Genomic DNA, 57,545 nt, shown 5'->3' on the forward strand with positions numbered 1-57,545 from the left:
GCGGCGAGCGCATCGATGTCGCGCTGCGCGTCCTTGCGGACGTCGCCCAGCTGCACGTTCTGCTTGGACACCTGCTGATGGAGCTGGCTGATCTCGGCCAGCGCGCGGTCGCGCGGACTGGCTACCGCAAGGGCCACGGTGGCGCCGAGCGCCGCACAGGCCAGCACCGCCGCGACTGCCGTTGCGATCAGCCGATAGCGCAGGCGCCGGTCGGCCAGATCGAGGGTTTTCGGCACCCGCTTGGTGCGTGACACTAGTATGATTTGCATGTTTTTCCACGTCGAAGATGTCGGCACCCATGCAGCGCGACGTTCCCTACGCTCCCCGCCGCACCGGCTCAGGACTGAAATCCCTTACCGAATGTGGCCCCTTCGCCAAACTGGCCCGCAAGGCCAGTGAGCTGGAGGCGTTGGATCGTGCACTGCGCCAGACGCTGCCGTCACCGCTCCGCGAGCAGGTGAGATTCGCCAACCTGCGCGACGGCCGTCTTGTGTTCCTGGCTCCTACGCCGGCGCTGGCTTCGAGGCTTCGTCTTATGCAGACGCAAATCCTCGCTGCCGCGCATGCCATCGGCGTGCGCGCCGGATACCTCACCGTGAAAGTGGCCCCCCTACCACCGGCTGAAACCTTGCCGGATCGGTCAAAACCGCTTTCGCCTGCTGCCGCAGACCACTTGAGGGCCGCGGCGATCTCTCAGACAGACAGCGAATTGCAGCGTCTGTTCCTCGAGCTGGCGTCCATCGCCGAAACTGCTGATTCCCGGAAACCGAAGGGCTGAGTTCGACTCGCCGCCCGGTTCAGACAAGACATCCTGCGATCGCCAGCGGCCGGTTCGCCCGCATTGCCCGATCGGCAGTGGCGGGTTTATAGCATGGCTCCACGGTCACGTAAGACGTTGACATCCCGAATACGTGAGTCGTGCCAGGACGAAGGGGCGAGGTATATCACAAAACAAACGGCCGCGTCCCGGAGGACGCGGCCGTTCAGTTTGTTCAGCTTCGCCCGGAGGCGAATGCTTCAGATCGCCTGGGCGGGATGCGCGTAGGAGATCGGAGCCGTGGCGGGATCGTCCTGGTAGACGACCTCTTCCCACGCGGTGGCGTCGGCCATCAGCGTGCGCAGCAGCTTGTTGTTGAGCTCATGGCCGGACTTGTGCGCGTAGTAGGCGCCGATCAGGCTGTGGCCCAGCAGATACAGGTCGCCGATGGCGTCCAGGATCTTGTGCTTGACGAATTCGTCCTCGTAGCGGAGGCCGTCTTCGTTGAGCACGCGGTAGTCGTCCAGCACCACGGCGTTGTCCATCGAACCGCCGAGCGCCAGGTTGTGTTCGCGCAGCATCTCGATGTCGCGCATGAAGCCGAAGGTGCGCGCGCGGCTCACTTCCTTCACGAACGAGGTGGTGGAGAAATCGATCTCCGCCTTGGAAGTGCGCTTGCTGATGATCGGGTGGTTGAACTCGATCGAGAAGCCGACCTTGAAGCCTTCGAACGGCTCGAAGCTGGCCCACTTGTCGCCGTCCTGCACCTTGATCGGCTTCTTGATGCGGATGAAGCGCTTGGCGACGTTCTGCTCTTCGATGCCCGCCGACTGCAGCAGGAACACGAAGGGACCGGCGCTGCCGTCCATGATCGGCACTTCCGGCGCCGACAGATCGACGTAAGCGTTGTCGATACCGAGGCCGGCCATCGCCGAGAGCAGATGCTCCACGGTGGAGACGCGCACGTCGCCGTTGACCAGGGTGGTCGACAGGCGGGTGTCGCCGACGTTGTCGGGACGGGCGGGAATTTCCACCGGCGGATTGAGATCCGTGCGGCGGAAAACGATGCCGGTGTTCGGCGCGGCGGGGCGGAGCGTCATGTAGACCTTGTCGCCGGTATGCAGACCGACACCGGTGGCCCGGATGATGTTCTTGAGCGTACGCTGCTTGATCATTTTTTTGGTACCTGCAAGGGGCAGCAGCCAACAGGAGACGGATGCTAACACAGTCTTAACCACTGAAAATAGCAAACCGGCCCGTACAGTCTGTTCACGCTTTCATGCCATTTTCATCCTTGTGAAAAGCAGAAGGCGGTCCAGGCGGCGAAATACCTCAATTCCGTCAGCTAGTTAGGGTCGACACGACGCCCGCACCGGGACGGGAAATCCGGTGGCGGGCGTCGGACCGGCCGGGGCGGAAATACCCCGGTCAAGTCGTGCGTCATCCCGGACGCACAGTCTTGTCATGTTCCTCCAGGAGCACGCAGACCGGCGTCAGCACACTCCCCCGCCCCTGGGCGGGAGAACGCACAAGCGGCCAACTTTGCAGCAGCCGCCAGGCACGTAATGTGACTGACAAGTCAATCTGACGTTTGTTCACTCCTTTTTGAACATTTTTTTTCTATTGACCGAACTCAATCCGCCTGGCGGCGCAGGAAGGCCGGGATGTCCAGGTAGTCGAAGCTCGGGTCGGCGCCCTTGGCCGGGGCAGCGTCGCTGCGGCTGGCCACGACGTCGGGCTGGGCGTAGTCCACCACTTCGTTGCCGGTGCCGGTGCGCAGCACCACCGGGCGCGGACGCTGGCGCATCTCCACCTGCTGGGTCACCTGCGGACGCTGCGGCTGGCGCACGGCCGCGGCGCGGTTCAGGCCCGTGGCCACCACGGTGACACGGACGTCGTCCTGCATTTCCGGGTCGAGCGAGGTGCCGATCACCACGGTGGCGTCTTCGCTGGCGAAGTCGTGGATCACGCGGCCGATCTCGTCGAACTCCCGCATGGTCAGGTTCGGACCGGCGGTGACGTTGACCAGGATGCCGCAGGCGCCGTTGAGGTTGACGTCTTCCAGCAGCGGGTTGTTGATGGCGGCCTCGGCGGCGGCCTGCGCGCGGTCGTCGCCGCGGGCGGTGCCCGAGCCCATCATCGCCATGCCCATTTCGGACATCACGGTGCGCACGTCGGCAAAGTCGACGTTGATCAGGCCCGGGGCCGTGATCAGGTCGGCGATGCCCTGCACCGCGCCCAGCAGCACGTCATTGGCGGCCTTGAAGGCGTTCAGCAGGGTGACTTCGCGGCCGAGCACCGACAGCAGCTTCTCGTTCGGCACGGTGATCAGCGAGTCGACGTGCTGCGACAGGTCCTCGATGCCCTTCATCGCCACCTGCATGCGGCGGCGGCCTTCGAAGGGAAACGGCTTGGTGACCACGGCCACGGTCAGGATGCCCTTTTCCTTGGCCAGCTGGGCAACGACCGGCGCCGCGCCGGTGCCGGTGCCGCCGCCCATGCCGGCGGTGATGAAGACCATGTCCGCGCCTTCGAGCATTTCCTCGATGCGCTCGCGGTCTTCCAGGGCGGCCTGGCGGCCCACTTCGGGATTGGCGCCCGCGCCCAGGCCCTTGGTGACGTTGGCGCCGAGCTGCAGGTGGGTACGCGAACCGCAAGTCTTCATCGCCTGCGAATCGGTGTTCGCCACGACGAATTCGACGCCCTCGATGTTGGCGCCCAGCATGTGGGCCACGGCGTTGCCGCCGCCACCGCCCACGCCGATGACCTTGATGACTGCGTTCGGTGCGAGTTTTTCGACCAGTTCAAACATTTCCCGTCCTCCGTAGAGCTTTCGTTGTCGTTGTAACCCGCGGGTTCCGCTCCTTGCGGTCTCGCGAGTGGTGGGCGACTTCCCGTCGCCCGCGGCTGCGCGTCCTGCGCCGCCGATATCGCTTCGAGCTGCCGGGCCTTGCGGCCCGCCGGCTCAGAAATTCTTCGCCAGCCAGCCGCGCAGGCGATCGACCAGCCCGCCCACGCTGCCGCCGGAGGAACCGCCCGCGCGCATGCCGCCGGCGCGCGCGCCGTGCAGCAGCAGGCCCACGCCGGTGGAATGCAGCGGGTTGGTGACCACTTCGCCCAGGCCGCTGACGTGCTGCGGCACGCCGATGCGCACCATCTTGTGGAAGATCTCCTCGGCCAGCTCCAGCGCGCCTTCCATGCGCGAGGCGCCGCCGGTCAGCACCACGCCGGCCGCCACCAGGCTTTCGTAGCCGGAGCGGCGCAGCTCGTCCTGCACCATCTCGAAGATTTCCTCGTAGCGCGCCTGCACGCTCTGCGCGAGCGACTGGCGGGCCAGGCGGCGCGGCGGGCGGTCGCCCACGCTGGGCACCTGGATGGTTTCCTCGGCGTGCGCCAGCTGGGCCAGCGCGCAGGCGTACTTGATCTTGATCTCCTCGGCATGCGCGGTCGGCGTGTGCACGCCGTAGGCGATGTCGTTGGTGACCTGGTCGCCGCCCACCGGCAGCGACTTGGTGTAGCGGATCGAGCCCTGCGTATAGATGGCGATGTCGGTGGTGCCCGCGCCGATGTCGACCAGGCACACGCCCAGCTCGCGCTCGTCGTCGGTCAGCACCGACTTGGCGCTGGCCACCGAGGAAGGCACCAGCTCGTCCACGCTCAGGCCGCAGCGCTGGATGCACTTGCTGATGTTCTGCACCGCCGCGGCCGCGCCGGTCACCAGGTGCACGCTCGCCTCCAGGCGCACGCCGCTCATGCCCACCGGCGAGCGGATGCCGTCCTGGCCGTCGATGCGGTACTCCTGCGACTCCTTGTAGAGAACCTTGCGGTCGGCCGGGATCGCCACCGCGCTGGCGGCTTCCAGCACCTGTTCCAGATCGCCGGGGGTCACTTCGCGGTCGCGAATGGCGGCGGTGCCGTGCGAGTTCTTGGTTTCCAGGTGGCTGCCGGAGATCGAGGCGTAGACCGAGCGGATATCGCAGCCGGCCATCAGCTCGGCCTCTTCCACCGCGCGCTGGATCGAATGCACGGTCGATTCGATGTCCACCACCGAGCCGCGCTTGAGCCCGCGCGACACATGCGTGCCGATGCCGATCACTTCGATCGGCTCGCCCGGCTCGTACTCGCCCACGATCGCCACCACTTTCGAGGTGCCGATGTCGAGGCCGACGACCAGTTGCTTGTCGTTGCGGGTTTTCATGTGCTGGGCGTGCCTTTGGTGGTGACGGCGGCCGGTACTTGCGTCTGCGGCCAGCGCACGGCGAATCCGTTGGTATAGCGAAGGTCTGCGTAGGCAAAACCGTCGGGACGGTTCGCCATCAATTGGGGGTAGACGTCGAGGAAGCGGCGCAGCCGGCGGCCGGCCTGGTCGCGGTCGCCCAGCACGATCTGCGCGCCGCTGGAGGTGCCGAGGCTCCAGCTGCCGCGCTCGGTCAGCGACACGCCGGTGATCTTCAGATGCGTGCTGCCGAACGCCTTCTGCGTCTCGGCATAGAAGCTCACCACCTCGGCCAGGCGCGCATCGGGGCCGCGCAGCTGCGGCAGGCTGTCGAAGCCGTCGGCGCCGGGCGCGTCGAACACCAGGCCCTGGCGGCTGATCAGCTGCTTGTCGTTCCAGCGCGCGAACGGCTGGCGCTCGTAGATGCGCAGGATCAGGGTGTCCGGCCAGCGCTTGCGCGCCTCCACCGATTCCACCCACGGCAGCGCGGCCACGGCCTTCTGCACCGCGTCGAGGTCCAGCGCGAAGAAGCCCTTGCCCAGGCGCGGCAGCACGGTGGCGCGGATGGCGTCCGCGCTCACGTGCTTGAACTCGGCCTGCACCGTCAGCTGGGTCACCGGCCAGCGATTGGCCGCGAACCATCCGCGCAGCACGCCGACGATCGGCAGCGCCACGAGCGCGATGGCCAGACACCAGGCAACGAGGCGAATCGCTCCCCTCACACGCCCTCCCGGAAGCTCGTTTCCAGCACGCGCCAGCACAGCGTCTCGTAGTCGATGCCGACTACCTTGGCCGCCTTGGGCACCAGCGAATGCGAAGTCATGCCGGGGGCGGTATTCACCTCCAGCAGCCAGTTGCGGCCGTCGCGGTCGCGCATCACGTCGACGCGGCCCCAGCCGCCGCAGGCCAGCGCGTCGAACGCGCGCAGCGCCAGCGCCTGCATCTCGCGCTCGGCCTCGCCCTCAAGGCCGGGGCAGATGTACTGCGTGTCCTCGGCGATGTACTTGGCGTTGTAGTCGTAGTACTCCCCCTTGGGCACGATCTGGATGGTGGGCAGCACGTCGCGGCCGAGAATGCCGACGGTGAACTCGCCGCCCTCGATCAGCGTTTCCATCAGCATGTCGCCGGGATAGCGCTGCGCCAGCTCCACCGCGGCGTCCAGGTCTTTCTCCTCGAACACGCGGGTGACGCCCACACTGGAGCCTTCCCAGGCCGGCTTCACGATCAGCGGGAAGCCGATCTCGCGCGCCGCGGCATGCACGTCGGCGCCGCGCGGCAGCGCCTTGAAGCGCGGCGTCGGCAGGCCCAGCGCCTGCCACACCAGCTTGGCGCGGATCTTGTCCAGCGACAGCGCAGAACCGAGCACGCCGGAACCGGTGAACGGAATGCGCAGCGACTGCAGCGCGCCCTGCAGCTCGCCGTTCTCGCCGCCGCCGCCGTGCAGGATGTTGAACACGCGCGCGAAGTGGCCGGCGCGCGCCGCATCGAGCAGCGCGGGGATGCCGTCGATCGCCTCGGCGTCGACGCCGCGCGCGCGCAGCGCCTTCAGCACGCCGTCGCCGGAGTTGAGCGAGACCTCGCGCTCGGCCGAGCTGCCGCCCATCACCACGGCGACGCGGCCGAACTGCGCGGGGTCCCTGACCGTCTTCGACTCGTCCTTCTTCTGCGCCGTCACTTCTTGCTCCTCAGGTTGCCGGCCGCAGCCAGCTCCACCGCCGCCGCGCCGATATCGCCGGCGCCGAGCAGCAGCAACAGGTCGCCGTCGCGCAGCAGCGCCGGCAGGGTCTCTTTCAGTTCGCGCGGATGCTCGACCAGCACCGGATCGACCTTGCCGCGCGCGCGCACCGCGCGCGCCAGGGCGCGGCCGTCGGCGCCGGCGATCGGTGCTTCGCCGGCCGGGTAGACGTCGGTCAGCACCAGCACGTCGACGTCGCTCAGCACATTGGCGAAGTCGTCCAGCAGGTCGCGCGTGCGGCTGTAGCGGTGCGGCTGGAAGGCCGCCACCAGGCGGCGTTCCGGCCAGCCGCCGCGTACGGCGGAGAACACCGCGGCCAGCTCGCGCGGATGGTGGCCGTAATCGTCGACCAGCAGCGCCGTGCCCTTGTCCAGCGCGATCTCGCCGCGGCGGTGGAAACGGCGGCCCACGCCTTCGAACTGCTCCAGCGCGCGCGCGATCGAGCCGGCTTCCACACCAAGCTGCCAGCCGATGGTGGCGGCGGCCAGCGCGTTGAGCACGTTGTGGCGGCCCGGCAGGTTGAGCTTCACGTGCAGCGCTTCGTTGCGGCCGGGCAGCCACAGGTCGAAGTGCATCTCGAAACCGTGCTGGGTGAGATTGCTGGCGCGCACGTCGGCGTCGGGCGAGTCGATGCCGTAGGTCATCACGCGGCGCGTGGTGCGCCTGGCCAGCGCGGCCACTTCCGGATCGTCCACGCACAGTACGGCCAGGCCGTAGAACGGCAGGCGGTGCAGGAAATCGTCGAAGGCCTTCTTCACCAGCGCGAAGTCGCCCTGGTAGTTCTCCAGGTGATCGGCGTCGATATTGGTGATCGCCGCCACCACCGGCGACAGCATCAGGAAGGAGCCGTCCGATTCGTCGGCTTCCGCCACGATGTACTGGCCGGTGCCCAGGCGCGCATTCGCGCCGGCCGCGTTGAGCTGGCCGCCGATCACGAAGGTCGGGTCGTAGTTGGCTTCGGCCAGCACGCTGGCGGTGAGGCTGGTGGTGGTGGTCTTGCCGTGCGTGCCGGCGATCGCCACGCCGCGGCGGAAGCGCATCAGCTCGCCCAGCATCTCCGCGCGCGGCACCAGCGGAATGCGCGCCGCGCGAGCGGCGACCAGCTCGGGGTTGTCCTGGCGGATCGCGCTGGAGGTGACCACCACGTCGGCATCGCCGATGTGCTCGGCGGCGTGGCCGACGTGCACCACGATGCCCAGCGCGGCCAGGCGCTGCGCGGTCGGCGAGTTCGACTTGTCGGAACCGGACACCTGGTAGCCGAGGTTGTGCAGCACTTCGGCGATGCCGCTCATGCCCACGCCGCCGATGCCGATGAAATGCACGCGGCGGAAGGTGGTCATCAGGTCTTCGTGGGCCAGCAGGCGGCGGGGCGTCATGCGCGCACCTCCAGGCAGGCGCGCGCGATCGCCGCGGCGGCATCGGGCTTGGCCAGGGCGCGCGCGGCGGCGGCCATGGCCACGGTGCGCGCGCGATCGTTCAACAGCGCATCCAGGCGCTGGGCAAACTGCTGTACGTCCAAATCTCGTTCCTGTACGACTTCGGCGGCGCCGGCGGCCACCAAGGCCTCGGCGTTGCGGGTCTGGTGGTCGTCCACCGCATGAGGGAAAGGCACCAGCACGGCGCCGAGGCCGGCGGCGGTGAGCTCGGCCACGGTCAGCGCGCCCGCGCGGCACACGGCCAGGTCGGCCCAGGCGTAGGCGCCGGCCATGTCTTCGATGAACGGCACGATCTGCGCGTCGACGCCGGCCTTGGCATAGGCCTCGCGCGCTTCGTCGATGCCGCGGTTGCCGCACTGGTGCAGCACCTCGGGGCGGGCCGCCAGCGGCAGTTGCGCCAGCGCCTGCGGCAGCGCCAGGTTCAGGGCGCGCGCACCGAGGCTGCCGCCGAGCACCAGCAGGCGCGGCCTGCCGTCGCGGCCGGCCATGCGCGCCTCCGGGGCCTGCAGCGCCGCGATGGTGGCGCGCACCGGATTGCCCACCCACTCCGCGCCCGGCAGCGTGCCGCTGAAACCCACCAGCACGCGCGCCGCGTGCGCGGCCAGCTTGCGGTTGGTGAAGCCGGCCACGCCGTTCTGTTCGTGCACCAGCAGCGGCTTGCGCAGCAGCCACGCGGCGATGCCGCCGGGGCCGGCCACATAGCCGCCCATCGACAGCACGCTGCGCGGCTTCACCGCGCCGACCACGCGCAGCGAGGCGAGCAGCGCGCGCGCCAGCATCAACGGCGCCAGCACGCGGGTCTTCAGGCCCTTGCCGCGCAGGCCGCCCACCGGCACGGTGCGCAGCGGCACGCCGTGCGCCGGCACCACCTTGGTTTCCATGCCGCCGTCCGCGCCCAGCCACACCACCGGCACGCCCTGCGCGCGCAGCGTCTCGGCCACGGCCAGGCCGGGGAAGATATGGCCGCCGGTGCCGCCGGCCATGATCAGCACGGGTGCGTTGCCCGCGCTCATGCGGTCACCGCCTCGCGCGCCGTGGCCGCGCTGGCGTCGGCCACCGCCAGCGCCGGCACGCGCGTAGCCATCTGGCGCGCGTCGATCGCGCGGTTGATCTCGTAGGTGGCGCGCAGCAGCACGCCGGCCATGGCGCAGGTCAGCACCATCGACGAGCCGCCGTAGCTGATCAGCGGCAGGGTCAGGCCCTTGGTCGGCAGCGCGCCGAGGTTCACGCCGATCGACACCATGGTCTGCAGGCCGATCATCAGCGAGATGCCGAAGGCCACGTAGCCGGCGAAGCGCTGGCCCAGCTCCACGCCCTTCAGGCCCAGGTACAGGCCGCGGCCGACGGCCAGCGCGAACAGGCTCATCACGCCGAGGATGCCGGCCAGGCCCAGCTCCTCCGAGATCACCGCGAAGATGAAGTCGGTATGCGCTTCCGGCAGGTAGGAGAGTTTCAGCACGCTCGAACCCAGGCCCACCCCGGTCCATTCGCCGCGGCCGATCGCCATCAGCGACTGGGTCAGCTGGAAACCGTCGTTGAACGGGTCCTTCCACGGATCCATGAACGAGGTGAGGCGCTTCATGCGATAGCTTTCGCTGGTCGCCGCGATCGCCAGCAGCGGCATCAGCGGCAGGCCCATGCCGAACAGGAAGATCGGCCGCGCGCCACCCAGCCACACCATGGCGATGGTCACCGAGATCACCAGCATGGCCGAGCCGAAGTCCGGCTGCAGCAGCAGCAGCACGACCATCAGGCCGGCCACCATGATGGGCTTGAGCAGGCCGAGGAAGCGCGTTTCCACGCTTTCGCGGTGGCGCACCAGGTAGCTGGCGATATAGACCACCAGGATCAGCTTCACCGCTTCCACCGGCTGGAAGCTGGTGACGATCAGATTGAGCCAGCGCCGCGCGCCGTTCAGGCGCATGCCCAGGAACGGCAGGAATACCGCCAGCAGCAGGATGAAAGCCAGCAGCAGCAGCAGGAAGCTGTGCTTCTCCAGCACCTTCAGCTCGGTGCGCATGGCCGCGCCGGCCAGCACCATGCCCAGCCCCAGGAACATCAGGTGCTTCTTGAGGAAATAGAACGCGCCCAGGTGCTGGCTGTCCGCCACCGCGATCGAGCTGGAGGTGATCATCACCAGCCCGACGCAGGCCAGGCCGACGAGCGCGACCAGCAGCGGCAGATCGAAGCTGCCCTGCGGACCTTGCCGGCGTTTGGCCTGGGTGGCGTCGAATAGCATCAGCGCACCTTCAACGTGGCGAGGCCGATCAGCACCAGCACGACGCTGATGATCCAGAAGCGCACGATCACCCGCGGCTCGGGCCAGCCCTTCAATTCGAAATGGTGATGGATCGGCGCCATGCGGAAGATGCGCTTGCCGGTGAGCTTGAAGCTCGCCACCTGCAGCATCACCGACACGGTCTCCATCACGAACACACCGCCCATGATCAGCAGCACGATCTCCTGGCGCACGATCACCGCGATCGCGGCCAGCGCCGCGCCGATGGCCAGCGCGCCGACGTCGCCCATGAAGACTTGGGCGGGATAGGTGTTGAACCAGAGGAAGCCCAGGCCCGCGCCGGACAGCGCGCCGCAGATGATGGCCAGCTCGCCGGCGCCGGGAATCGAGGGAATGCCCAGGTATTCGGAGAACACGCGGTTGCCCGCAAGGTAAGCGAACACGCCGAGCGCACCCGACACCAGCACGGTGGGCATGATCGCCAGGCCGTCCAGGCCGTCGGTGAGGTTCACCGCGTTGGAGAAGCCCACGATCATGAAATAGGTCAGCACCACGAAGAACAGGCCCAGCGGCACCGCCACCTGCTTGAACAGCGGCACGAACAGCGCGGTCTCGGCCACTTCCTTGATGCACACCGGCGCGGCATTGGCCGGCGGCTCGAGGGTGAGGCGGCTGTCCAGCGCGGTGGCGGTGGTCTCCACGTGCTGCACCACCGCCGGCACGGCCGGGCGCGCGCAGGGCGGCGGCGTGGTCGGCGCGGTGAAGTACAGGAACAGCGCGGCGATCAGGCCGAATACCGATTGCCAGAAATACTTCCAGCGCGAGGCCAGGCCGCGGCTGTCCTTCAGCACCAGCTTCTTGTAGTCGTCATAGAAGCCGATCACGCCGAAGCTGAGCAGCACGGCCAGCACCACCCAGACGTAGCGGTTGTGCAGATCCGCCCACAGCAAGGTGGCGATGGCCACCGCCAGCAGGATCATCACGCCGCCCATGGTCGGCGTGCCGGCCTTGGACAGATGCGTCTGCGGGCCGTCCTTGCGCACCACCTGCCCCGCTTTCAGCGCGGCCAGCTTGCGGATCAGCGCGGGGCCGAACAGCAGCGACATGGCCAGGGCGGTGAGCGCGGCCATGATGGTGCGGAAGGTGATGTACTGGAACAGATGCAGCGCCGTGAAGTGGCGGGCCATCCAGTCTGCGAGTTCAAGCAGCATCGGATGCGCCCTCCTTCGGTTGTGCGTTGCGAAGCGCGGCCACCACCTGTTCCATGCCCGCCGAACGCGAGCCCTTGACCAGGCAGGTCACGCCGCCGTGTAGGTGTTGCTGCAGCGAAGCCACCAGCGCGGCCTTGTCCGCGTGGTGTTCGCCGTGGGCGCCGAACGCGGCCACGGTGGCGGCGCCGAGCGGGCCGACCGCGAACAGCCGCTGGATGCCGCGCTCGCGGGCGCGCGTGCCGATGCCGGCGTGCAGCGCCTTCGCGTCCGGCCCCAGTTCCGCCATGTCGCCGAGCACCAGCCAGCGCTCGCCGTCGGCCAGCGCCAGCGTGTCGATGGCCGCGCCGACCGAACCGGGGTTGGCGTTGTAGCTGTCGTCGATCAGGGTCCAGCCGCCCGGCATGCGCTCCAGCTTCAGGCGGCCGGCGACGCCGGGCACCTGCTCCAGGCCATCGACGATCGTGGCCAGCGGCACGTCCAGCGCCAGCGCCAGCGAAGCCGCCGCCAGCGCATTGGCGATGTTGTGGCGGCCGGCCAGCGGCAGGTTCACTTCGGCGTCGCCGGCCGGCGTGGCCAGCACGAAGCGCGAGCCGTCCACGCGCTGCTCCAGGATCTCGGCCACCACCTCGGCCGGATGATCCAGCCCGAAGCGCAGCTGGCGGCGGCCGGTGGCCAGGCCTTCGAAGAACTTGGCGAAGGCGTCGTCGGCATTGATCACCGCCACGCCGTCGGCCGGCAGCGCCTGGTACAGCGCGCCCTTGGTCTCGGCCACGCCTTCCACGCTGCCCATGCGCTCCAGGTGCGCCGGCGCCACCGTGTTGACGATGCCGATATCCGGCCGCGCGATGGCGGCGAGATAGGCGATGTCGCCCGGCTTGCCCGCGCCCATTTCCAGCACGGCGTATTCGGTGTCCTGCGGCATCGCCAGCAAGGTCAGCGGCAGGCCCAGCTCGTTGTTGTAGTTGCCGGCGTTGACGTGGGTGCGGCCGTGGCGCGACAGGATGGATGCCGTCAGCGTCTTCACCGTGGTCTTGCCGTTGGAGCCGGTGATGCCCACCACGCGCACATTGCTCTGCGCGCGCACCGCGCTGGCCAGGTCGCCCAGCGCCAGCTCCGTGTTGTTCACCACTACCTGGGCGATCGGCGCATCGACGCGGCGCTCCACCAGCGCGGCGACCGCGCCGGCGGCAGCGGCCTGCGCCAGGAAATCGTGGCCGTCCACGCGCTCGCCCTTGATCGCGACGAACAGGTCACCCGCGCGCAGCTTGCGGGTATCGATGCCCACGCCCAGGACTTCCACGTCGGCACCGTGCAGGTGCCCGCGGGTCCACAGGGCGATGGCGGACAAACGCATCATGCGTGCAGCTCCAATGCAGCACGGGCGACTGCAAGATCGTCGAACGGGCGCTTGCCGTGCGCGCCCTCCTGATAGGTTTCGTGGCCCTTGCCGGCGATCAGCACCACGTCGCCGGACCGGGCCAGCTGCAGCGCTTCGGTAATGGCCAGCGCGCGGTTGCGCTGCACGCGCGCGGCGTCCGGATGCGCCAGCCCCGCCACGATCTGCGCCACGATGGCGTCGCCGTCTTCGCCGCGCGGGTTGTCGTCGGTGATGATCGCCACGTCGGCCAGCCGCTCGGCGATCGCCCCCATCAGCGGACGCTTGCCGGCGTCGCGCTCGCCGCCGCAGCCGAACACGCAGATCAGCCGGCCCTCGCAATGCGCGCGCACGGCGTGCAGCGATTGCTCCAGGGCGTCCGGCGTGTGCGCGTAGTCCACCACCACCAGCGGCAGGCCATGCTGGCCGCCGAGGCGGCTCATGCGGCCGTTGACCGGATGCAGCGCCGACACCGCCTCGACGATGCGCTCGAACGATTCGCCCAGCGCACCCAGCACCGCCACCACGGCGAGCAGGTTGTCGACGTTGAAGCGGCCGATCAGGTGCGTCTGCAGCGCACGCGAGCCCCACGGCGTGTGCAGGTCGAAACGCAGGCCTTCGGCCGAGGTCAGGATGTTGCTTGCGCGGATATCCGAAGCCAGGTCGCCGGCCGCGCTGATGCGCAGCTTGCGCACGTGCTCCGGCGTGCGGCCCAGCAGTTCGCGGCCGAAGGCGTCGTCCACGTTGATCGCCGCGTGGGTCAGCGTGGGCCAGGCGAACAGCTTGGCCTTGGCGTCGCCATAGGCCTGCATGCTGCCGTGGTAGTCCAGATGGTCGCGGGTGAGATTGGTGAACACCGCGGTGCCGAATTTCACCGCGCCGACGCGGCCCTGCTCCAGCGCATGCGAGGACACTTCCATCGCCACGTGCGTGGCGCCCTGCTCGCGGAACGAAGCCAGCAGCTCCTGCACGTGGATGGCGTCCGGCGTGGTGCGCTCGCCCTCCTCGACCTGGCCGTGCAGGCCGGCGCCGAGCGTGCCGATGGTGGCCGCGCTGTGGCCCAGGTGGTGCAGCGCCTGCGCGATCAGCTGCACGGTGGAAGTCTTGCCATTGGTGCCGGTGACGCCCACCACCTGCAGCGCTTCGGACGGACGGCCGTAGAAGCGCGCGGCGATCTCGCCCACCTGCGCGTGCAGGCGCTCGATCCAGAGCACCGGCACGCCGAGCGCGGGCGCCGCCGTGGCCGGCGCTTCGGCCAGTACCACGCGCGCGCCTTGCGCCACCGCGCCGGCGGCGAATTCGATGCCGTGGCCGCGCGTGCCGCGCAGCGCGAAGAAGGCCTCGCCCGCGCGCACGCGGCGCGAATCCAGCGCCAGGCCCGAAACGACGATATCGCCGGCACTTTGCGTGTCGGCGATACCGTGCAGCAACTGATCGAGGCGCTGGCTCATGGGGTCGCTCCCTCGACCGGCGCGTCCTCGACCAGCGGCGCGTCCGGCGGCTTGCTGCCGACCAGTCCGTTATTGCCCTGCACCGGACCGCCCACGTACCAGCGGCCGATATTGTCGGGCGGCACGTCGAGCAGGCGCAGCGCGCCGTCCATCACCTTGGCGAATACCGGCGCCGAGACCAGGCCGCCGTAGTAGCTGCCCTTCTTCGGATCGTCGATCACCACCACCGCGGCCATGCGCGGATTGCTGGCCGGCACGATGCCGGCGAAGGCGGCGCTGTAGTTGTTCTTGGCGTAGCCGCCGGCTTGCGCCTTGTGCGCCGTGCCGGTCTTGCCGGCTACCGCGTAGTTGGCGATCCACGCATACGGCGCGGCGGTGCCGCCCGGCTGGGTGGTGGATTCCAGCATGGTGACCAGCTTGCGCGCGATTTCCGGCGCGATGATCTGCCGGCTCTCGCCGGCGGCGCCCTTCACGAAGGAAGGCTCGTGCATCAGGCCGCCGTCGCCGATGGTGGCGTAGACGTTGGCCAGCTGCAGCGCGGTGACGTTGAGGCCGTAGCCGTAGGCCATGATGGCCTTTTCCAGCGGACGCCAGTCGCGGCCCACCTTGAGGTAGCCGGAAGCCTCGCCGGGAAAGCCGCTGTTGGTGCTGCTGCCGAGGCCGAAGGCGCGGTAGGTGTCGTAGAGCAGGCCGGTGTCCAGCGTCATCGCGATCTTGGCGGCGCCGATGTTGCTGGATTTCTGGATCACGCCGGTGGGCGACAACATGCCGTAGGCATGCGTGTCGCGGATGTCATGGGTCATGTAATAGAAATGACCGTTGCCGGTGTCCACCAGCGGGCCGTTCGGCGTGTATTTGCCGCTGGACAGGGCCGCGGCCATGACCACCGGCTTGATGGTGGAACCGGGTTCCACCACGTCGGTCATCGAGCGGTTGCGCCGCTGCGAGGCCGTGCTGCTGCGCAAGGCGTTGGGGTTGTAGGTGGGCAGGTTGACCATCGCCAGCACTTCGCCGGTGGTGATGTCGAGGATCACCATCGAGCCGGAATCGGCCTGCGACTGCTCCAGCGTGTTCTTCAGCTCGTTGTAGGCGAGGAACTGGATGCGGCGGTCGATGCTCAGCGTGAGGTTGCGGCCGGGCTGCGGCGCGCGCACCTGCTCCACGTCTTCCACGATGTGGCCCATGCGGTCGCGGATCACGCGCTTGGCGCCGGGCTTGCCGGCCAGCCAGTCGTCGAAGGCCAGCTCCAGGCCTTCCTGGCCGTGGTCGTCGATATTGGTGAAGCCCAGGATGTGCGAGGTCACTTCGCCCGACGGGTAGTAGCGGCGGTATTCGCGCTGGCCGTTGACGCCGGGGATGCCCAGGTCCAGCACGGCCTGCGCCGCGTCCGGGCGCATCTGGCGGCGCAGGTAGACGAACTCGCGCTCGGAGCGCTGCATCAGGTATTGCTTGAGCTCACCCGCATCCATGCCGATGGCCTTGGCCAGCTGCGGCAGGCGGTCCTCGCTTTCCAGCACTTCGGACGGGTTGGCCCAGATCGACATCACCGGCGTCGACACCGCCAGCGGCTCGCCGTTGCGGTCGAAGATGGTGCCGCGCGAAACCGCGATCGGCACTTCGCGCAGGAAGCGCGCGTCGCCCTGGCTCTGGTAGAACTCCTTGCGCACCACCTGCAGGTCGAACGCGCGCGCGACCAGGCCCAGCGAGGCCAGCGACAGGATCGCCACCACCGCGATCATGCGGCGGCGGGGACTGGGGCCATGCTGGCGGCGGCGGGCGGTGGGCTGGGTCGGGAAGCGGGGGCGCATGTTCATCGGCGCACCAGCTGGATGTCTTGCGGCTTGGGATTGACCATGCCCAGCTTCTGGCGCGCCTCGCTGTCCACGCGGCGCGGCTCGGCCCAGGTGGCCTGCTCCAGCTCCAGCTTGCCGTATTCGATATTGAGTTCGTCGCGCTGGTTCTGCAGGCGGCTGAGCTCGACGAACAAGGTGCGGCTCTCGTGGCGCGTCCACACCACGCCCACCGCGCTGGCCAGCGTGGCGCCGAGCAGGAGCAGCAGGAAGAGAGTGCCGATCACTTTCATGAGAGCTTCTCCGCCACGCGCAGCACCGCCGAGCGGGAGCGCGGATTGGCGGCCTGCTCGGCCTCGGACGGGAACTGCGCCTTGCCCACCGCGGCCAGGCGCGCGGGCGCGGCGGCGACGGGCGGGCCGCGGCGGCTGCCCTGCACGCGGCCGGAATGGTCGCGGATGAAGAGCTTGACCGCGCGGTCTTCCAGCGAGTGGAAGCTGATGATCGACAGGCGGCCGCCGACGTTCAGGCGCTCCAGCGCCGAGGCCAGCCCCTGCCTGAGCGAGTCCAGCTCGCCGTTCACCTGGATGCGCAGCGCCTGGAAGCTGCGCGTGGCCGGATGCTTGCCGGGCTCGCGGCGGCCGATCACGCGCTCGATCAGCCCGGCCAGTTCGCCGGTGCGCGTCAGCGGATGCCCGGCGCGGTCTTCGACGATGGCGCGGGCGATCTTGCGGCTGAAGCGCTCCTCGCCGTAGACCCACAGCACGTCGGCGATCTCGCGCTCGTCGGCGCGGGCAAGGAAGTCGGCGGCGCTTTCGCCCTGGGTCGGGTCCATGCGCATGTCGAGCGGCGCGTCAGCCATGAAGCTGAAGCCGCGCGCGGCTTCGTCCAGCTGCGGCGAGGAGACGCCCAGATCCAGCAGCACGCCGTCGAGGCCGGCGGCGGTTTCGTCCCACTCGGCCAGGCTGGAGAAATTGGCATGGCGGATCGACACGCGCGCATCGGCGGCAAATTCGGCCTGGGCGGTGGCGATGGCGGCGGGGTCGCGGTCCATCAGCAGCAGGCGGCCGTCGGGGCCCAGGCGCGACAGCACGGCGCGGGCGTGACCGCCGCGTCCGAAGGTGCCATCCAGATAACGCCCGCCAGCCCGCACGGCGAGACCCTCCACTGCTTCACCCAGCATCACCGGGATGTGCCGCAACACTTGCTCGGCCATGCCGCACTCCCGCTCCCGTCCCATGTACTGCTGCGCTGCGCCGCCACCGTGTCCGGTTACAGGCGCAGGTCCGCCATTTCGTCAGTGATGTCGTCTTCGCCCAGGGTCTGGCGGATCTTGGCCAGGTGGGCCTGTTCGCTCCACAGCTCGAACTTGTTGCCCATGCCCAGCAGGACCGCTTTCTTCTCGATGCCCGCCGCCGCCCGCTGGCTCGCCGGCAGCAGGACGCGCGCGGCGGAATCCGGTTCGACGATGGCCGCGGCGCCCACCAGCTTCATCTGCATGTCGCGATGGGCCGCCTTGACCTTGGGCAGGGCGTTGACCTGGTCGCGCACCTGCTCCCACTCCGCATACGGGAAGACCCACAGGCAGCCCGCGTCGAAGGGGTTGTAGGTGATCACCAGGCGATTCGCGCACGCGTCCGCCACCTGATCCCGATACGCGGTCGGGATGGCCAGGCGGCCCTTGTCGTCGACGGTGATGGCGGTTTCGCCCTGGAACACGGCCCGATAACTCCCACGAATTCCCACGATTTCACACGGGAACCCACGATAGTCTCGCCCCCTGAGACTGTCAAGGGAATTTTGCTTGTGAATCAATGAGAAAGGCGGAGGTGTGGCAGTAATTCCAGCCTTTTCTTAGGAAATACCCCGAGGTATTTGAATGGCTAGGAAATTTTGGAAAACTTGCGAACCATTTCGCAGTCCTGGAGGCGGGCGCGCGAGCCTGCCGCATGAACCCGCGTTCATGCGGCCTGCCACTCCAGGAAATCCCACGCGAGATCCTTCCAGGCCACCGCCTAGAGGCCTGCGCGCGGGAGAAAAAAGAGGCGGAGTCGGCCTGTAAGCCGGGTTCTGTACGCCTTGCGGCGCGACAGTCATTCCTCTCGGCCTGGCGTCGCCGCCAGGCTCCAGCAACCTACCCGGGAACAACGCGGGCCGCGTTATCGTTCCCCTATTTGGTCTTGCTCCGAGTGGGGTTTGCCGTGCCACGCGGCGTTGGCCCCGCGCGCGGTGCGCTCTTACCGCACCGTTTCACCCTTACCACGCGCATCGAAGATGCCGTTCGGCGGTTTGCTCTCTGTTGCACTTTCCGTCGGCTCGCGCCGCCCAGGCGTTACCTGGCACTCTGCCCTGTGGAGCCCGGACTTTCCTCGATGCGCTTGCGCGTATCGCGACTGCCCGGCCGACTCCGCCAGCCATTGTAACCGCAGCGGCATCTCCGCGCTTCAGTCGCCGCCTTCATATAAAGCGCGGCGCGAGGCGCCGGTGATCGATGCGGCAAGCTTGGCGGCCCGCGTCGGTGGCATTTCCTCGCGCAGGATGGCGAAGACGCGGCGGCCTTCGGCCACGCGCGCATCGGCATCGTCGCCGCGGCCATGCACCAGCAGCACGCATTCGCCGCGCTGCTGGTCCGGATCGGCCGCCACGCGCGCGGCCAGCGCAGCGAGCGGCTCGCCCAGCACGGTTTCGAACAGCTTGGTCAGTTCGCGCGCCAGCACTGCCTCGCGCGCTTCGCCGAACACGTCGCGCATGTCGGCCAGGCTTTCGGCGACGCGGTGCGAGGACTCATAGAAGATAAGCGTGCGCCCTTCCCCTTCCAGCTCCTGCAGGCGCGCGCGGCGCGCGGCGGACTTCGGCGGCAGGAAGCCCTCGAACACGAAGCGGTCGCTGGGCAGCCCCGCCACCGACAAGGCGGCGATCGCGGCACAGGCGCCCGGCACCGGCGCGCAGCGGATGCCGGCGGCACGCGCGGCACGCACCAGGCGGAAGCCCGGATCGCTGACCAGCGGCGTGCCCGCATCGGAAATCAGCGCCACCGATTCGCCGCCCTGCAGCCTGCGCACCAGCGCATCCACCGCCTCGCGCTCGTTGTGCTCGTGCAGGGCCGTGAGCGGCGTGCCGATGTTGTGATGCATGAGCAGCGGCCGGCTGTGCCGGGTGTCTTCGCAAGCAATCACGGCGACGGAGCGCAGGGTCTCGATGGCGCGCGCGGAGATGTCGTCGCGATGACCGATCGGCGTGGCCACCACCCACAGACAACCGGGCTTAAGCTGAGACATGGGCGGCAGTTCCTCTGACATAAGCGGTCGGCACGATCGGCTATGATCGCCCAATTGTTCTTCGTGTCGACAGATCCAAGGACGTTTGCATGCGCCTGATTCGCGCCACAGGCCTCGGCCTGATGATCTCGCTGGCGCTCGCCGGCTGCGTGCCGCCGAGCGCGACGCGCACTCCCGCCGAAGTCTCCGCCGAGGAGAGCGCCGCCGCGATGGCGCGCGATGGCCGCTTCGACCAGGCCGCGCAGGCTTATCTCGCCCTGGCCGGCACCTCGTCCGGCGCCGCCGACCACTACCGCCTGCTGGCCGGCGAGGCCTACCGCCAGGAAGGCCGCCTGGAACAGGCCGCCGCCTTCCTGCCCACCATCAAGCGCGCGCGCCTGAGCGGCGACGAGCCGGTGCGGCTGGATCTGCTGCAGGCCGAGCTCGCGCTGAAGCAGAACAACCCGCAGCGCGCGCTGCAGCTCACCACCCAGCCCGGCGTCGCCGTGCCGGCCAACCTGCAGCTGCGCCAGCTGGAGCTGCGCGCCAAGGCGATGGACGCCACCGGCGATGCCTGGGGCGCCGCGCGCAGCCGCGTGGAGATGGACGAGCGCCTGAGCGGCCTCGATCAGACGCAGAACCGCAAGCAGATCCTGGCCCAGCTGGCCAAGCTGGGCGTCGACCCGCTCAAGCAGCGCGCCGCCGCCATGCAGCAGGGCGACCGCATGCTGCCGTGGATCAACGAGGCGCTGAGCCAGCTCGGCGTGGCCGTGGCGCGCCCGCAGCCGACGCTGGAGCAGCAGGTCGGCACCATGATCCCCGGGCAGGACGCCAACGTGCGCGAGGGCTACAAGATGCCCGAGCGCGTGGCCCTGCTGCTGCCGGCCAGCGGCAGCTTCGCCGCGGCCGGCGCCACCATCCGCGAAGGCTTCTTCGCCGCTTATGCCGATGCCGCGCGCAACCGGGCGCCGCGTCCGCCGGTGAAGGTCTACGACAGCGGCGGCACGCCGGCCGGCGCGGTCAAGGCCTATCAGCAGGCGGTGGCCGACGGCGCCAAGCTGGTGGTGGGCCCGCTCACCCGCGGCGAGGTGTCGGCGCTGTTCGGCCAGGCCGAGCTGCCGGTGCAGCTGCTGGCGCTGAACCATCCCGACGACAAGAGCCTGCCGGCCGGCGGCGTCGCCGAATTCGGCCTGCTGCCGGAAACCGAGGGCGCGCAGGCGGCGGACCACATGGTCGAGCGCGGCCTGCTCACCGCCTATGTGGTGGTGACCGGCGAGGACTACGGCCAGCGCGCCGCCAATGCCTTCAAGGCGGAGCTCGAAGCGCGCGGCGGCAAGGTGGCGCGCATGGCCACGCTCAACGGCAACGGGGTCAATTACGCCTCGCTGATCGCCGGGCTCAACGCGGCCGATGCGGGTTCCGATGCCGGCGTCTTCATCAGCATGCGTCCGCAACAGGCGCGCCTGCTGCTGCCCCAGCTGCGCCTGGCCCGCGTGAACCTGCCGGTGTTCGCCACCTCGCACGTGTATGCGGGCGTGGACGACGCGGGCGCCAACCACGACCTGGAAGGCGTCGAGTTCTGCGACGCGCCCTGGCTGTTCGACGCCCAGCCCGGCCTGCCCGACCACGCCGAGATCGCCGCGCAGCTGCCCAGCGCGCGCGGCCCCGCGGCGCGGCTGTTCGCCTTCGGCATGGATGCGTGGAACCTCATTCCTTATGTCGACTGGCTGCGCGAGCACGCCGGCAGCTACCTGCCCGGCGCCAGCGGCCAGCTGACCGCGGACCAGTTCGGGCGCGTGCGCCGCGTGCTGGTGTGGGCGAAGTTCCAGGACGGCCTGGCGCATCCGCTCAGCGGCAGCCTGCAGATGGACAGCGCGCCCGCCCAGCCGCCCGCCCCTGCCGGCAGCACGGCGCCGCCGCCCGGCCAGGGCTGATCCGGCACCGATGCGCGCCGCCGGCGCGCTGTTCGAGCAACGCGCCTGCGCGGCCCTGCAAGGGGCCGGGCTGGCGCTGCTGGCGCGCAACTTCACCACGCGCCACGGCGAGCTCGATCTGGTGATGCGCCAGGGCGACACCGTGGTCTTCGTCGAAGTGCGCCACCGCGTGCGGGCCACGCATGGCGATGCGGCCAGCTCCATCACTGCCGCAAAACAGGCCAGGCTGATCAGCGCCGCCCGGCTATGGCTGGCGGCGCACCCGAAGCACGCACAGAGCCCCTGCCGCTTCGACGTGGTCTGCTACGACGGGCCGGCCGAAGCGGCGCGGATGTCGTGGTGGCGCGATGCCTTTCAGGTCAGTTGACCAGCCTTCAGGAATGGCCTGAAAAGCGCGCCGCAACAAGGCAGTTGTTAAGGCTGGACGTTTAGACGTCCAAATGCCCAAGCCACTGTTTTATGGCCGATTTACGACAATGTTTCAAACGCTAAGCAAAAGCTGTACCTACACACCGCGTTGCCAAATTTAGGCGCACTGCGTCACAATCCGCCCCTCGGGGTCTGGCCCCCGGAGATTAATGTGCGGTTTACTTGTAATAAGTGTGCTGGCCGCACATCCAACCGCCCGCATGCAAGGTTTAAGGACGGTCGCAAGAAGCCAGACTAGACAGGGAGTCTGAATGGAATCGATGCACATCACTTCGCGGGCGCTTGCGTCGCCCGCCATCGCCGTAGCGCGACAGGGGAAAACAACCGGCGGCTCGACCGCCTGCCTCCGCACCGGACCTTCGGGGACTCCGGCGCGTTCTCGCGCACCGACGCTTCTTCGCTTGCTCTGAATCTGACGCCGCCGGCCTGCGCCGGTGTCATCGGCATGCCCTGGTTTCAGGGTATTGCGGACCCTGCGGCGAACGATTCACGGCTCGATATCGGCTTTCCTTACAACTTGTGGGTACGACGTGAAAAAGGATTTCTTCAAACCGGCCCTGCTGGGCGCCTCGTTGCTCGCCACCCTGGCACTTTCCGGCTGCGGCACTACGCCGGCCAAGGACTTCGGCGGCTCCTGGAAACAGGTCAACCGCTTCCAGGACGCGCCCACCGAGATTCCGCTTGCCAAGAACTACACGTTCTACGCCTCGCCGATGGACGAGACGCTCAAGAACATGCTGACGCGCTGGTCGCGCGACACCGGCATGCAGTTGTCCTACCAGCTGCCCTCCGACTACACGCTCTACAAGCGCGTGAGCGACCTGCACACCACCGATATCCAGTCCGCCACGGCCGAGCTGTCGTCGATCTACGCCAGCCAGGGCGTGTCGGTGAGCGCGGACGAGCGCCAGATCCTGGTGCAGGCGGCGGGCGGTTCCGTCGGCGCGCCGGCGGATGCACCGAACAGCCCGGCGCCCAGCGCGCCGAGCGCGAAGTAATCACAGGGGATTAGTCGTGAATTCCGTTATGGGTTTCCGCCGATGCTGAAGCGCACATCGAGCAAGAAGATCGACGAGGCCGTCGCCAAGTCGGTCAATTTCGAGGTGACCGTCGCCGACCTCGCCAAGCGCAGCGAACGCCGCGCGTGGTGGGTGGCCGGTTCCTCCGTGGTGATGTCCCTGATCCTTGCCGGCGGCTATTTCTACATGCTGCCGCTGAAGGAAAAGATCCCCTACATGGTGATGGCCGACGCCTACACCGGCACCGCCACCGTGGCGCGCCTGACGGAGGACTTCACCAACCGCCAGATCAGCACCAGCGAAGCGATCAACCGCAGCAACGTGGCGCACTTCGTGCTGGCGCGCGAGTCCTTCGACGTCGCCACCATGACGCTGCGCGACTGGGGCACCGTGCTGGTGATGTCGGCGCCGGACGTGGCCGACGCCTTCCGCGTGCTGCATGCGGCCAATAACCCGACCAGCCCGTACAAGCTGTACGGCCGCGAGCGGGCGATCCGCGTGAAGATCCTCAGCATCGTGCTGATCGGCGGCGGCCAGGGCCAGACGCCCAAGGGCGCCACCGTGCGCTTCCAGCGCAGCATCTACAACAAGCAGTCCGGCACGCTGCAGCCGCTGGACAGCAAGATCGCCACCATCGAATTCGCCTACAAGGCGAACCTGAAGATGGACGACCAGTACCGCATCGAGAACCCGCTCGGCTTCCAGGTCACCAGCTACCGCGTCGACAACGACTACGCCACGGCTCCGCCGGAGGAAGTCCCGGTGCCGGCGGCCGCGCCCGACCCGAATGCCGACCAGGCCGCCGCCGCGCCGGCAGGCGCCGCGCCGGCCGAAGGCACCATGACCGTGCAGCCGGGCGCCGCGCCCGACGACGGACTGCGCACCGCTCCCGTTCCGCAATCCCCGATTCCGGAACGCGAAGCCCCCAGGACCACGGCACCGGCGCCCGCCGCGCCGGCGCCCCGTAACACCGCGAATGGAGTCGGCCGTCGATGAACCGAACGAGGAAACTAGCCCTGGCTGGCGCCATCTGCATGGCCGCCATGGGCCTTGCGCCCCACTACGCTCACGCGCAGGTGGTGCAGCAGTACGAGTACCAGCCCGACCGCATCTACCAGGTGCGCACCGCGCTGGGCATCACCACGCAGATCGAGCTCAGCCCGAACGAGAAGATCCTGGACTACAGCACCGGCTTCGCCAACGGCTGGGAGCTGTCGCGCCGCGACAACGTGTTCTACCTGAAGCCCAAGAACGTCGACGTCGACACCAACCTGATGATCCGCACGGAGACGCATTCGTACATCTTCGAGCTGAAAGTCGTCGCCACCGACTGGAAGGCGCTGGACCAGGCCAAGCGCGCCGGCGTGCAGTACCGCATCAGCTTCACCTATCCGGGCGACACCGCGTTCGCGGACGAGGCGGTGAAGACCGCCGCCGTGCCGGAGCAGAGCACCGAACTGCACAAGGACCGTGTCTACAACTTCGACTACGACTACGCCACCCGCGGCGGCAAGAAGTCGCCCTGGCTGATTCCGGTGAACGTCTACGACGACGCGCACTTCACCTACATCAAGCTGCCGGACCTGGCGAAGTTCCCCACGGGCGACTTCCCGGTGGTGTACATGCGCGAACGTGAGCATGGCGAAGACTCGCTGGTGAACACCACCGTCGAGGGCAACACCATCATCGTGCACGGCACCTATCCCTACCTGGTCATCCGTCACGGCGACAACGTCGTAGGCCTGCGAAGGAACACCAAAAAGTGAGCTCGAACAATCCATACGAGGGCGGCCAGGGCGCGCCGCAGGACAATCCGCAAGGCAGCGGCGAGCCGTTGTCGAGCAATCCTTATCACACCAATTACCAGCAGCAGCAGTCCGTCCCCGACCTGGACGCCAACGCGCCGCAGCTGCGCTCCAACGACCTGAAGCGCATGAACCGCCGCGCACTCGGCTTCATGGGCGGCATCCTGGCGCTGCTGGTAGTGCTCGCGTTCTGGCTGGTCAACGGCGCCACCTCGCGCCATGAGCAGCCGAAGAAGGCGAAGGAAGAAACCGTCACGGTGCCGGACGCGCCCAGGCCGATCCCGCTGCCGCCCCCGCCGCCGCCGCGCCAGGCAGAGCCGATCCAGGTCGCGCAGACGCCGCCGCTGCCGCTGAACCCCACGCCGCAGCCCAAGCGCGAGGAAGGCCCGCGCGGCCCCAGCCTGGTCGAGCGCCGCATGATGACCGGCAACTCCGCCGCGCAGGCGGCCGATGCGCAGGGCAATCCGGTGCCGGCCGGCAATCCCTATCTGCAGGGCCTGCCGGGCATGGGCAATCCGAACCAGCCGGCGCAGCAGCAGGGCGACCCGAACCGTCCGGACTTCGGCTTCAACTCGCTGGACAAGAACGCCAGCGCGCAGACGGTGCACAACCCCGACACGCTGATGCAGCGCGGCACGTACATCCGCTGCGTGCTCGAAACCCGCATCATCAGCGACTTCCCGGGCTTCACCACCTGCATCGTCACCGAGCCGGTGTACTCCTTCAACGGCCACAAGCTGCTGCTGCCGAAGGGTTCGAAGGTGCTGGGCAAGTACCAGTCGGTGCCGAAGGGTCCGCGCATCGCCGTGATCTGGGACCGCATCATCACGCCCAACGGCGTGGACGTGAACATGTCCAGCCCCGGCATCGACAACCTCGGCAGCTCCGGCCACCCCGGCCAGTACGACGCGCATTGGCCCAGCCGCATCGGCGCGGCCCTGCTGATCAGCCTGCTCAGCGACGCGTTCAAGTACGAGGCGGCCGAGCACGGCCCGCGCCAGACCACGGTCAGCAATGGCGTGGTGACGCAGTCGCCGTTCGAGAGCAACACCGCGGCCACCATCCAGAGCCTGGCCAACCAGGCCGTACGCGAAGCGGCCAACCGGCTGCCGACGGTGACCGTCAACCAGGGTACGGTGCTGTATGTCTACGTCGCCAAGGACGTGGATTTCAGCGGCGTGGTCTCCCGGCTTTGAGGAACGAGACGAACCGGTATGGATGACGGCGCAGTCGCACAGGTTTCCAACGAATTCCTCGATTACCAGTACGAGGTACTGGGCATCAAGGAGTTCATGGCCTCGCCCGAGGTCACGGAAATCTGCATCAACAGGCCGGGCGAGCTGTACCTGGAAAGCCGGGGCGGATGGCAGAAGATGGAAGTCCCGTCGCTGACCTTCGACCGCGCGCGCCAGTTCTGCACCGCCGTCGTCAACGAGAGCAACACGGGGCAGCGCATCACCGACGCCGACCCCGTGGTGTCGCTCACCTTCCCTACCGGGCAGCGCGCGCAGTTCGTGATCCCGCCGGCCGTCGAGGCCGGCAAGGTCTCGATCACCATCCGCCTGCCGTCCAAGCAGACCAAGACGCTGGCGCAGTACCACGACGACGGCTTCTTCAGCGAGATCATCGAGGACGCGCACGGCATCAGCAGCCTGGACCAGGAACTGCTCGACCTGCGCGCGCAGCGCCGCTACGCGGATTTCTTCCGCCAGGCGGTGCTGTACAAGAAGAACATCGTGGTCTCCGGCGCCACCGGCAGCGGCAAGACCACCTTCATGAAGTCGCTGGTGCACCACATCCCGCACCACGAGCGGCTGGTGAGCATCGAGGATGCGCGCGAGCTGTTCCTGGACCAGCCCAACGTGGTGCACCTGCTCTATTCCAAGGGCGGCCAGAGCACCAGCAACGTCACCGCGAAGAGCTGCATGGAAGCGTGCCTGCGCATGAAGCCGGACCGCATCATCCTGGCCGAGCTGCGCGGCGACGAATCGTTCTACTTCATCCGCAATTGCGCGTCGGGCCATCCGGGTTCGATCACCAGCTGCCACGCCGGCAGCCCGGAACAGACCTGGGACCAGCTCGCCCTGATGGTGAAGGCCTCGGCCGAAGGCTCGGGCCTGGAGTTCGCCACCATCAAGCGCCTGCTGCAGATGACCATCGACATCGTGGTGCACATCAAGGCGCACGCGGGCCGGCGCTACATCACCGGCATCGACTTCAACCCCGCCCGCCAGTTCGCCGGCGGCTGACGGCACAGGAGCGCAGGGACCGACCATGCTGACCGGACTGGAAATGATGGCCTGCCAGAACCTCGCCGTACCGGCGGAGGTGATGCAGCACGTCGTCAATGTCGAGTCGAGCTCCAACCCCTTCGCCATCGGCGTGGTGGGCGGTCAGCTGGTGCGCCAGCCGCAGAACCTGGACGAGGCGATCGCCACCGTCCAGATGCTGGAGAACAAGGGCTACAACTTCTCGGTCGGCCTGGCCCAGGTCAACCGCAGCAATTTCGGCAAGTACGGCCTGGACACCTACGAGAAAGCGTTCTCGATGTGCGGCAACCTGATCGCCGGCTCGCGCATCCTGGCGCAGTGCTATGCCAGCGCGGGCGGCGACTGGGGCAAGGCCTTCAGCTGCTACTACTCCGGCAACTTCACCACCGGCTACCGCGACGGCTACGTCCAGAAGATCTACGACTCGATGGGCCGCGGCATGCGCCTGGCCAGCAACACCCAGGTGGCCCAGGCCATTCCGCTGCAGAGCCAGGGCCAGAGCCAGGCCATGCCGCAGAACGCCAACCGCCGGGTGGTGCCGCCGGTGGTCAATACGCAGATCGACGACGCTTCGTACCGCGTGGCGCTGCGCAGCGTGGCGATCGACACCGCCGCCACCGCGGCGGTGAACGCGGTGGCCGCGCGCCTGGGCATGCAGCCGGCGCAGCAGCAGGTCAACGCGCTGCCGCAGCAGGCCATGCCGCAGGGCGTGCCCAATCCGAATTTCGCGCAGACCATGCAGCAGGCCATGGCGCCCAACGGCCAGGCCAACGCACAGGTGGCACCGCAGGCCATGCCGGGCAACTTCCAGGGCCAGGCCAACGACAACCAGCCGATCATGGCCGGCGTCGTCGGCGCCGCTCCCGCCGGCAATCCGGTCGCCGGCCCCGCCGGGCAGGGCGACGAGGTGTTCACGCCGCAGGTGCGCGGCCCCAACGACCGCGCACCGCAGCAGCAACAGCAGCAGCCGCGCCAAGCCAACGCCAACGTGGCGCCGGGCACCGACCGCGCCGACATGCGCCAGGGAGGCAGCGATGCCGCCTTCGTTTTCTGACCTCTTCCGGCTGCCGCCCGCGGGGCGCGGCCACCACGATTCGCGCGCGGGTACGCCTGGCCTGCCGCGAAGGCCCTCGGGCCGCCAGCAAGCTCCGGCCCAGGCCGGGCCGTCCGTCGTATCACCAAAGCCCGCGGGCTGACGCCCGTCACCGAACCGCCCAGAAGGAACCGTCCAATGGCAAACAAGCTCAACATCCCGACCAACATGAACACCAAGAACATGCTCGCCATGATGATCGTGGGCCTGGTCCTTGTCGCTACCATCGCCATGCCCGACCTGGCGTTCGCGCAGGACTTCGCCGGCACCGACACCAAGGTCTGCGGCTTCTTCAAGAACATCAACGGCCTGCTCAACATGGCGTCGATCGCCGTGGTGACCATCGCGGTGATCTTCTCCGGCTACCAGATCGCCTTCGCGCACAAGCGCATCGGCGACGTGGCTCCGATCCTGATCGGCGGCGTGCTGATCGGCGCGGCGGCCCAGATCGCCAAGATGCTGATCGGCGACACCGGCAACACCTGCTCGGCCGCCGTGATCCACATCCTGCAGCACTATGCATAAGAACGCGCTCTTCCGGGGCTGCACGCGCCCGCCCATGTTCATGGGCGTGCCGTACATACCCTTCTTCATCGGAGCGGGAAGCGGACTGCTGTTGGCCATGTACTCCGGCAACATGCTGCTGCTGGCGATCATCCCGCCGATCGTCATGGTGATGCGCCAGATGGCGCGCCGCGATGAGCTGATCTTCCGCCTGCTGGGGCTGCGGCTGCAGTTCCGGACCCGGGTGCGCAACCTGCAGCAGAACGAAGGCATGTGGGTGTTCACCCCCAATGCCTATCGGGATCACAAAGACAAGTAACACAAGGGCCCCTCGGCGAAGACTTTCGCCGGGGGCGGCCTTTTTCGACACATCACCGGTCATCGAGCCATGTTCACGTCAGACGCACCCATCAGCGAATTCCTGCCACTGTCCACCCATGTATCCCCGACCGTGCTCAAGACCACGGGCGGCGACTACATGCTCGTATGGCGGCTGGAAGGCCTGCCCTTCGTCGGACGCGAGGAATGGGAACTCGAGCACCGGCACAACACCTTCAACCGCATGCTGCAGACCTTGCGCGCGCCGGACTTCGTCAACGTGGCCTTCTGGGTCCACGACGTGCGCCGCCGCCGCAAGCTGGTCAACAACAGCAAGTTCGACCACACCTTCAACCAGGGCCTGTCCGACGCCTACTACAGCGCGCTGTCGGCCCAGAAGCTGATGCAGAACGAGCTGTATCTCACCCTGATCTACCGTCCGGTGGTGGCCGGCAAGCGCTTCGCCGACAAGTCGGACAACGTCAGCCAGCTCGAAGCCGAGCAGCAGCAGGCGGTCGCCACCATCCTGGAGCTGGCCGGCAACGTCGAGGCGGTGCTCAAGGAGTACTCGCCCACGCGCCTGGGCATGTACGAAGCCAGCAACGGCATCGTGTTCTCCGAGCCGCTGGAATTCTTCGGCTACCTGCTCAACCGCATCGACGAACCGGTGCCGGTGCTGCAGGCGCCGGTGTACCGCTACCTGCCGGTGAGCAAGCAGCGCTTCTCCGCCAAGACCGGCGACTTCGTGATCACCACGCCCACCGGCGTCAATCACTTCGGTGCGGTGCTCAACATCAAGGAATACCCGGACGGTACCTACCCGGGCATTCTCAACGGCCTGAAGTACCTCGACTTCGAATACGTGGTCACCCACTCGTTCAGCCCGATGGGCCGCCAGGACGCGCTCAAGGCGCTGGAGCGCACCAAGGGCATGATGATCTCCTCCGGCGACAAGGCGGTGAGCCAGATCATCGAGATGGACCAGGCCATGGACCAGCTCGCCTCCGGCAACTTCGTGCTGGGCGAGTACCACTTCATGATGACCATCTACGCGGCCACGCACGAACTGCTCTCGCAGCAGATCGCCGCCACCCGCGCGGAGCTTTCCAACGCCGGCTTCGTCTCGATCAAGGAAGACCTGGCGGTCACCGCGTCGTACTACTCGCAGTTCCCCGCCAACTGGAAGTTCCGCACCCGCCTGGCCAACGTCAGCTCGCTGAACTTCCTGGGCCTGTCGCCGCTGCACAACTTCGCGCTGGGCAAGAAGGAGAACAACCCCTGGGGCGATTGCGTCACCACGCTGCAGACCACCAACGGCCAGCCGTACTACTTCAATTTCCACGCCACCCACCCGGGCGAGAATTCGCTGGGCGAGAAGGCGATCGCCAACACCATGGTCATCGGCAAGTCCGGTACCGGTAAGACCGCGCTGATCAACTTCCTGCTCAGCCAGGTGCAGAAGCTGAAGCCCGCGCCGACCATCTTCTTCTTCGACAAGGACAAGGGCGCGGAGATCTTCGTGCGCGCCTGCGGCGGCAATTACCTGTCGCTGGAGAACGGCCAGCCCACGGGCTTCAACCCGTTCCAGTGCGAGCGCAACGAAGGCAACGTGCAGTTCCTGTCCGACCTGATCAAGGTGCTGGCCGGCAAAAGCGTGTACAGCTCGCGCGAGGAGGACGACATCTTCCGCGCCGTCGAGGCCATCCTCGACACGCCGATGCACCTGCGCACCATGACCAACTTCCAGAAGAGCCTGCCCAACATGGGCGATGACGGCCTGTTCGTGCGCATGCGCAAGTGGACCGCCGGCAACTCGCTGGGCTGGGTGTTCGACAACCCGGTCGACACCATCGACCTGCAGAAAGCCAACATCATCGGCTTCGACTACACCGACATCATCGACAACCCCGAAGTGCGCTCGCCGGTGATCAACTACCTGCTGCACCGCCTGGAGTCGCTGATCGACGGCCGCCGCCTGATCTACGTGATGGACGAGTTCTGGAAGATCCTGGACGGCAAGGGCGGCCTGAAGGAATTCGCCAAGAACAAGCAGAAGACCATCCGTAAGCAGAACGGCATGGGCATCTTCGCCACGCAAAGTCCCGAGGACGCGCTGGCCAGCGACATCTCCGCGGCGCTGATCGAGCAGACCGCCACCATGATCCTGCTGCCCAATCCCAACGCCAGCCGCGAGGACTACATCAACGGCCTCAAGCTGACGGAAGCGGAATACCAGGTGGTGGTGGGACTGGACGAGCGCTCGCGCTGCTTCCTGGTCAAGCAGGGCCATGCCTCGTCGGTGTGCCAGCTCAACCTGCGCGGCCTGGACGATGCGCTGGCGGTGATCTCCGCCTCCACCGACAACATCGAGATCATGCACCAGGTGCTGGCCGAACACGCCAATGCCGCCGGCGTGCCCGCCGGCGATCTCAAGCCCGACCAGTGGCTGCCCACCTTCTACGAGCGCCGCAAGGGCAGCGGCAAGGGCCGGCCCAGCTCGCCGGCCGGCGCCAACCAGAACACCCCCCGCCGCACCGCGGCCGGCTGACCCCAACCCTCGACTACGGACAACGTGCCATGACCAAGCAAACGCGCACCCCCCGTCTTCTGAAGCTTCCGGCTGCCGTGGCATTCGCGGTGGTTTCGCTCAGCGGCTTCTACGCCAATCAGGCGCAGGCGCAGTGGGCGGTCATCGACCCGGCGCATATCGCGCAGGATGCGGCGAACTTCCTGCAGACCGCAGCGCAGTACGGCAAGGAGCTCGCGCAGTACCAGGCCGTGCTGCAGCACTACGCGCAGCAGCTGATTTCGTTGCAGAGCATGAGCTTCAGCAGCGTGCTGACCCTCAACACCACCTACACCAGGGTCGATCTGAAAGACGGCGTGGCGGATGCGTGCCCCTCCTCCAAGGATGGCATGCCCAGCATCTCCGACCTGATATCCCTGGCCATGCCCAGCATGAACGAGCCGGTGGTCGACGCCCAGCTCAAGATCTGCCAGCAGATCGTGATGCGGCGCAACCACCAGTACAACCTCACCGTCGACATGCTCAACCGCATCAACACCGTCTACGGCGGCTACATGCAGCAGTTCGAGCAGATATCGCAGATGGTCGGCACCAGCCAGGGTGCGCTCGCCGGCGCGCAAGCCAATATCGTGCGTGGCCAGGCCAGCATGGATGCCGAAGTCCGTCTGTGGCAGGTACAGGTCCAGGCCGACGAACAGATAATCCAGTATCTGCAAAGCCAGCAGGCCCAATTAGGCCAGACGGCGATGAAGGGCAAGAGTTCGCTGCTGGGTACCCTAGTCCAGGCCGGCACGCTGAAGCTCGCCTTCGATCATCTCAACAACGGCAACTGAGCCGTTCTGCATTGATGCCATTCGCGACACGAACCTAAGGAACTGGGTGCTATGGTGCAGCCTGCCGCAACTACCGGCGATTATATTTTCTTCTCGCTGGTCAACAGCTATCTGAAAAGCCAGATCGCCCATTTCCAGGAAGACGTCCTCGGACGCATGTCTCTGTGGGTGTCGACCTTCGCGGTCATCCTGGTCACCCTCTGGATCATGATCCAGGGCTATCGCATGGTCACCGGCCAGAGCCGCGAGCCAATGATGGCCCTGGTCGCGAACATGGCGAAGATAGTATTCATCGTCTCGGTGGCGACCACGCTCGCCGTTGCCGGCAATGACATCCAGGAATTGCTTACCACCGACCTGGGCAAGCACATCAACTTCCTGTTCACCGGCAGCGACAGCTCCCCGGAAGACATGATCGACAAGAACCTGGCCAAGACCCAGCTGGCCTTGTCGGCGATCAATGTGATCAAGGTCAACCCCACCGACATCGAAATGGCCAGCGAGAAATCCAAGGCCGAACTGTTGGCCACGTTCGGCACCGCCAGCCCGCCCATGACCGCCGGCGCGATGCTGCTGCTCTACCAGTTCGCTATGGCGTTATTCATAGGATTGGGACCATTGTTCATTTTGTGCCTGATCTTTGAGCAGACCAAGGAACTATTCCGAAAATGGTTGATGTACGGCATCGGCACGCTGTTCTCGATGGCCATGCTGGCGGTGGTCACCTCGATCGCCATGCGGCTATGCCTGAGCGTCGCCGAGGCACTATGGGCGGCCAATATGATCAATAGCCTTATCCCTGGAGCAGAAGGCACCGAGGGCTTGTCGAGCCTCGCCTTGCAGCAGGGCGGCATCGGCCTGCTGATGACGGCACTGATTATCAGCGTTCCGCCCATGGCTTCGCTGTTCTTCCAAGGCACGATGGGCAACTTCATGTTCAATTCGGCCTTCGGCGGTTCCTCGTCTCAAATGAGCCCCAGTGGCCAGCAGATGCCGTATGCGGCGCCGCCGCCGCAGATCCAGAATTCCGGAAGCTCGCAACAAGCGATCCCTCAAGGCGCCACGTATAACCCGAATGCGGGCACCCGCGTCATAGGCACTACGACGGCGGCAGCTTCCGAGGACAAAGTCAAAGCCTTTGAGCCAAGCCAGAGGACATAGATGTGAAAGCAAGAATTCTCCTGCTGATCTGTCTTATTGGCCTTAGCGCCGGGGTACGAGCACAGGTCTCCTGCCCTCCAGGCATGATTCCCTACGGAACGGCCCAGGATCAAAGCGTTTGCGGGCCCGACCCCAACGCCCAGCAGCAGCCTCAGCAACCGTCGCAGCCCCCTGTGCGCTGGGCTTCGCGCTGGGGAGCGGTGGTGTCGGACCAGGGTGCCTTTGGCATCGTGTCCGACATGCCAGACAAAGAAAGCGCGATCTCTTCCGCGATGCAGGAATGCCACAACCGTGGCGGCGCCAACTGCACGGTCAACAACGTGTACGCGAACGCCTGTGTCGCGGTGATGGCGAATGGACAGATCATCTGGACCGAAAATGCCCAAACATCGGATGACGCATCCAGGCTAGGCATGAAGAACTGCTCCTCGAAAGGGTCTGCAAAGTGCTGGGTCTATTACTCCGGATGCAGCCTGGCTCGGCGCATTCAGTAACGCGATAACGCGAACGACAAGCACTGCTGCAGTTTCTGCGCGGGAAACGGCGTGCTGAAGCCAGCCCATGAACATGTACTGGAAGCAGCGTTCCCGCTAACGCATCCGTCAATCCCATCTCACGCAAAGGAATGCCCATGAAGAAAGCACTGCTGCTCATCCTGCTCCTGGCCGCCAGCACCACCGCGTCGGCGCAGTTCTTTAAGGCCATCCCCTACTACGGGAACAACCCCTATCTGTTCTGCACCCTCGGCATGCCCTCGGACTGCTGGCTGCCCTCCAATCCGGTGACCGGCTCGTTCACGGTCACGGACTGGGAGTGCTTCAACCCGACGTCCGCACTCGTCTACGAGGAAATCTGCCCGAAAGCGTTCCCGGGCGCATCGACGACCGGCAACCTCGGCAGCTCGCTGGAACCGGTGCCGCCGGCGAACCCCGCGAACGGCGTGTCCGACTCGACCCAATCCAGCCGCTGAACGTTTGCACGACGGAAAGATGCCGCCCACCTGCCCGCAGGTGGACGGATGAGACGAAGCGCACGACGCAGAGCAAATTTCAGGCAATTCCGCACATCCCTTGCACTTGCCTTACGCCGCCGCGGCATTGAAACTCGCCGACGGCAGATTGAAAGGACCCATCGATCCATGAGCCCAAGGAAGCTACTGCTCGTCGCGCTGCTCGCTTCGCTGAGCGCGTGCGGCTCATCGCAATCGGCCGATCCTTCCGCCGCGTCGTCGGCGAAGGCACCGGCAGCGGCGGCTTCCGCGCCTGCGGTGCATGCCGCCGCCGAAACTCAAGGAAAGAGTGCCATGTCTCCCCTGCAGAACCTTCTTGGCGTATTCGCCGCCACCAACGCCTCGCCCTGGGCGGCCTTCGACACCGTCGCCGGCGTGCAGTGGCGTGACGCCAGGCCGCTGGACAACCCCGACGCCACCGGCCCCGACATGTCGCACTACCGCAGCGGCAACCTGCTGCTGGCGGGCTTCGGCATGGTTGACGTGCCGGACGGCAAGACGGGCGGCGAGGCCGGCACCAAACAGGACAACGAAGGCAACGTCGGCGCCACGCTCAACGGCGACGCGGCCGCGGTGCAGTCGATCGCGCTGGTGAAGTTCTATCCCAGCGAGAACTACCAGGAAATCCTGCAGCACCAGCTCAGCGGCGATGCCGCGATCAAGTCCATCGGCGGCTCCTGCGCGCTGGACTTCGGCACCACCGCCGCCAACACGCAGAAGAACGCCTTCTACCAGATCACGCTCGGGGCCAACGCCGCGCCCGTCTTCGCCGAGGCCTACATCGACGACGACGGCGGCAACCAGGGTCCGGGCAGCACCACGTTCGTGTTCTACCGGAGCAAGCCGGCGCAGCGGATGGAGGCCATGCGCTGTAAGGAGTCATAAAACCTCCACCTACAACTCAACCAGCATCGTCATCCACTAAGGAGTAAGCAATGGCTGATAGACGAGAGCACGCAGTGGCCACTGCGCAGGCATACCACCAGGGCAACATCGCCGGTCTGGACGACGCGATGACCCGCCGGCTCGTGGCTTCCGTCGTCATGACGGAGAGCAACGGCGGCAACCTCAGTGTGACCAACAAGCAAGGCTATGTCGGCCGCTACCAGGCCGGCGCCGGCTGGCTCGCGGACGCAGGCTACATCGACAAGGAAAAACTGCAGGAAGCCATGAAGGGCAGCCGCAGCGAATGGGCATGGGCCTCCAAGGGCGGCATGACCGAATTCCTCAACGATCCTTCCAACTGGAAGAACGGCCTGAGCCTGGAGAAGTACAAGGGCTCCGCCGAGCTGCAGGACAACGCCTTCCGCATCAACAGCGACCACGCCTACAAGCAGGCGCTGAAGAACGGCGTGCTGCACGAGGACGACAAGCCCGAAAAGATCGCCGGCTTCCTCAAGGCGCGCCATATCGCCGGCTACGGCGGCGCCGTGGCGGCGGTCACCGGCGGCCGCGTGATGCGCGACAGCAACGGCACCAGCAATTACGACTACATGCACGACATCACGCGCAACCGTGATGGCCTGGACCAGCTGATGAAGCGCGCACCTGGGCAGCACGCCCCGGAGCCGGCCCGCGACAGCGCGCCGGGTGTGCTCAAGCAGGGTGCGCATGGCGCCGAGGTCGGCAAGCTGCAGGAGGAACTCAACCGCCTGGGCTACGACCTGAAGGCCGACAAGCAGTTCGGCCCGCAGACCGAAGCGAAGCTCAAGGCCTTCCAGCACGACCACGGCCTGAAGTCCGATGGCCAGTACGGCCCGCAGACCAAGGCCGCGCTCGACCGCGAACTGAAGCAGCACGCCGGGCACGACGGCAAGCACCTCGGCGACCAGGCGCACCCCGCGCACGGCGTGTTCAAGCAGGCGCTGGACGGCGTGCACAAGATCGACGCCGACCGCCAGCGCGCGCCGGACCAGATCAGCCAGAACGTGGCCGGCTCGCTCGCCGTCGCCGCGCAGCGCGCCGGGCTCAGCCGCATCGACCACGTGGTGATGAGCGAGGACGGCAGCCGCGTCTACGCCGTGCAGGGCGACCTCAACTCGCCGCACAAGCGCATGGCCGAGGTACCGACGCAGCAGGCGGTGAACACGTCGCTGGAGCAGAGCAGCCGCGAGATGGCCAAGCTCGGCGAACAGCAGGCCGCCGGCAAACCGCAGACGCAGACGCACGAGGCTCAGCAGGCCCAGGCGACTACGCCGCAGCACAGGTAATCGCTGTGCCGCGGCCGGAACAGGCGCCGGCCGCGGCCCAGTCAACCGACTGCGAAAGTCCCTGAACAACCTGCCGAACTTCGATGCCCGGCACGCGGCCGTTTCTCACGCGACAGCCGCTCCCGCTCCGCACCACCGCAAACCCGCTCCGGAAGGAAACATCAACATGACCGTCAGCCGATCCAGCCTCCGCCTCCTGCCCTGCCTGCTGCTGGCAGCGTGCAGCCATTCGGCGAGCGAGGGCCAGCTGCCGGTGCCTTCCGGCGAAGCCGCTGCCACGCCACCGGCCACCGCCGTTTCCGCCCGGCCGGCACCGCATGCACCGGCACCGGCCGGCACCGCGCCGGCCGCCGATGCCTCGGTGCCCAAGGACATGTCCATGGAAGGACCGCTGCCGCTACCTGTCGCCAACCTGCCGGGCATTGCCTGCACCCAGAAGAAAAAAGACTGGGCGCCGGAATGCACGGCCGGCGAGTACCAGATCGTGGTGAACACGGAAGGCTGCGGCGCGGACGGCATCTACGGCCAGATCCAGGCCAACGACCAGCCCTCCGCGGTGCTGGCCACGGCGTTCCCGCCCTTCCCGTCCACGCCGGTGGCCAGGCTGCACGACATGCAGTTCGTCTGCGTCATGGCCAACGCGCACAAGCAGGCGGGGCAGCCGGAATGGCACTACGTGGTGGCGATCCCGGCGGAATCCGTCGCGGCCTGCAAGCACAGCGAGCTGTGCGGCGAGCCCGGCGCGCCGAAGGTGGAGTGGATCAAGCCGGCGCCGCAGGGCGCCTGCCGGCTGGAGCACGGGCAGTACGTGGATTGCGCCGCCGGCTGGGTAAGCGCATCGCAGTACGCAGAGTTCTCGATGGGACTGTAAGCAGCCTTTCTTTCTGACCACTCGGAGGATGTATGGGTCGCGAAATTCTGGATGAGGCTTACCGTCATTTTGCGCAGGAAGGCCGCAAGTACGAATACGGCCGCGGCGACATGAGCCTGAAGAACGGCTCCCCCAATCACCGCTCGGATCCGAGCCGCACCGAGCAGGACCTCGACAAGGACGGCTACTACGGCGTCGATTGCTCGTCCCTGGTCTGGCGCGGCATGAAGAACGCCGGCTACGACGTCGGCAACGAACCGTTCGCCACCTCCAAGCTCTACGACGGCGGCTTCACCGGCTACGCCAAGCAGCACTTCGACATCGTGCCGGCCGAGGACGCGCGCAAGACGCCCGGCTCGCTGCAGCCGGGCGACCTGCTGATGTTCGACAGCAAGCACGGACGCCACGTGGCCATCTTCAAGGGCTACGACGACAAGGGAAACATCGAGTTCTACGGCTCCCAGGTCAGCACCGGCCCCGCGCTGAGCAAGGCGATGGGCCCGACCGACACCAAGGAGGGCTACTGGAACGGCGGCGATTTCAAGATCGTCGGCGCGATGCGCCCCAAGCCCGAGTTCCAGGTGCACCAGCCGCTGCACGGGCATGAGAAGGTCAATATCCCGGAGGCGCCGAACGGCCCGATGGTCACGCGCCATCACCCGGCCGGCCATCACGCGCCCACGCCGCCGAGCCACGGCGCAGCCCCGCACCCGCCCGCCACACCGGCAGCGCCTGCGCATCAGCCGCCGGCTCATCCGGCGGAGCACAAGCACGCGCAGGAGAATTACCTGCACAAGGGTGCCCGCGGCGGCGACGTGATGAGCCTGCAGCAGGAGCTGACCAGGCTCGGCTATCCGGTGCATCCCGACGGCAAGTTCGGCGGCCTCACCGACGAGGCGCTGCGCAAGTTCCAGCACGATCACAAGCTGGAACCCGATGGCATTGCCGGGCCCAGGACCATGGACGCGGTGCGCCACCAGCTCGAGCAGCAGAAGCAGCACGGCCAGGACCCGAAGGCGCCGATGCGCCTGGACAACCCGGCCCATCCGGAAAACGCCCTGTACAAGCAGGCGCTGGACGCCGTGCACCGCCTCGACGCCGCCCACCAGCGCGAACCGAACCACCAGAGCGGCCAGCTCGCCGGCTCGCTCGCGGCGCGCGCACGCGAGGAAGGCCTGCAGCGCATCGACCACGCCGTGCTCAGCGACGACGCCAAGCACACCTACGCGGTGCAGGGCGATCTGAACTCGCCGTTCAAGCGCGTGGCCGGCGTGGACACCGCGCAGGCGGTGAACACCCCGCTGGAAAAGAGCACCACGGCGCTGGAGCATGCCGCCAGCACGCAGACGCAGAACGCGCAGCAGAAGCAGCAGCAGGCGCCCGCGCAGGCGGGCCCCAGCGTTTCCCACTAACCGGCAACGCCCGGGCCTGTCCGCACGGACAGGCCCGGCTTCTTCCGCAGAGACCAGCCATGTCGATCAGAACCGCATCACTCAAAACCGGGAAGGGCTTCACTCTCCCGCTGCTGCTGTTGCTGCTGCTCGTCCAGGGCGCATCGGCTGCCGATACCAAGGACACGGCGCCGCCGAAGCCCGCCGCAGTCGGCGCACCCTCCGCCGCCAGCGTGCCGCAGGGCTTTTCCTCCTATGCGGCGGAACCGGCCGGGGACAACAAGCAATGCGTGGTCGGCGCCGTCGCCGACGCGGACGGCATGAACCAGAAGCCGTTCGTCTACGTGGAGGACACCGCCGCCAACCGCGTGCTGTGGACCCGCCCGCTGGAGCTGCCGTCCAACACCTTCCAGGGCCGGGCCACCCACTGCCTGCACAAGGGCGGCACCGTCTACGTGCTGCTGCAGGCCGACACGCAGGCGGCGCAGTCGCTGTCGCAGACCCAGCTGCGGGTGATCGAGCTGGATGCCGCCACCGGCAGCGTCACCGGCAACCGCGAGGTGCCGATGCCCGGCGCCGCCGAAGCCACCTCGGCGTGGGTCGACAAGGGCGAGGACGCCTTCCGCCTCGCCGGCAAGAACGGCCTGGCCATCAGCGGCGAATACTTCCGGCTGGCCGACCCGGACAAGCATCTTACGTTCACGGTCACCCTGCACTGAGCATGGGTGCCGCCGTGCATCCGCGATCGCGCCGCGCCGTCCATGCGCTGCTGCTGGCGCTCGCGTCCACCACCGCTTTCGGTTCTCCCATGAAGACTCCAGAGATCAAGCAGAACCCGCATCCGAAGAAACGCTACGAGCTGACCCTCAGCATCGAGGGCGCACCGGGGCCGTTCGATTCCATCAAGGGCACCGTGCACTACAAGGTGCAGAACGAACGCTGCGTACCGGCCACGCCGGTCAGCGGCGCCACGCTCACGCCGGAGCAGGACGTCGCCATCGACTTCGTCCGCATCAGCGACCATGAGTACAAGGGCTCGCTCTACGCCGACCTGCTGCAGGACGAGGACTACTACGGCATGGGCGTGTGCCACTGGGCGGTGAACACCGCCTGGGCCACGCTGCGCATCAAGGGCGTGGAATTCTCGCCCGCGATGGATTCGCGCGAACTGCTGGCCCAGAAGCCGGTGCCCACGTATTTCGTGCGCAGCGAATACTTCAACAGCAGCGATGAGCGCACCGCCTTCGGCACACCCAACCGCGCGCTGTTCAAGCCCACCACGCGCACCGACATCTTCTCGATGACGCTGACGGCCAGGGAAACGGCCCCATGAGCACGGACAGCACCGGCACCGGCATCAGCACCACCGACTACGCCCTGCTCGCGCGCGACGCCTACCAGGACCGCCAGATCAACCAGACGGTCGAACTCGGCGGCGTCAAATACCGCATCTTCGACCACACCGACGACCCGCGCACCGGTTACCAGGGCACCGCCTACCAGCGCGTGGACACCGGCGCGATCGTGATCGCCCACCGCGGCTCGGAATTCGACCGCGAGCTGCTGCAGGACGGCGGCACCGACGCCGGCATGGTGCTCACCGGCCTCAACGCGCAGGCACCGGACGCCACGGCGTTCACCCAGCGCGTGATGGACAAGGCGCACCAGCAATCGGAACAGCTGGGCGTGCCGTACGACGTCACCGTCACCGGCCATTCGCTCGGCGGCACCCTGGCCGAACTCACCGCCGCGCGGCTGAACCTGAAGGGCGAAACCTTCAACGCCTACGGCGCCGCCGGCCTGCTCTACGGCCTGCCCGAGGGCGGCCACCAGGTGATCGACCATATCCGCGCCGGCGACCTGGTCAGCGCGGCCAGCCCGCACTTCGGCGAGGTGCGCATCTATGCCGCGCCGCAGGACATCGACACCTTGAGCAAGGCCGGCTACCGCGACGACAGCGGCCCGCTCAGCCCGCGCAATCCGCTGAAGGCCACCGACTTCAGCGCGCACGCGATCGACAATTTCGTGCCGGACAACAAGCTGCTCGGCCATTCCATCGTCAGCGCCGGGAACGCCGCCCTGTACCAGGAACACAAGGGCATGATCGACCGCTACCGCGAGGACGTGCGCGACATCCGCACCGTGCTGTCGGCGCCGTGGGAAGTGCCGCGCGCCGTGGTGCACGGCGTGGAGCACGTGGCGCAGGAGGTGGGCAACGCGGTCAGCCACGCGGTGCACGAGGTGGAGGAGAAGCTGGAGCACTTCGGCGACCGCGCCTCCCACGCCCTCCATACGCTCACCCACCCCGGCGAGTGGCATCACGCCAAGCCCCCGCTCGACCAGCCCGGCCACCCGGACCATGCCCTGTTCCAGCAGGCGCGCGATGCGGTGCACGCGCTGGACGCCTCGCGCCAGCGCGCCTCCGACCAGCAGAGCGACAATCTCTCCGGCGCGCTGGTGGTGGCTTCGCGCAAGGCCGGCCTGGAGCGCATCGACCGCGTGATGCTCAGCGAAGACGGCAGCCGCGCCTATGCCGTGCAGGGCGATCTGAACTCGCCGTTCAAGCGCGTGGCCGAGGTGCCGACCCAGCAGGCGGTGAACACGCCGGTCGAACGCAGCAGCGCCCAGCTGGAGCAGGCCGCGGCGCAGCAGCAGGCAGCCAGGCCGGGGCAGCAGCAGGGGCCGGCGCCCGGCCAGCCGCAGCAACAGGGCGCCTGAGGCTGAGTTAGCGCGGACGCGAAGGCGATCACCGGACCTGTCACCGAAACCCGTTTACACTAGGTCCAATGACAGTACGAAGGGATGCCGCGGCGGGGCCTGCTCCCACTGCGGCATGGCAAGAGCACAGGGGCCGAAGCACCTTGGCTTCGGAGCAATGGATGCGAGTCAGGTTCTCATGAGCAAGACGAAATGGTATTGGGCCGCCGGCCTGCTGCTGGCCGCCCTCGTCGGCGGCATGTTCTTTTCCGGCTGGCTGGTGCGCCTGCTGCTGAAAGTGGAGGTTCCGCTGTCGTGGAACACCTACTACCAGTACGTGGCGGCGCTGAAGCTGCCGGACTACCAGGCCTATGCCGGCCGCATCAAGGCCGCCGGCTACATCGGCTTCGGCATCCCGGTGGCGCTGTGGATGGTGGTGTTCTATTTCATCGCCCGCACCCACAAGCCCTCCATGCACGGCGACGCGCGCTTCGCCCACGGCGGCGACCTGCGCAAGGCCGGCATGTTCAAGGAGCAGGCCAACGGCATCCTGGTCGGCAAGTACAAGGGCGACCTGGTGCGCCTGGGCGGGCAGCAGTTCGTGATCCTGGCCGCGCCGACCCGTTCGGGCAAAGGCGTGGGCGTGGTGATCCCGAACCTGCTGGACTACCAGGAATCCATGGTGGTGCTGGACATCAAGCAGGAGAACTACGAGCTCACCTCCGGCTGGCGCGCCAGCCAGGGCCACGAGATCTACCTGTTCAACCCCTTCGCCGAAGACCGCCGCTCGCACCGCTGGAATCCGCTGAGCTACGTGTCCAAGGACCCGTCCTTCCGCGTGTCCGACCTGATGAGCATCTCCGCCATGCTCTACCCGGACGGCGCGGACGACCAGAAATTCTGGGTGAGCCAGGCGCGCAACGCCTTCATGGCCTTCACCCTGTACCTGTGCGAGAAGTGGGAGCACGACGAGCAGAAGGGCCTGCCCCTGGTGCTGCGCGACAAGCCCACCCTGGGCGCGGTGTACCGGCTCTCTTCCGGCGACGGCACCGACCTGCGCCAGCTGTACCAGTGGATGTCGCAGCAGCCCTTCCTCAGCAGCAATGCGCAGTCGGCCTTCGCCAACCTGCTGTCGCAGGCGAACGAAACCTTCGCCTCGATCCTCGGCACCTTCAAGGAGCCGCTCAACGCCTGGATCAACCCGGTGCTGGACGCCGCCACCGGCGACGACGACTTCCTGCTCACCGACGTGCGCAAGAAGCGCATGACCATCTATATCGGCATCCAGCCCAACAAGCTGGCCGAGAGCCGGCTGATCGTGAACCTGTTCTTCAGCCAGCTGATCAACCAGAACACCAAGGAACTGCCGCAGAACAACAAGGCGCTCAAGCACCAGTGCCTGCTGCTGATGGACGAGTTCACCTCGATCGGCAAGGTGGACATCATTTCCTCCGCCGTGTCGTACATGGCCGGCTACAACATCCGCCTGCTGCCGATCATCCAGAGCGTGGCCCAGCTGGACGCCACCTACGGCAAGGAAGTGGCGCGCACCCTGATCACCAACCACGCGCTGCAGATCGTCTATGCGCCGCGCGAGCAGCAGGACGCCAACGACTACTCCGAGATGCTCGGCTACACCACCGTGCGCAAGGAGAACATCACCCGCGGCAAGGGCGGCGACCGCTCGCGCAGCGAGTCCGAGGAACGCCGCGCGCTGATGCTGCCGCAGGAACTGAAGGCCATGGGCGCGGACAAGGAAGTGTTCCTGTACGAGGGCATCCCGCATCCGGTGATGTGCGAGAAGATCCGCTACTACAAGGACAGCTACTTCACCTCGCGCCTGCTGCCCAAGGTCGACATTCCCACCTTGAAGATCTGAGGCCGCGAACCGGGCCGATCCGGGCCAACTTGGACGAACCCGGGCGGCGTCGGCGCTAGACTTGGCGCATGACGCTGCCCTCCGCCCTGCTCGAAGCCCTCCATGCCAGCTTCGCCGGCGACGCCCTGTCACTGGCCGAAGCCGAGCGCCTCGCCTACGCCTACGACAACTCCCGCCGCAACGCCCTGCCTGACGCCGTGGTGTTTCCCACCACGCACGAGCAGACCGAAGCGCTGGTGCGCGCCTGCCGCGCGCACGGCGTGCCGCTGGTGGCGCGCGGCCGCGGCACCAATACCACCGGCGCCACGGTGCCGGTGGACGGCGGCGTGGTGGCCAGCTTCGAGCGCATGAACCGCATCCTGCGCATCGACCCGGACAACCGCCTGGCGGTAGTCGAACCGGGCGTGCTCAACGGCGACCTGCAGCAGGCCTTGAAGCCGCACGGCTTCTTCTGGCCGCCCGATCCCACCTCCTCGCCCTGGTGCAGCATCGGCGGCAACCTGGCCTGCAATTCGGCCGGCCCGCGCACGGTGAAGTACGGCAGCCCGCGCGAGAACACCTTAGGAATGCGCGCGGTGGCCGGCACCGGCGAAGGCTTCCGCTGCGGCACCTATACCAGCAAGGGTTCCACCGGCTACGACCTGACCCGCCTGCTGATCGGTTCGGAAGGCACGCTGGCGCTGATCACCGAGGCCACGCTCAAGCTCACACCCAAGCCCAGCGGCCTGCGCACGCTGCGCGCCACCTATCGCGACGTCGGCGCCGCCGCCCACGCGGTGGCGCGCATCATGGCCCAGCCGGTGACGCCCTGCGCGCTGGAATTCATCGACGACGTGGCGCTGAAGCTGGCCCGCGACCACGGCGGCGACAGCGTGCCGCTGGCCGGCGCCATGCTGATGATCGAAGTCGACGGCGAGCCGGACACGCTCGACGGCGCCGTGGAAGCCGTCTCGCGCGCCGCCCGCGGCGACGGCCTGGAAAGCCTGCAGGTGGCGCAGACCGCCGAGGAAACCCAGGCGCTGTGGTCCGCGCGCAAGGCCTTGTCGCCGGCGCAGCGCACCATCTCGCCGAACAAGATCAACGAGGACGTGGTGGTGCCGGTCAGCCGCCTGCCCGAGCTGGTCGACGGCATCAAGCGCCTCGCCGCGAAGCACGACGTGCTGATCGTCAGCTTCGGCCACGCCGGCAACGGCAACCTGCACGTGAACCTGCTGCCGCGCGACGACGCCGAACGCGAACGCGCGCATGCCTGCCTGGCCGAAGTATTCGAACTGGTGATCCGCCTGGACGGCACGCTGTCCGGCGAACACGGCATCGGGCTGGTCAAGCGCGAATTCATGCCGCTGGCGCTGCAGCCGTCGACGCTGGGGCTGATGCGCGCGGTGAAGGCGGCGTTCGATCCGGACGGGATTCTCAATCCGGGCAAGTTGCTGCCCTGAGCGCTGCGCCGCGACCCGGCTTTTCGATCGCTTCGTCCTAGGAGCACAACCCGGATTATGCCTCGCCTGGGGCAACCAGCGTGTCCGCCAAGCCGATGCTCGCTGGTGCCCTGATGAGAAGCCGGCCTGCCCGCCGCACTCGAAACACCGCGAAGTACTCCTAATTCATCGGCAAATCCATATCGCCCGCATCGGGCAGCTGCTTTAAATATCGCGCCACACCCGGGTACGGCTTCCATTTATCAAGGGCACGATATTCATGAAAATACGTCGCACCTCACTCCTACTGATACCCGTATTGCTGATCAGCACGGCAGGCTTGGCCATAACCGCAACCACCTCGCTGACACCCTCCAACATTCCCGATGGACAGCTGCCGAGTGGATATGCGGGCATTCTTTTTAATTTCACCCAAGGAGAGCAGCCCTACATACTGAAGCTTCCACAGAACCCCAAGGACCAGGATTGGGTTCTCTTCGGCACGGATGGAAGCAGCAGATACACCGTGCACAGCGAAAAACTCGATCTGCCGCGCAACAGCGTCGCAATCTGGGCTTGCGGTACCTTTTGCCAGTTCCGCTACGAGAAAAAAACTGGCCTGTGGAGCGTCACCGGAACAAAGGTCAAATACTATTCCTCCGAACGGAGCTCCATTCCTGCGGGAAACGGACCGTATACCGTCTACGACATAAAACCCGGCGACAGCCATCCGCGCATCTCGCTGCCCGCCACCGCGGTGGCTGGATCGATCATCTATATCCGATCGTCGTCGCAACTTTCGTCACGGATAAACCCGGATGACCTGCTCTATGCATCCACGGCCACGATCGAGAATGGCGATGCATACATGCTCCGCTATGTCGCCGACTTCAAGAAATGGGCGATAGAGAAATCTCCGGAGCGATTGATCGACCTGAAATCGCCCGACGCCCGCACCAAAGCGCCACGCTCCGTCTTCACGCTGACCGACGACGGCTGGATTCCCAACATCAAGCTGCCGGCAGGTGCCGGCGACCGCGACCGCATCACGATTCGATCGTCGACCGCGCGAACCGCGCTGATCGAAGGAGGCGGCGTCGAGGAAAAAGGCATGTTCGGCCTGAGCCGCGGCCAGGAATATACGTTCATGTATATCGCCGAGAAGAAGCGCTGGGTCGTCATGGACGCGCCCGACACGATCTATACGGCAGCGAATCTGCGTAAGGGGGTCATGCCTGACCCAGCCACTCCGCGCACTATCTACGTGTCGGATCGAGCGTCCTATGTGCCGAACATCCAGCTGCCGCAAGGGCCGCAGAAGAAAGGCGCGCGGATCCTCTTCAGGGGCGAGGCCTCCAACCCTTTCAACGTGCTCCTGGCGAGCGACGGAAGCAGCACACCGCATTCGGTCGGTATCGGCGAAACACCCGCGTTCGTGAGCGATGGCCAGAAGTGGATGCCGGAAGCCGTCACCATCGACGTCCTTGCCGTTTACAGCAGCACGGCGGCCTCGACCTACGGCGAGGAATACATGCGCAGCCGGCTGCTCAGCGGAATCCTGGGTACCAACCAGGCACTGGAGAATTCAGGCGCCACTTTCACGATGAGACTGGTCGGTTTCAGGAGAATCAATGCGCCGGCCGCCTGGAAGGATCTATCGGCGGTATCGCAATTGATCGGCAGCCATCCTCAGGTAGCGAAATGGCGGGATAACCTCAAGGCGGACTTGGTTTACTACGAGGGGACCGAAAAGCAGGAAGGCTCTTGCGGGGTCGCTTATGCCGTCGGCCCATCAGAAAAATCTTTTGCAGCAGCGGGATCAACCCATTGCTCCACGTCGGTGATGCGGCATGAATTAGGCCATTTGCTCGGCATTTACGATGACACGCCGCCTTGGGCATACGGCCGGTCCGGCTACCCGCTGGTCGGCACGATCATGGCCGGCAACAAGGTCGCGTTCTATTCGACACCGCATCGATACACGCGGGATTACGGCCTGCCTATGGGAATGAAGGACCGCTACGACGCCATGGACGCAATGAATGAATTTTCGCCCTACGTGTCCGGATATCGGTGAGGCTCCAATGAATCATTCCATCTATCGCACCCTCGCTGCGTTCACGGCATGTCTCGGTCTGGCCATTCCCGTTCATGCGTCGTACGCCCAGAGTCCGCCCATCTTCCAGGCCGGCGTGGACAAGTACGCCGTCGAACACAGCGGCCGGGAGTCGGCCTGGCTGTTCCAGCAGCCGTTAAGGCCGAATTTTTACTTCCCCTACGTCATCTACGAGGGCGACAAGATATCCAGGCTCACTCCGGGAGCATCCTTCACGGCGCAGCTCGGCCTGGACTATGCCGGCGCGGTGACGTTCCTGGTCAACTGGGAGGAAACCGCGCAACGGGCGCAATCCTCCTATCGGAGCCTGCACGGTGAGATCCGGTCGACGCAGCCGGGCGGTGCGAAGCTGGGCGTATTTCGATTCACCATGAGAGTCGGAGGGACCGAAATGACCGGATGCCTGCAACTGCAGGATCGATCCTATTGCTTCGCGGGCAAGGACGGGGTTGGCTGGCTGTCCTGAAGACCCATTGCCGGCCTTGGCGCCATCTCATCAGTGGAGGTGGCGCCAAGGCTTTCGCTCGGCACACGATCGGCGGCCATCGGACCCGTCACGCTGCGCGGTTACCTGTCCCGCGCAGGATCAGGTGCAGCCCGAACAGCACGAACACCGCCCCGGCGAAGCCATCGATCCAGCGGACCAGCCGCAGATAGCCGCGGCGCATCGCCGGCAGCGCGAAGAACGCCGCGACCAGCGAGAACCATAGAAACGTCTCGGCGATGATCATGCCCCACAGGCCCCAGCGCGCCGCCGCGCCCACGCCGTCGCCGACGAAGGCCGAGAACACCGAGCCGAAGTAGACCAGGGCCTTGGGGTTGGCCAGGTTGGTGAGCAGGCCGGCGCGCAGGGCGGCGAAGTCGCTGCGCTCCACCACCACGGTCCGGGTAGCCCCGCCGGCCGGCGCTTTCCACGCGCCGCGCAGCATCTTCACGCCCATCCAGGCCAGGTAGAGGCCGCCGGCGATGGCGATCAGGCGCGACAGCCAGGCCATCTGGTGCAACACGATCTGCAGGCCCAGCAGGGCCAGCGCCGCCCATACCAGCGCGCCCAGGGTGATGCCGGCCACGCCGAACATGGCCTGCCGGCGCGAGCGGCTGACCGCGGTCTGGGAGACGAAGAAGAAATCCGGGCCGGGGCTGGCCAGGGCGATCAGCTGGATCGCGGCGATGGTGAGGAACAGGCTCATGGGGTCACTCTCGGCATGGAAAGGACGCTCGGAATAAGGCACGGGTATTTTGCGGCTGCGCAACTTGTTCCCGCCGGGCCGATTCCCTACGCTGGCGGACGTTTGGCCAGGACCTAAGACCAGTCCTAGGCCGCCCGCGGGGGATCAGCGCGTTCACCGGAAGGGCAGCACCAGCTCGGCTGGCTGCCCCGCCCGGCGTGTGCCCGACGGACCGCTCCGCGATATTAACGAATCACCAGGACCGATAAAGCCCGATGAGCATCAAACTCCGCCTCGTCATCATGTACTTCCTGCAGTTCTTCGTATGGGGTTCGTGGCTGCTGACCATCGGGGCGTACTGGTTCCAGAACAAGCATTGGCCCGGCACCCAGTTCGGCGCGATCTTCTCCACCATGGGCATCGCCTCGCTGTTCATGCCCTCGATCGCCGGCGTGATCGCCGACAAGTGGATCAACGCCGAGAAGCTGTTCGGCCTGATGCATATCGGTGGCGCGATCATGCTGTTCATCGTGCCCAGCATCAATTCGCCCGGGCTGATGTTCTGGGTGATGCTGCTGAACATGATGTTCTACATGCCCACGATCTCGCTCTCGATCGCGGTGGCGTACAACGCGTTGAAGACAGGCGGCGAAGACATCGTCACGGTGTTTCCGCCGATCCGCGTGTGGGGCACGGTGGGTTTCATCGCCGCGCTGTGGACGGTGAGCCTGCTGCACCTGGAAACCACCGAAGGCCAGTTCCACGTGGCCGGCGCCGCCGCCCTGCTGCTGGGCCTGTACGCATTCACCCTGCCCAAGTGCCCGCCGCGCTTCGAGCGCAAGGAGCACCAGTCGCTGCTCGATACGCTGGGCCTGACCTCGTTCGCGCTGTTCCGCAACGCGCAGATGGCGATCTTCTTCGTGTTCGCCATGCTGCTGGGCGCGGCGCTGCAGCTCACCAACGCCTACGGCGATACTTTCCTGCACGACTTCGCCACGATGGACCAGTACAAGGACCTGCTCGCCGTGCGCTATCCGGCGATCATCATGTCCATCTCGCAGATTTCCGAAACGCTGTTCATCCTGGCCATTCCGTTCTTCCTGAAGCGCTTCGGCATCAAGACCGTGATGCTGATCAGCATGCTGGCCTGGACGCTGCGCTTCGGCCTGTTCGCCTATGGGGACCCGGGCGCGGGGCTGTGGATGATCGTGCTGTCGTGCATCGTCTACGGGATGGCCTTCGACTTCTTCAATATCTCCGGCTCGCTGTTCGTGGAAGGCCAGGCCGACCCGTCGATCCGCGCCAGCGCGCAGGGCCTGTTCATGCTGATGACCAACGGCATCGGCGCGGTGCTGGGCAGCTCGGTCAGCGGCTGGATGATCGATGCCTTCTTCACCCATGCCGACGGCAGCAAGAACTGGCACGGCATCTGGACGGCGTTCTCGGCCTACTCGCTGGTGGTGGCGGTGCTGTTCGTGTTCCTGTTCAAGCACAAGCACGATCCGGCGGCAGTGGCGGCGGCGCGCGCGGCGCACTGAAACACATGGCGTAGGTTGGGGTGAGCCGTCAGGCGAACCCCAACATGGCCACCTGCATACGCCTCGCACTGTTGGGGTTACTGGCTGCATCAGCAGCCCGCCCTTCGGGCCATCCGCTACGCGGATGTTCGCTACGGCATCCTGCCTTCGCAGTCGCCTGACGGCTCACCCCAACCTACGTCTGGCGGGGCCGGCGCATGAATTTGTGGTGAGAATTATTCTCATTTAAGATGCCTGTTTTCACGGCCTCCTAACACCATGCCCCGTCTTTCCCGCACCATCGCCCTGGCCCTGCTGGCCAGCGCCGCCTCCGCCCATGCCGCCGATGACACGCCGGACCAGCAGCAGGCGAAAGACCTGGCGACCGTGCGCGTCACCGGCGACTGGCTGGGCGACGCCACCGCGCGGGACGTGCAGAACCACCCCGGCGCGCGCACCACGATCCGCCGCGAGCAGATCGTCGAGGCCGCGCCTACCCAGGTGCGCGACATCCTGCGGCGCATTCCCGGCGTGCAGATCCAGGAAAGCAACGGCACCGGCGGCAGCGACGTGTCGCTGAACGTGGGCGTGCGCGGCCTGACCGCGCGCCTGTCGCCGCGCTCCACCATCCTGCTCGACGGCATCCCCGTGGCGGTGGCGCCGTACGGCCAGCCGCAGGTGTCGATGATGCCGATGGCGGTGGCCAACCTCGAAGCGGTGGACGTGGTGCGCGGCGGCGGCTCGGTGCGCTACGGGCCGCAGAACGTGGGCGGCATCGTCAACTTCGTCACCCGCGAGATTCCCGAGACCTTCGGCGGCAGCGCCGGCGTACTGCTGCAGGGCGGCGCGCATGGCGGCATCCAGACCCAGAGCAACGCTTTCATCGGCGGCACCACCGCGCAAGGACTGGGCATCGCCCTGCTCTACTCCGGCACCAAGGGCCCGGGCTACCGCGAGCACGAGAACAACACCAACATCGACGACGTGATGCTGAAGTCCAGCTACCGCTTCAGCGCCACCGACACGCTCAGCGGCAGCCTGCACTACTACCGCGGCCAGGCCGGCATGCCCGGCGGCCTGAGCCAGGCCGACTACGACGCCAACCCGTTCCAGTCGCGCCGCCCGTTCGACGACTTCCGCGGCCTGCGCAAGGACGCCGTGCTGAAGTACAGCCACGTCGACGACACCCGCAGCTTCGAGGTGCAGACCTACTACACCGACAGCTTCCGCGGCAGCCATATCGAGACGATCACGCAGAACGCGAAGACCGGTATCTACACGCACCAGCTCAACGCCTACCCGCGCAACTACCACACCTTCGCGATCGAACCGCGCTATTCGCAGCTGTTCGATTTCGGCGGCTGGACGCAGGAAATCGGCGTCGGCTACCGCTACCTCAACGAAGCGATGCACGAGCGCACGCTGCGCAACAACAAGTACGACTCGCCGCTCTACTACACACCGCTCGACAGCAATCCGTACAACGGTGCGTACGTGCGTTCGGGCAACAACGTCGGCGGCACCGAAGCGCATGCGCTGTACATCGACGACACCATCAACGCAGGCAGCTGGACCATCACTCCCGGCCTGCGCTACGAGCGCATCAACACCTGGTGGCGCGCCCTGCCCGACGCCACGGTGATCGTGAAAGGCCCGACCTTCCGCCGCGAGAAATATTCCAAGCCGCTGCCGTCGCTCAATGTGATCTATCACCTGTCCGAGCGCTGGAAGCTCTACGCCAACGCCGAGACCTCGTTCGGCAGCCTGCAGTATTTCCAGATCGGCCAGAAGAACGCCGACAACCAGTTCGCCAGCGGCCTGGCCCCGGAAACCGCGCGCACCTACGAAGCCGGCACGCGCTACGACAACGGCGCCTGGGGCGCGGAAGCCACGCTGTTCCGCATCAACTTCGACCATGAGCTGCAGCTGGTGGGCAAGATTCCCGGCGTGGCCGATTCGCACGACGGCTGGACCAACCTCGGCGCCACCACCCACAAGGGCCTGGAAACCGCCGCCCACCTCGATGCCGGCGCGTTCGATCCGAACCTGCGCGGCCTCACCCTGTGGAGCACCTTCACCTACACCAAGGCCACCTATAACTACGGCTCGTTCGCCGGCCGCGACCTGCCGTTTTATTCGCGCCGCACCGCCAACCTCGGCGTGCGCTACGAGCGCGGCCCGTGGACGCTGAACCTGGATGCCTTCACCCAGTCGCGCCAGCATTCGCCCGGTTCGCCCAGCTTCGATCCGACCAGGCCTTCGCAGTACATCACCGTCGGCACGCCGGCGGGCGACTACGGCGACATCCCCGGCTGGACCAGCTGGAACCTGCGCGGCGAGTACCGCTTCGGCCCGGCGCTGTCGTATCTGAAGCTCGGCGTGGGCGTGAAGAACCTGTTCGACCGGCGCTATTTCACCCGTTCCACCGACAACAACAACGGCCTCTACGTGGGCCAGCCGCGCACCTTCTTCGTGCAGGCTTCGGTGGATTTCTGACCGGCGGGGCCGCTCCCGGCTAAAATGGCCGGATGCAGATCGGCCCCTACCGCATCGACCCGCCCGTGGTGCTCGCGCCCATGGCGGGGGTCACCGACAAGCCCTTCCGCCTGCTGTGCAAACGGCTGGGCGCGGGCCTGGCCGTGTCCGAGATGACCACCGCCGACCCGCGCCTGTGGCAGACGCGCAAGTCGCTGCACCGTATGGACCACGCCGGCGAACCCGAACCGGTGAGCGTGCAGATCGCCGGCTACGACCCGGCCATGCTGGCAGAGGCCGCGCGCTACAACGCCGGGCACGGCGCGCAGATCGTCGACATCAACATGGGCTGCCCGGCCAAGAAGGTCTGCAACGTGTGGTCCGGCTCCGCCCTGCTGCAGGACGAGCCGCTGGTGGCGCGCATCGTCAAGGCGGTGGTCGACGCGGTCGACATCCCGGTGACGCTGAAGATCCGCACCGGCTGGGACCGCCAGAACAAGAACGCGCTCGCCATCGCGCGCATCGCCGAGGACGCCGGCATCGCCGCGCTGGCCGTGCACGGCCGCACCCGCGCCGACAAATACGAAGGCGAGGCGGAGTACGACACCATCGCCGCGGTCAAGGCCGCCGTGCGCATGCCGATCTTCGCCAACGGCGACGTAACCACGCCGGAGCAGGCCAAACACGTGCTCGATGCGACCGGCGCCGACGCGGTGATGGTCGGCCGCGGCGCGCAGGGCCGGCCGTGGATCTTCCGCGAGATCGCGCACTACCTCACCACCGGCGAGCGCCTGCCCGAGCCGGGTCCGGCGGAAGTGGCCGCGATTTTGCTGGCGCATCTGGAACATCTGTACGCGTTCTACGGCGAGCAGTCCGGCGTGCGCATCGCGCGCAAGCACCTGGGCTGGTACGCGAAGGATCGCCCGGAAAACGCCGCCTTCCGCGAGGTGGTCAACCGCGCCGAAAGCGCGCAGGACCAGCTGCGCCTGACGCGCGAATATTTCCAGGCACTGGAAAACGGCCTCGAACTCGCCGCGTAGGTTGGGGTGAAACCCCAACGCCATGCCTGCGCACCGAGCGGGTTTCCGCGCGCATCGTCGAGGTTACTGGCTGCATCAGCAGCCAGCCCTTCGGGCCATCCGCTACGCGGATGTTCGCTACGGCATCCTGCCTTCGCAGTCGCTTACGCCTACCCCCACGTGCGCCAATCTTGAGCGCGCCACGGCCGAGGCCTAAGCTTTCCTTCCAGCCCCGCTGCGGAGGCCCCATGGCCACCGAACCCACCGGCGATTTCCCCTATATCCACGGCTTCTCGGCCGAGGAACAGGCCCGCCTGGTGCGCCAGGCGCGCATGTTCGAACCCAGCCTGTTCAGCCACGTGGACTACAGCGACGCCACCCGCCTGCTCGAAGTCGGCTGCGGCGTAGGCGCGCAGACCGAGATCCTGCTGCGCCGCTTCCCGCAGCTGCACGTCACCGGCATCGACCGCTCGGCGGCCCAGCTCGCCGCCGCCGAGCGCAACCTCGCCGCCACCGCCTGGTGCGAGGCGCGCTACACGTTGAAACAGGCCGACGCCACCGACCTGCCGTTCGGCGAACGCAGCTTCGACGCCGCCTACCTGTGCTGGGTGCTGGAACACATGCCCAGCCCCGCGCGCGTGCTGAGCGAAGTGCGCCGCGTGCTGAGCCCGGGCGCCATCGTCTACGTCACCGAGGTGCTGAACGCCTCGTTCTTCCTCGACCCGTATTCGCCGCACCTGCTGCGCTACTGGCTGGCCCTCAACGACCACCAGTACGACGCCGGCGGCGATCCCTTCATCGGCGCCAAGCTCGGCAACCTGCTGCTGGCCGGCGGCTACCACGACGTGCATACCGAGGTGAAAACCATCCACCTCGACAACCGCCAGCCAGGCCGGCGCAAGCACATGATCGAGTTCTGGGAAGAACTGCTGCTGTCGGCGGCCGATGCCCTGCTCGACGGCGGCCAGGTCGATGCAGCCACCGTCGCCGGCATGCGCAAGGAACTGCAGGCCGTGCGCAACGACCCGAACGCAGTGTTCTTCTTCGCCTTCGTGCAGGCGCGGGCCAGCGTGTACTGAGCGTGCCTTGCCGTAGGTTGGGGTGAGCCGCAGGCGAACCCCAACGTCGAGACCTCCAAGCGCGCCGCAACGTTGGGGTTACTGGCTGCATCAGCAGCCAGCCCTTCGGGCCATCCGCTACGCGGATGTTCGCTACGGCATCCTGCCTTCGCAGTCGCCTACGGGCTCACCCCAACCTACGCCGTATCACGGTGCGTTGGCGGCAGGCGGCTTCGCCTTGAAGCCATACGAGGCCAGCACCGGGCGCAACGCCTGGATCCACAGCGCATAGCCGGCCGGCTTCATATGCAGGCCGTCGTCGCGGAACAGCTCCGCGCGCGGCTTGCCCTGCGCATCGAGCATCAGCGGCGCGATATCCACGAAGCGCACGCCGCGCTGCGTCGCCGCCCAGTCGCGGATCAGGCCGTTCGCCTGGCTCATCGCCGGCCACAGCGACCAGCGCGCCACGCTCGGCTTGATGGAGATGTACACCACCGGCACCGCCGGCAGGTCCTTGCGCACGCGCGCCACGAAGGCCTTGAAGTCGTCCGCCACCTGCTGCGCGGAGTGGCCTTCGTAGACGTCGTTGTCGCCGGCGTACATCACGATCAGGCGCGGGTGGTACGGCGTGACGATGCGGTCGGCGTAGTAGGTGCTGTCCTCGATCGCCGAACCGCCGAAGCCGCGGTTGATCACCGGCACGCCGGGGAAATCCTCGGCCAGCGAATGCCAGTAATTGATCGAGGAGCTGCCGATGAACAGCACGGCGCGCTGCGGCGGGGGCTGGGCCTGGTCCTGCCTGGCGAAGGCGTCCATGGCGGGCAGCCATTCGGCCGGCCCCTTGGTCTGGACGGTCTGGACGGTCTGGGCGGCGGCGGCCGAGGCCAGAAGCAGCCAGGCCAGGGCCAGCAGCCAGCGGGCGGGATGGATGGTGTGGTTCCGGGTCATGCGGGCCTCCGCGAGTCGTGCCGATCCGCCCGAATGTAGCGGATCGGGCCCGGAAATCCCCGCCCCGCCTACCCGCAGCGCAGCAACGGCCGGGACGGCCGTGAGCTATCCTCGGGCGCTTGCGCGGCCGCCCGGCAGGCCGCCGGAAGCCTGTGACACTCGGCCTCCTGGCCGTCCAAACGGCTGAATCGGCATGAAATCGTCACCTGCCGGCCGCATGCTGTAGCTGCAAAACCGGGGGCCGGCATGTATCATGCCGCACCCTCTATTTATCTCTCTATCCGTAAGGAAGGATATAACCCGCGATGAGCAACTTCCTCTTCACCTCCGAATCGGTTTCCGAAGGCCATCCGGACAAGGTCGCCGACCAGATCTCCGACGCCGTCCTCGATGCCATCCTGGCCCAGGATCCGCGTGCGCGCGTGGCCTGCGAGACCCTGGTGAAGACCGGCGTGGCCATCGTGGCCGGCGAGATCACCACCAGCGCCTGGATCGACCTCGAGGCGCTGACCCGCAAGGTCATCGTCGACATCGGCTACAACTCCTCCGACGTCGGCTTCGACGGCGAGACCTGCGGCGTGCTGAACCTGATCGGCAAGCAGTCCCCCGACATCAACCAGGGCGTGGACCGCAAGAAGCCGGAAGAACAGGGCGCCGGCGACCAGGGCCTGATGTTCGGCTACGCCACTAACGAGACCAAGGACTACATGCCGGCGGCGGTGTACTACTCGCACCGCCTGGTCGAGCAGCAGGCCAAGGTGCGCAAGGCGAAGAAGTCGCCGCTGCCGTGGCTGCGCCCGGACGCCAAGAGCCAGGTCACCCTGCGCTACGAGAACGACCAGGCCGTGGCGATCGACGCCGTGGTGCTGTCGACCCAGCACGATCCGGACATCAAGCAGAAGGACCTGGTCGAGGCCGTGCGCGAGCACATCCTCAAGCCCGTGCTGCCGGCCAAGCTGCTGCACAAGGGCACCAAGTTCCACATCAACCCGACCGGCAAGTTCGTGATCGGCGGCCCGGTGGGCGACTGCGGCCTGACCGGCCGCAAGATCATCGTCGACACCTACGGCGGCTGGGCCCGCCACGGCGGCGGCGCGTTCTCGGGCAAGGACCCGTCCAAGGTCGACCGTTCGGCCGCCTACGCGGCGCGCTACGTGGCCAAGAACATCGTGGCCGCCGGCATCGCCGACCGCTGCGAAGTGCAGGTCTCCTACGCCATCGGCGTGGCCGAGCCGACCTCGATCTCGGTGACCACCTTCGGCACCGGCAAGATCTCGGACGACAAGATCGAGAAGCTGATCCGCAAGCATTTCGACCTGCGCCCGTACGGCATCATCAAGATGCTGGACCTGATCCATCCGATGTACCAGCAGACCGCCAGCTACGGCCACTTCGGCCGCTCGCCGTACGAAGTGAAGGGTCCGGACGGCAAGACCTACACCGCTTTCTCCTGGGAGAAGACGGACAAGGCCGAGGCGCTGCGCGCGGACGCCAAGCTGAAGTAAGCGGACGCTTCATCCGCTGCAGGAAACGGGCCGCGCAAGCGGCCCGTTTTCGTTGGGGCCCCGCGCAACGGCTACAATGCGCGGATGTCCCTGATCCAACTCCAGCGTGTCGACTTCAGCGTCGGCGGCCCCCTCCTGCTCGAACACGTCGATCTGTCGATCGAGGCGAACGAGCGCGTGTGCATCGTCGGCCGCAACGGCGAGGGCAAATCCACCCTGCTCAAGCTGATCGCGGGCGACCTCAAGCCGGATGACGGCGAGCTGCGCCTGCAGACCGGCATCGTGGTCGCGCGCATGGCGCAGGAAGTGCCGCAGGACACCGCCGGCAGCGTGTTCGACGTGGTCGCGGCGGGCCTGGGCGATCTCGGCGCGCTGCTGGCGCGCTACCACCACCTGCTCGCCGAGCACGACTTCGACGCGCTGGGCGACGTGCAGGCGCAGATCGAGGCGCGGCACGGCTGGGATCTGGACCGCCGCGTCAACGAGGTGCTGGAGCGGCTGGAACTGCCGGCCGACACCGACTTCGCCGCGCTGTCCGGCGGCATGAAGCGCCGTGTGCTGCTGGCCCAGGCGCTGGTGCGCAAGCCGGACGTGCTGCTGCTGGACGAGCCGACCAACCACCTGGATATCGAGGCGATCGGCTGGCTCGAGGGTTTTCTCAAGTCCTTCGCCGGCAGCCTGATCTTCATCACCCATGACCGCTCGTTCCTGCGCTCGCTGGCCACGCGCATCGTGGAGATCGACCGCGGCCAGCTGACCAGCTGGCCCGGCGACTACGACAACTACCTGCGCCGCCGCGAGGAACGCCTGCACGCCGAGGCGCAGGCCAATGCGCTGTTCGACAAGAAGCTGGCGCAGGAAGAAGTGTGGATCCGCCAGGGCATCAAGGCGCGCCGCACCCGC

The 57,545-nt window shown here is 67.0% G+C and carries 51 protein-coding genes, 1 other RNA gene and 1 pseudogene (2 of these 53 cut by a window edge); 33 read left to right on the forward strand and 20 right to left on the reverse strand.

Going from position 1 to position 57,545, the window contains the following annotated elements; translation table 11 throughout:
* A protein-coding gene (locus FHW84_RS02190) for a M23 family metallopeptidase (protein WP_167252475.1) crosses the window boundary here: on the reverse strand, positions 1-269 show its start. It extends 661 nt beyond the left edge of the window; the window shows 269 of its 930 coding nt (coding positions 1-269); it begins with the start codon at positions 267-269; its stop codon lies beyond the left edge, outside the window.
* 29 nt (positions 270-298) lie between these two features.
* Here FHW84_RS02190 and FHW84_RS02195 point away from each other — a divergent pair, with 29 nt between their 5' ends.
* Positions 299-778: a DUF721 domain-containing protein gene (locus FHW84_RS02195; protein WP_167252476.1), complete on the forward strand. Its 480-nt coding sequence runs from the start codon at positions 299-301 to the stop codon at positions 776-778.
* 239 nt (positions 779-1,017) lie between these two features.
* On the opposite strand, the gene lpxC is transcribed toward FHW84_RS02195, so the two are convergent.
* The 17 genes from lpxC to rsmI form a co-directional block, all read right to left on the reverse strand.
* Positions 1,018-1,932, reverse strand: coding sequence for a UDP-3-O-acyl-N-acetylglucosamine deacetylase (lpxC, locus tag FHW84_RS02200; protein ID WP_167252477.1), 915 nt, complete (start codon positions 1,930-1,932; stop codon positions 1,018-1,020).
* Positions 1,933-2,390: 458 nt separating this feature from the next.
* Positions 2,391-3,569, reverse strand: coding sequence for a cell division protein FtsZ (gene ftsZ, locus FHW84_RS02205; protein WP_167252478.1), 1,179 nt, complete (start codon positions 3,567-3,569; stop codon positions 2,391-2,393).
* A gap of 153 nt (positions 3,570-3,722) precedes the next feature.
* Positions 3,723-4,955 (reverse strand): cell division protein FtsA, encoded by a 1,233-nt coding sequence (ftsA, locus tag FHW84_RS02210; RefSeq protein WP_167252479.1) that lies wholly within the window; start codon positions 4,953-4,955, stop codon positions 3,723-3,725.
* Positions 4,952-5,695, reverse strand: coding sequence for a cell division protein FtsQ/DivIB (locus tag FHW84_RS02215; RefSeq protein WP_167252480.1), 744 nt, complete (start codon positions 5,693-5,695; stop codon positions 4,952-4,954). Before FHW84_RS02215 ends, ftsA begins: the two co-directional genes overlap by 4 nt.
* The gene (locus FHW84_RS02220; RefSeq protein ID WP_167252481.1) at positions 5,692-6,648 is read right to left on the reverse strand and encodes a D-alanine--D-alanine ligase; all 957 of its coding nucleotides are present in this window, start codon (positions 6,646-6,648) and stop codon (positions 5,692-5,694) included. The genes FHW84_RS02215 and FHW84_RS02220 overlap by 4 nt, the downstream gene beginning before the upstream one ends.
* Positions 6,645-8,084 carry a UDP-N-acetylmuramate--L-alanine ligase gene (murC, locus tag FHW84_RS02225; RefSeq protein ID WP_167252482.1) on the reverse strand — a complete coding sequence of 480 codons (1,440 nt, stop codon included), beginning with the start codon at positions 8,082-8,084 and terminating at the stop codon, positions 6,645-6,647. The genes FHW84_RS02220 and murC overlap by 4 nt, the downstream gene beginning before the upstream one ends.
* Positions 8,081-9,157 carry an undecaprenyldiphospho-muramoylpentapeptide beta-N-acetylglucosaminyltransferase gene (gene murG, locus FHW84_RS02230; RefSeq protein ID WP_167252483.1) on the reverse strand — a complete coding sequence of 359 codons (1,077 nt, stop codon included), beginning with the start codon at positions 9,155-9,157 and terminating at the stop codon, positions 8,081-8,083. The genes murC and murG overlap by 4 nt, the downstream gene beginning before the upstream one ends.
* A complete protein-coding gene (gene ftsW, locus FHW84_RS02235; protein WP_208399573.1) occupies positions 9,154-10,383 on the reverse strand; it encodes a putative lipid II flippase FtsW in 1,230 nt (409 codons plus the stop codon). Before ftsW ends, murG begins: the two co-directional genes overlap by 4 nt.
* Positions 10,383-11,594: a phospho-N-acetylmuramoyl-pentapeptide-transferase gene (gene mraY / locus FHW84_RS02240; protein ID WP_167252484.1), complete on the reverse strand. Its 1,212-nt coding sequence runs from the start codon at positions 11,592-11,594 to the stop codon at positions 10,383-10,385. The genes ftsW and mraY overlap by 1 nt, the downstream gene beginning before the upstream one ends.
* Positions 11,584-12,951 carry a UDP-N-acetylmuramoyl-tripeptide--D-alanyl-D-alanine ligase gene (gene murF / locus FHW84_RS02245; RefSeq protein ID WP_167252485.1) on the reverse strand — a complete coding sequence of 456 codons (1,368 nt, stop codon included), beginning with the start codon at positions 12,949-12,951 and terminating at the stop codon, positions 11,584-11,586. The genes mraY and murF overlap by 11 nt, the downstream gene beginning before the upstream one ends.
* Positions 12,948-14,420 (reverse strand): UDP-N-acetylmuramoyl-L-alanyl-D-glutamate--2,6-diaminopimelate ligase, encoded by a 1,473-nt coding sequence (locus tag FHW84_RS02250; RefSeq protein WP_167252486.1) that lies wholly within the window; start codon positions 14,418-14,420, stop codon positions 12,948-12,950. The genes murF and FHW84_RS02250 overlap by 4 nt, the downstream gene beginning before the upstream one ends.
* The gene (locus FHW84_RS02255) at positions 14,417-16,234 is read right to left on the reverse strand and encodes a penicillin-binding transpeptidase domain-containing protein (RefSeq protein ID WP_243867812.1); all 1,818 of its coding nucleotides are present in this window, start codon (positions 16,232-16,234) and stop codon (positions 14,417-14,419) included. Before FHW84_RS02255 ends, FHW84_RS02250 begins: the two co-directional genes overlap by 4 nt.
* Positions 16,231-16,494, reverse strand: a complete 264-nt coding sequence (gene ftsL, locus FHW84_RS02260; protein ID WP_167252748.1) for a cell division protein FtsL — start codon at positions 16,492-16,494, stop codon at positions 16,231-16,233. Before ftsL ends, FHW84_RS02255 begins: the two co-directional genes overlap by 4 nt.
* Positions 16,495-16,499: 5 nt before the next feature.
* Positions 16,500-17,426, reverse strand: coding sequence for a 16S rRNA (cytosine(1402)-N(4))-methyltransferase RsmH (rsmH, locus tag FHW84_RS02265; protein ID WP_167252487.1), 927 nt, complete (start codon positions 17,424-17,426; stop codon positions 16,500-16,502).
* A gap of 56 nt (positions 17,427-17,482) precedes the next feature.
* On the reverse strand, positions 17,483-17,929 hold the full coding sequence (mraZ, locus tag FHW84_RS02270) for a division/cell wall cluster transcriptional repressor MraZ (RefSeq protein WP_167252488.1): 447 nt from the start codon (positions 17,927-17,929) through the stop codon (positions 17,483-17,485).
* 324 nt (positions 17,930-18,253) lie between these two features.
* Positions 18,254-18,619, reverse strand: an RNA gene (gene rnpB, locus FHW84_RS02275) — RNase P RNA component class A.
* Positions 18,620-18,654: 35 nt separating this feature from the next.
* The gene (rsmI, locus tag FHW84_RS02280) at positions 18,655-19,488 is read right to left on the reverse strand and encodes a 16S rRNA (cytidine(1402)-2'-O)-methyltransferase (protein WP_167252489.1); all 834 of its coding nucleotides are present in this window, start codon (positions 19,486-19,488) and stop codon (positions 18,655-18,657) included.
* An 89-nt stretch (positions 19,489-19,577) separates the two neighbouring features.
* On the opposite strand from rsmI, the gene FHW84_RS02285 reads away from it, so the two are divergent.
* The 26 genes and pseudogenes from FHW84_RS02285 (at position 19,578) to FHW84_RS02410 (ending at position 47,417) form a co-directional block, all read left to right on the forward strand.
* On the forward strand, positions 19,578-21,401 hold the full coding sequence (locus FHW84_RS02285) for a penicillin-binding protein activator (RefSeq protein WP_167252490.1): 1,824 nt from the start codon (positions 19,578-19,580) through the stop codon (positions 21,399-21,401).
* A 10-nt stretch (positions 21,402-21,411) separates the two neighbouring features.
* The gene (locus FHW84_RS02290) at positions 21,412-21,768 is read left to right on the forward strand and encodes a YraN family protein (protein WP_167252491.1); all 357 of its coding nucleotides are present in this window, start codon (positions 21,412-21,414) and stop codon (positions 21,766-21,768) included.
* A gap of 622 nt (positions 21,769-22,390) precedes the next feature.
* Positions 22,391-22,828, forward strand: a complete 438-nt coding sequence (locus FHW84_RS02295) for a hypothetical protein (protein ID WP_167252749.1) — start codon at positions 22,391-22,393, stop codon at positions 22,826-22,828.
* A gap of 42 nt (positions 22,829-22,870) precedes the next feature.
* A complete protein-coding gene (locus FHW84_RS02300) occupies positions 22,871-23,845 on the forward strand; it encodes a type IV secretion system protein (protein WP_167252492.1) in 975 nt (324 codons plus the stop codon).
* Between the two features lie 38 nt (positions 23,846-23,883).
* Positions 23,884-24,615: a TrbG/VirB9 family P-type conjugative transfer protein gene (locus FHW84_RS02305; protein ID WP_243867853.1), complete on the forward strand. Its 732-nt coding sequence runs from the start codon at positions 23,884-23,886 to the stop codon at positions 24,613-24,615.
* Positions 24,612-25,850: a TrbI/VirB10 family protein gene (locus tag FHW84_RS02310; RefSeq protein ID WP_167252494.1), complete on the forward strand. Its 1,239-nt coding sequence runs from the start codon at positions 24,612-24,614 to the stop codon at positions 25,848-25,850. Before FHW84_RS02305 ends, FHW84_RS02310 begins: the two co-directional genes overlap by 4 nt.
* An 18-nt stretch (positions 25,851-25,868) precedes the next feature.
* Positions 25,869-26,903: a P-type DNA transfer ATPase VirB11 gene (virB11, locus tag FHW84_RS02315; protein WP_167252495.1), complete on the forward strand. Its 1,035-nt coding sequence runs from the start codon at positions 25,869-25,871 to the stop codon at positions 26,901-26,903.
* 25 nt (positions 26,904-26,928) lie between these two features.
* Positions 26,929-27,435, forward strand: a pseudogene (locus FHW84_RS23445) (lytic transglycosylase domain-containing protein); the annotation flags it as partial.
* Between the two features lie 765 nt (positions 27,436-28,200).
* Complete coding sequence (locus tag FHW84_RS02325; protein WP_279589658.1) at positions 28,201-28,542, forward strand: TrbC/VirB2 family protein; 342 nt, start codon at positions 28,201-28,203, stop codon at positions 28,540-28,542.
* On the forward strand, positions 28,535-28,840 hold the full coding sequence (locus FHW84_RS02330) for a VirB3 family type IV secretion system protein (RefSeq protein ID WP_167252497.1): 306 nt from the start codon (positions 28,535-28,537) through the stop codon (positions 28,838-28,840). Before FHW84_RS02325 ends, FHW84_RS02330 begins: the two co-directional genes overlap by 8 nt.
* Before the next feature lie 69 nt (positions 28,841-28,909).
* A complete protein-coding gene (locus FHW84_RS02335; RefSeq protein WP_167252498.1) occupies positions 28,910-31,387 on the forward strand; it encodes a VirB4 family type IV secretion/conjugal transfer ATPase in 2,478 nt (825 codons plus the stop codon).
* A 29-nt stretch (positions 31,388-31,416) separates the two neighbouring features.
* Positions 31,417-32,199 carry a hypothetical protein gene (locus FHW84_RS02340; protein WP_167252499.1) on the forward strand — a complete coding sequence of 261 codons (783 nt, stop codon included), beginning with the start codon at positions 31,417-31,419 and terminating at the stop codon, positions 32,197-32,199.
* Between the two features lie 51 nt (positions 32,200-32,250).
* Positions 32,251-33,360, forward strand: a complete 1,110-nt coding sequence (locus FHW84_RS02345; protein WP_167252500.1) for a type IV secretion system protein — start codon at positions 32,251-32,253, stop codon at positions 33,358-33,360.
* Positions 33,361-33,362: 2 nt separating this feature from the next.
* Positions 33,363-33,854, forward strand: a complete 492-nt coding sequence (locus FHW84_RS23360; RefSeq protein WP_167252501.1) for a DUF4189 domain-containing protein — start codon at positions 33,363-33,365, stop codon at positions 33,852-33,854.
* Between the two features lie 137 nt (positions 33,855-33,991).
* The gene (locus FHW84_RS02355) at positions 33,992-34,330 is read left to right on the forward strand and encodes a hypothetical protein (RefSeq protein WP_167252502.1); all 339 of its coding nucleotides are present in this window, start codon (positions 33,992-33,994) and stop codon (positions 34,328-34,330) included.
* 333 nt (positions 34,331-34,663) lie between these two features.
* Positions 34,664-35,254, forward strand: a complete 591-nt coding sequence (locus tag FHW84_RS02360) for a hypothetical protein (protein ID WP_167252503.1) — start codon at positions 34,664-34,666, stop codon at positions 35,252-35,254.
* A 50-nt stretch (positions 35,255-35,304) separates the two neighbouring features.
* A complete protein-coding gene (locus FHW84_RS02365) occupies positions 35,305-36,579 on the forward strand; it encodes an XVIPCD domain-containing protein (RefSeq protein ID WP_243867814.1) in 1,275 nt (424 codons plus the stop codon).
* A 166-nt stretch (positions 36,580-36,745) separates the two neighbouring features.
* The gene (locus FHW84_RS02370) at positions 36,746-37,450 is read left to right on the forward strand and encodes a hypothetical protein (protein ID WP_167252504.1); all 705 of its coding nucleotides are present in this window, start codon (positions 36,746-36,748) and stop codon (positions 37,448-37,450) included.
* A 32-nt stretch (positions 37,451-37,482) separates the two neighbouring features.
* Positions 37,483-38,862: a peptidoglycan-binding domain-containing protein gene (locus FHW84_RS02375; RefSeq protein WP_167252505.1), complete on the forward strand. Its 1,380-nt coding sequence runs from the start codon at positions 37,483-37,485 to the stop codon at positions 38,860-38,862.
* 59 nt (positions 38,863-38,921) lie between these two features.
* Positions 38,922-39,560: a hypothetical protein gene (locus tag FHW84_RS02380; RefSeq protein ID WP_167252506.1), complete on the forward strand. Its 639-nt coding sequence runs from the start codon at positions 38,922-38,924 to the stop codon at positions 39,558-39,560.
* 14 nt (positions 39,561-39,574) lie between these two features.
* Positions 39,575-40,174, forward strand: coding sequence for a hypothetical protein (locus FHW84_RS02385; RefSeq protein WP_167252507.1), 600 nt, complete (start codon positions 39,575-39,577; stop codon positions 40,172-40,174).
* The gene (locus FHW84_RS02390) at positions 40,171-41,559 is read left to right on the forward strand and encodes an XVIPCD domain-containing protein (RefSeq protein WP_167252508.1); all 1,389 of its coding nucleotides are present in this window, start codon (positions 40,171-40,173) and stop codon (positions 41,557-41,559) included. Before FHW84_RS02385 ends, FHW84_RS02390 begins: the two co-directional genes overlap by 4 nt.
* 178 nt (positions 41,560-41,737) lie before the next feature.
* Positions 41,738-43,417, forward strand: a complete 1,680-nt coding sequence (locus tag FHW84_RS02395; protein WP_167252509.1) for a type IV secretory system conjugative DNA transfer family protein — start codon at positions 41,738-41,740, stop codon at positions 43,415-43,417.
* A gap of 68 nt (positions 43,418-43,485) precedes the next feature.
* Entirely contained in the window at positions 43,486-44,856 is a 1,371-nt protein-coding gene (locus FHW84_RS02400) for an FAD-linked oxidase C-terminal domain-containing protein (RefSeq protein WP_167252510.1), read from the forward strand.
* A gap of 259 nt (positions 44,857-45,115) precedes the next feature.
* A complete protein-coding gene (locus FHW84_RS02405; protein WP_167252511.1) occupies positions 45,116-46,912 on the forward strand; it encodes a zinc-dependent metalloprotease family protein in 1,797 nt (598 codons plus the stop codon).
* A 7-nt stretch (positions 46,913-46,919) separates the two neighbouring features.
* Positions 46,920-47,417: a hypothetical protein gene (locus FHW84_RS02410; protein WP_167252512.1), complete on the forward strand. Its 498-nt coding sequence runs from the start codon at positions 46,920-46,922 to the stop codon at positions 47,415-47,417.
* 88 nt (positions 47,418-47,505) lie between these two features.
* Here FHW84_RS02410 and FHW84_RS02415 read toward each other — a convergent pair whose 3' ends face one another.
* Positions 47,506-48,141 carry a homoserine/threonine efflux transporter gene (locus FHW84_RS02415; RefSeq protein WP_167252513.1) on the reverse strand — a complete coding sequence of 212 codons (636 nt, stop codon included), beginning with the start codon at positions 48,139-48,141 and terminating at the stop codon, positions 47,506-47,508.
* 254 nt (positions 48,142-48,395) lie between these two features.
* On the opposite strand from FHW84_RS02415, the gene FHW84_RS02420 reads away from it, so the two are divergent.
* The 4 genes from FHW84_RS02420 to FHW84_RS02435 all read left to right on the forward strand — a co-directional run bounded on the left by FHW84_RS02420 (position 48,396) and on the right by FHW84_RS02435 (position 54,210).
* Positions 48,396-49,658, forward strand: a complete 1,263-nt coding sequence (locus FHW84_RS02420; protein WP_167252514.1) for a nucleoside permease — start codon at positions 48,396-48,398, stop codon at positions 49,656-49,658.
* A 258-nt stretch (positions 49,659-49,916) separates the two neighbouring features.
* The gene (locus tag FHW84_RS02425; protein WP_167252515.1) at positions 49,917-52,133 is read left to right on the forward strand and encodes a TonB-dependent siderophore receptor; all 2,217 of its coding nucleotides are present in this window, start codon (positions 49,917-49,919) and stop codon (positions 52,131-52,133) included.
* A 32-nt stretch (positions 52,134-52,165) separates the two neighbouring features.
* Complete coding sequence (dusB, locus tag FHW84_RS02430; protein ID WP_167252516.1) at positions 52,166-53,152, forward strand: tRNA dihydrouridine synthase DusB; 987 nt, start codon at positions 52,166-52,168, stop codon at positions 53,150-53,152.
* Positions 53,153-53,379: 227 nt separating this feature from the next.
* Positions 53,380-54,210, forward strand: coding sequence for a class I SAM-dependent methyltransferase (locus tag FHW84_RS02435; protein ID WP_167252517.1), 831 nt, complete (start codon positions 53,380-53,382; stop codon positions 54,208-54,210).
* Between the two features lie 186 nt (positions 54,211-54,396).
* On the opposite strand, the gene FHW84_RS02440 is transcribed toward FHW84_RS02435, so the two are convergent.
* Positions 54,397-55,137, reverse strand: coding sequence for an SGNH/GDSL hydrolase family protein (locus FHW84_RS02440; protein ID WP_167252518.1), 741 nt, complete (start codon positions 55,135-55,137; stop codon positions 54,397-54,399).
* A gap of 305 nt (positions 55,138-55,442) precedes the next feature.
* Between FHW84_RS02440 and metK the strand changes: the two genes are divergently transcribed.
* A complete protein-coding gene (gene metK, locus FHW84_RS02445) occupies positions 55,443-56,642 on the forward strand; it encodes a methionine adenosyltransferase (RefSeq protein ID WP_167252519.1) in 1,200 nt (399 codons plus the stop codon).
* Between the two features lie 84 nt (positions 56,643-56,726).
* Positions 56,727-57,545, forward strand: the 5' end (the start) of a protein-coding gene (locus tag FHW84_RS02450) for an ATP-binding cassette domain-containing protein (protein WP_167252520.1). 1,044 nt of this gene lie beyond the right edge of the window; the window shows 819 of its 1,863 coding nt (coding positions 1-819); it begins with the start codon at positions 56,727-56,729; its stop codon lies off the right edge, out of view.

It is taken from the genome of Dyella sp. SG562 (assembly GCF_011759495.1).
Lineage (GTDB): Bacteria > Pseudomonadota > Gammaproteobacteria > Xanthomonadales > Rhodanobacteraceae > Dyella_D > Dyella_D marensis.

Bases quoted from the DNA above. Each gene is read 5' to 3' on its own strand.
- FHW84_RS02195 (WP_167252476.1), top strand. From the start codon at position 299: ATGCAGCGCGACGTTCCCTACGCTCCCCGCCGCACCGGCTCAGGACTG.
- lpxC (WP_167252477.1), bottom strand. From the start codon at position 1,932: ATGATCAAGCAGCGTACGCTCAAGAACATCATCCGGGCCACCGGTGTC.
- ftsZ (WP_167252478.1), bottom strand. From the start codon at position 3,569: ATGTTTGAACTGGTCGAAAAACTCGCACCGAACGCAGTCATCAAGGTC.
- ftsA (WP_167252479.1), bottom strand. From the start codon at position 4,955: ATGAAAACCCGCAACGACAAGCAACTGGTCGTCGGCCTCGACATCGGC.
- murC (WP_167252482.1), bottom strand. From the start codon at position 8,084: ATGACGCCCCGCCGCCTGCTGGCCCACGAAGACCTGATGACCACCTTC.
- murG (WP_167252483.1), bottom strand. From the start codon at position 9,157: ATGAGCGCGGGCAACGCACCCGTGCTGATCATGGCCGGCGGCACCGGC.
- ftsW (WP_208399573.1), bottom strand. From the start codon at position 10,383: ATGCTATTCGACGCCACCCAGGCCAAACGCCGGCAAGGTCCGCAGGGC.
- mraY (WP_167252484.1), bottom strand. From the start codon at position 11,594: ATGCTGCTTGAACTCGCAGACTGGATGGCCCGCCACTTCACGGCGCTG.
- murF (WP_167252485.1), bottom strand. From the start codon at position 12,951: ATGATGCGTTTGTCCGCCATCGCCCTGTGGACCCGCGGGCACCTGCAC.
- FHW84_RS02250 (WP_167252486.1), bottom strand. From the start codon at position 14,420: ATGAGCCAGCGCCTCGATCAGTTGCTGCACGGTATCGCCGACACGCAA.
- FHW84_RS02255 (WP_243867812.1), bottom strand. From the start codon at position 16,234: ATGAACATGCGCCCCCGCTTCCCGACCCAGCCCACCGCCCGCCGCCGC.
- rsmH (WP_167252487.1), bottom strand. From the start codon at position 17,426: ATGGCCGAGCAAGTGTTGCGGCACATCCCGGTGATGCTGGGTGAAGCA.
- rsmI (WP_167252489.1), bottom strand. From the start codon at position 19,488: ATGTCTCAGCTTAAGCCCGGTTGTCTGTGGGTGGTGGCCACGCCGATC.
- FHW84_RS02285 (WP_167252490.1), top strand. From the start codon at position 19,578: ATGCGCCTGATTCGCGCCACAGGCCTCGGCCTGATGATCTCGCTGGCG.
- FHW84_RS02290 (WP_167252491.1), top strand. From the start codon at position 21,412: ATGCGCGCCGCCGGCGCGCTGTTCGAGCAACGCGCCTGCGCGGCCCTG.
- FHW84_RS02300 (WP_167252492.1), top strand. From the start codon at position 22,871: ATGCTGAAGCGCACATCGAGCAAGAAGATCGACGAGGCCGTCGCCAAG.
- FHW84_RS02305 (WP_243867853.1), top strand. From the start codon at position 23,884: ATGGCCGCCATGGGCCTTGCGCCCCACTACGCTCACGCGCAGGTGGTG.
- virB11 (WP_167252495.1), top strand. From the start codon at position 25,869: ATGGATGACGGCGCAGTCGCACAGGTTTCCAACGAATTCCTCGATTAC.
- FHW84_RS02325 (WP_279589658.1), top strand. From the start codon at position 28,201: ATGCTCGCCATGATGATCGTGGGCCTGGTCCTTGTCGCTACCATCGCC.
- FHW84_RS02330 (WP_167252497.1), top strand. From the start codon at position 28,535: ATGCATAAGAACGCGCTCTTCCGGGGCTGCACGCGCCCGCCCATGTTC.
- FHW84_RS02335 (WP_167252498.1), top strand. From the start codon at position 28,910: ATGTTCACGTCAGACGCACCCATCAGCGAATTCCTGCCACTGTCCACC.
- FHW84_RS02340 (WP_167252499.1), top strand. From the start codon at position 31,417: ATGACCAAGCAAACGCGCACCCCCCGTCTTCTGAAGCTTCCGGCTGCC.
- FHW84_RS02345 (WP_167252500.1), top strand. From the start codon at position 32,251: ATGGTGCAGCCTGCCGCAACTACCGGCGATTATATTTTCTTCTCGCTG.
- FHW84_RS02355 (WP_167252502.1), top strand. From the start codon at position 33,992: ATGAAGAAAGCACTGCTGCTCATCCTGCTCCTGGCCGCCAGCACCACC.
- FHW84_RS02360 (WP_167252503.1), top strand. From the start codon at position 34,664: ATGTCTCCCCTGCAGAACCTTCTTGGCGTATTCGCCGCCACCAACGCC.
- FHW84_RS02365 (WP_243867814.1), top strand. From the start codon at position 35,305: ATGGCTGATAGACGAGAGCACGCAGTGGCCACTGCGCAGGCATACCAC.
- FHW84_RS02370 (WP_167252504.1), top strand. From the start codon at position 36,746: ATGACCGTCAGCCGATCCAGCCTCCGCCTCCTGCCCTGCCTGCTGCTG.
- FHW84_RS02375 (WP_167252505.1), top strand. From the start codon at position 37,483: ATGGGTCGCGAAATTCTGGATGAGGCTTACCGTCATTTTGCGCAGGAA.
- FHW84_RS02380 (WP_167252506.1), top strand. From the start codon at position 38,922: ATGTCGATCAGAACCGCATCACTCAAAACCGGGAAGGGCTTCACTCTC.
- FHW84_RS02390 (WP_167252508.1), top strand. From the start codon at position 40,171: ATGAGCACGGACAGCACCGGCACCGGCATCAGCACCACCGACTACGCC.
- FHW84_RS02395 (WP_167252509.1), top strand. From the start codon at position 41,738: ATGAGCAAGACGAAATGGTATTGGGCCGCCGGCCTGCTGCTGGCCGCC.
- FHW84_RS02400 (WP_167252510.1), top strand. From the start codon at position 43,486: ATGACGCTGCCCTCCGCCCTGCTCGAAGCCCTCCATGCCAGCTTCGCC.
- FHW84_RS02405 (WP_167252511.1), top strand. From the start codon at position 45,116: ATGAAAATACGTCGCACCTCACTCCTACTGATACCCGTATTGCTGATC.
- FHW84_RS02410 (WP_167252512.1), top strand. From the start codon at position 46,920: ATGAATCATTCCATCTATCGCACCCTCGCTGCGTTCACGGCATGTCTC.
- FHW84_RS02415 (WP_167252513.1), bottom strand. From the start codon at position 48,141: ATGAGCCTGTTCCTCACCATCGCCGCGATCCAGCTGATCGCCCTGGCC.
- FHW84_RS02420 (WP_167252514.1), top strand. From the start codon at position 48,396: ATGAGCATCAAACTCCGCCTCGTCATCATGTACTTCCTGCAGTTCTTC.
- FHW84_RS02425 (WP_167252515.1), top strand. From the start codon at position 49,917: ATGCCCCGTCTTTCCCGCACCATCGCCCTGGCCCTGCTGGCCAGCGCC.
- dusB (WP_167252516.1), top strand. From the start codon at position 52,166: ATGCAGATCGGCCCCTACCGCATCGACCCGCCCGTGGTGCTCGCGCCC.
- FHW84_RS02435 (WP_167252517.1), top strand. From the start codon at position 53,380: ATGGCCACCGAACCCACCGGCGATTTCCCCTATATCCACGGCTTCTCG.
- FHW84_RS02440 (WP_167252518.1), bottom strand. From the start codon at position 55,137: ATGACCCGGAACCACACCATCCATCCCGCCCGCTGGCTGCTGGCCCTG.
- metK (WP_167252519.1), top strand. From the start codon at position 55,443: ATGAGCAACTTCCTCTTCACCTCCGAATCGGTTTCCGAAGGCCATCCG.